General features: G+C 64.1%; 54 protein-coding genes (1 of these 54 running past the window's edge). 34 read left to right on the forward strand and 20 right to left on the reverse strand.

What is annotated here, in order from left to right; genetic code table 11:
- Together ACFMBG_RS15815 and ACFMBG_RS15820 are read left to right on the forward strand one after the other, a co-directional pair.
- Positions 1-794, forward strand: the 3' portion of a protein-coding gene (locus ACFMBG_RS15815) for a sulfite exporter TauE/SafE family protein (RefSeq protein WP_421055660.1). It extends 61 nt beyond the left edge of the window; the window shows 794 of its 855 coding nt (coding positions 62-855); its start codon lies beyond the left edge, outside the window; its stop codon occupies positions 792-794.
- A gap of 10 nt (positions 795-804) precedes the next feature.
- Positions 805-1,602: a phytanoyl-CoA dioxygenase family protein gene (locus tag ACFMBG_RS15820; RefSeq protein ID WP_421055713.1), complete on the forward strand. Its 798-nt coding sequence runs from the start codon at positions 805-807 to the stop codon at positions 1,600-1,602.
- A 90-nt stretch (positions 1,603-1,692) separates the two neighbouring features.
- On the opposite strand, the gene ACFMBG_RS15825 is transcribed toward ACFMBG_RS15820, so the two are convergent.
- From ACFMBG_RS15825 to ccmI, 4 genes are all read right to left on the reverse strand, one after another.
- Positions 1,693-2,364 carry a DUF6630 family protein gene (locus tag ACFMBG_RS15825; protein WP_421055661.1) on the reverse strand — a complete coding sequence of 224 codons (672 nt, stop codon included), beginning with the start codon at positions 2,362-2,364 and terminating at the stop codon, positions 1,693-1,695.
- Between the two features lie 244 nt (positions 2,365-2,608).
- A complete protein-coding gene (locus ACFMBG_RS15830) occupies positions 2,609-2,842 on the reverse strand; it encodes a DUF1289 domain-containing protein (RefSeq protein ID WP_039169861.1) in 234 nt (77 codons plus the stop codon).
- A 3-nt stretch (positions 2,843-2,845) separates the two neighbouring features.
- On the reverse strand, positions 2,846-3,319 hold the full coding sequence (ruvX, locus tag ACFMBG_RS15835) for a Holliday junction resolvase RuvX (protein WP_421055662.1): 474 nt from the start codon (positions 3,317-3,319) through the stop codon (positions 2,846-2,848).
- Positions 3,316-4,554 carry a c-type cytochrome biogenesis protein CcmI gene (gene ccmI, locus ACFMBG_RS15840; protein ID WP_421055663.1) on the reverse strand — a complete coding sequence of 413 codons (1,239 nt, stop codon included), beginning with the start codon at positions 4,552-4,554 and terminating at the stop codon, positions 3,316-3,318. Before ccmI ends, ruvX begins: the two co-directional genes overlap by 4 nt.
- 208 nt (positions 4,555-4,762) lie before the next feature.
- Here ccmI and ACFMBG_RS15845 point away from each other — a divergent pair, with 208 nt between their 5' ends.
- From ACFMBG_RS15845 to rarD, 11 genes are all read left to right on the forward strand, one after another.
- Positions 4,763-6,007 (forward strand): sarcosine oxidase subunit beta family protein, encoded by a 1,245-nt coding sequence (locus ACFMBG_RS15845; RefSeq protein ID WP_421055664.1) that lies wholly within the window; start codon positions 4,763-4,765, stop codon positions 6,005-6,007.
- Between the two features lie 33 nt (positions 6,008-6,040).
- Positions 6,041-6,382, forward strand: coding sequence for a sarcosine oxidase subunit delta (locus tag ACFMBG_RS15850; RefSeq protein WP_421055665.1), 342 nt, complete (start codon positions 6,041-6,043; stop codon positions 6,380-6,382).
- Between the two features lie 49 nt (positions 6,383-6,431).
- A complete protein-coding gene (locus tag ACFMBG_RS15855) occupies positions 6,432-9,464 on the forward strand; it encodes a sarcosine oxidase subunit alpha family protein (protein ID WP_421055666.1) in 3,033 nt (1,010 codons plus the stop codon).
- Positions 9,457-10,023 carry a sarcosine oxidase subunit gamma gene (locus tag ACFMBG_RS15860; protein ID WP_421055667.1) on the forward strand — a complete coding sequence of 189 codons (567 nt, stop codon included), beginning with the start codon at positions 9,457-9,459 and terminating at the stop codon, positions 10,021-10,023. Before ACFMBG_RS15855 ends, ACFMBG_RS15860 begins: the two co-directional genes overlap by 8 nt.
- Positions 10,013-10,195, forward strand: a complete 183-nt coding sequence (locus tag ACFMBG_RS15865) for a hypothetical protein (protein WP_421055668.1) — start codon at positions 10,013-10,015, stop codon at positions 10,193-10,195. The genes ACFMBG_RS15860 and ACFMBG_RS15865 overlap by 11 nt, the downstream gene beginning before the upstream one ends.
- 21 nt (positions 10,196-10,216) lie before the next feature.
- A complete protein-coding gene (locus ACFMBG_RS15870) occupies positions 10,217-10,669 on the forward strand; it encodes a hypothetical protein (protein ID WP_421055669.1) in 453 nt (150 codons plus the stop codon).
- A 158-nt stretch (positions 10,670-10,827) separates the two neighbouring features.
- Positions 10,828-11,244, forward strand: a complete 417-nt coding sequence (locus ACFMBG_RS15875; protein ID WP_421055670.1) for a hypothetical protein — start codon at positions 10,828-10,830, stop codon at positions 11,242-11,244.
- Positions 11,245-11,499: 255 nt separating this feature from the next.
- Positions 11,500-12,102: a superoxide dismutase gene (locus ACFMBG_RS15880; RefSeq protein ID WP_421055671.1), complete on the forward strand. Its 603-nt coding sequence runs from the start codon at positions 11,500-11,502 to the stop codon at positions 12,100-12,102.
- 155 nt (positions 12,103-12,257) lie between these two features.
- Complete coding sequence (locus ACFMBG_RS15885; RefSeq protein WP_421055672.1) at positions 12,258-12,452, forward strand: hypothetical protein; 195 nt, start codon at positions 12,258-12,260, stop codon at positions 12,450-12,452.
- A gap of 4 nt (positions 12,453-12,456) precedes the next feature.
- The gene (locus tag ACFMBG_RS15890) at positions 12,457-12,912 is read left to right on the forward strand and encodes a host attachment family protein (RefSeq protein WP_421055673.1); all 456 of its coding nucleotides are present in this window, start codon (positions 12,457-12,459) and stop codon (positions 12,910-12,912) included.
- Between the two features lie 71 nt (positions 12,913-12,983).
- A complete protein-coding gene (rarD, locus tag ACFMBG_RS15895) occupies positions 12,984-13,895 on the forward strand; it encodes an EamA family transporter RarD (RefSeq protein ID WP_421055674.1) in 912 nt (303 codons plus the stop codon).
- Here the strand turns inward: rarD and ACFMBG_RS15900 are convergent.
- Positions 13,832-14,383, reverse strand: a complete 552-nt coding sequence (locus ACFMBG_RS15900; RefSeq protein ID WP_421055675.1) for an LOG family protein — start codon at positions 14,381-14,383, stop codon at positions 13,832-13,834. The two genes, rarD and ACFMBG_RS15900, sit on opposite strands and share 64 nt — an antisense overlap.
- 124 nt (positions 14,384-14,507) lie before the next feature.
- Between ACFMBG_RS15900 and ACFMBG_RS15905 the strand changes: the two genes are divergently transcribed.
- Both ACFMBG_RS15905 and ACFMBG_RS15910 read left to right on the forward strand, forming a co-directional pair.
- Complete coding sequence (locus ACFMBG_RS15905; protein ID WP_421055676.1) at positions 14,508-16,241, forward strand: LysM peptidoglycan-binding domain-containing protein; 1,734 nt, start codon at positions 14,508-14,510, stop codon at positions 16,239-16,241.
- Positions 16,242-16,339: 98 nt separating this feature from the next.
- Positions 16,340-18,169, forward strand: coding sequence for an ABCB family ABC transporter ATP-binding protein/permease (locus tag ACFMBG_RS15910; RefSeq protein WP_421055677.1), 1,830 nt, complete (start codon positions 16,340-16,342; stop codon positions 18,167-18,169).
- An 82-nt stretch (positions 18,170-18,251) separates the two neighbouring features.
- On the opposite strand, the gene ACFMBG_RS15915 is transcribed toward ACFMBG_RS15910, so the two are convergent.
- A complete protein-coding gene (locus ACFMBG_RS15915; RefSeq protein ID WP_421055678.1) occupies positions 18,252-20,423 on the reverse strand; it encodes a methyl-accepting chemotaxis protein in 2,172 nt (723 codons plus the stop codon).
- Positions 20,424-21,029: 606 nt separating this feature from the next.
- Between ACFMBG_RS15915 and ACFMBG_RS15920 the strand changes: the two genes are divergently transcribed.
- Positions 21,030-21,356 carry a hypothetical protein gene (locus ACFMBG_RS15920; protein WP_421055679.1) on the forward strand — a complete coding sequence of 109 codons (327 nt, stop codon included), beginning with the start codon at positions 21,030-21,032 and terminating at the stop codon, positions 21,354-21,356.
- A 27-nt stretch (positions 21,357-21,383) separates the two neighbouring features.
- Here the strand turns inward: ACFMBG_RS15920 and ACFMBG_RS15925 are convergent, their stop codons facing one another.
- The 3 genes from ACFMBG_RS15925 to ACFMBG_RS15935 all read right to left on the reverse strand — a co-directional run bounded on the left by ACFMBG_RS15925 (position 21,384) and on the right by ACFMBG_RS15935 (position 27,854).
- Positions 21,384-22,772, reverse strand: a complete 1,389-nt coding sequence (locus tag ACFMBG_RS15925; protein WP_421055680.1) for an alpha/beta fold hydrolase — start codon at positions 22,770-22,772, stop codon at positions 21,384-21,386.
- A 136-nt stretch (positions 22,773-22,908) separates the two neighbouring features.
- Entirely contained in the window at positions 22,909-26,742 is a 3,834-nt protein-coding gene (locus tag ACFMBG_RS15930; RefSeq protein ID WP_421055681.1) for an efflux RND transporter permease subunit, read from the reverse strand.
- Complete coding sequence (locus ACFMBG_RS15935; protein ID WP_421055682.1) at positions 26,739-27,854, reverse strand: efflux RND transporter periplasmic adaptor subunit; 1,116 nt, start codon at positions 27,852-27,854, stop codon at positions 26,739-26,741. The genes ACFMBG_RS15930 and ACFMBG_RS15935 overlap by 4 nt, the downstream gene beginning before the upstream one ends.
- A 290-nt stretch (positions 27,855-28,144) precedes the next feature.
- On the opposite strand from ACFMBG_RS15935, the gene ACFMBG_RS15940 reads away from it, so the two are divergent.
- The 5 genes from ACFMBG_RS15940 (at position 28,145) to ACFMBG_RS15960 (ending at position 33,599) form a co-directional block, all read left to right on the forward strand.
- A complete protein-coding gene (locus ACFMBG_RS15940; protein WP_421055683.1) occupies positions 28,145-28,816 on the forward strand; it encodes a hypothetical protein in 672 nt (223 codons plus the stop codon).
- Between the two features lie 52 nt (positions 28,817-28,868).
- On the forward strand, positions 28,869-30,191 hold the full coding sequence (locus tag ACFMBG_RS15945) for a PQQ-like beta-propeller repeat protein (RefSeq protein WP_476703267.1): 1,323 nt from the start codon (positions 28,869-28,871) through the stop codon (positions 30,189-30,191).
- A gap of 72 nt (positions 30,192-30,263) precedes the next feature.
- Positions 30,264-31,727, forward strand: a complete 1,464-nt coding sequence (der, locus tag ACFMBG_RS15950) for a ribosome biogenesis GTPase Der (RefSeq protein ID WP_421055685.1) — start codon at positions 30,264-30,266, stop codon at positions 31,725-31,727.
- Between the two features lie 303 nt (positions 31,728-32,030).
- Positions 32,031-32,984: a fatty acid desaturase gene (locus tag ACFMBG_RS15955; protein WP_421055686.1), complete on the forward strand. Its 954-nt coding sequence runs from the start codon at positions 32,031-32,033 to the stop codon at positions 32,982-32,984.
- A 69-nt stretch (positions 32,985-33,053) separates the two neighbouring features.
- Positions 33,054-33,599: a helix-hairpin-helix domain-containing protein gene (locus tag ACFMBG_RS15960; protein WP_421055687.1), complete on the forward strand. Its 546-nt coding sequence runs from the start codon at positions 33,054-33,056 to the stop codon at positions 33,597-33,599.
- A 74-nt stretch (positions 33,600-33,673) separates the two neighbouring features.
- Here the strand turns inward: ACFMBG_RS15960 and serS are convergent, their stop codons facing one another.
- Positions 33,674-34,966: a serine--tRNA ligase gene (serS, locus tag ACFMBG_RS15965; RefSeq protein WP_421055688.1), complete on the reverse strand. Its 1,293-nt coding sequence runs from the start codon at positions 34,964-34,966 to the stop codon at positions 33,674-33,676.
- A gap of 186 nt (positions 34,967-35,152) precedes the next feature.
- Positions 35,153-35,569 carry an SET domain-containing protein gene (locus ACFMBG_RS15970; RefSeq protein ID WP_421055689.1) on the reverse strand — a complete coding sequence of 139 codons (417 nt, stop codon included), beginning with the start codon at positions 35,567-35,569 and terminating at the stop codon, positions 35,153-35,155.
- A gap of 310 nt (positions 35,570-35,879) precedes the next feature.
- On the opposite strand from ACFMBG_RS15970, the gene yajC reads away from it, so the two are divergent.
- The 10 genes from yajC to ACFMBG_RS16020 all read left to right on the forward strand — a co-directional run bounded on the left by yajC (position 35,880) and on the right by ACFMBG_RS16020 (position 42,769).
- Positions 35,880-36,164 carry a preprotein translocase subunit YajC gene (yajC, locus tag ACFMBG_RS15975; protein ID WP_421055690.1) on the forward strand — a complete coding sequence of 95 codons (285 nt, stop codon included), beginning with the start codon at positions 35,880-35,882 and terminating at the stop codon, positions 36,162-36,164.
- A 33-nt stretch (positions 36,165-36,197) separates the two neighbouring features.
- Complete coding sequence (gene secD, locus ACFMBG_RS15980) at positions 36,198-37,859, forward strand: protein translocase subunit SecD (protein ID WP_421055691.1); 1,662 nt, start codon at positions 36,198-36,200, stop codon at positions 37,857-37,859.
- A 1-nt stretch (position 37,860) separates the two neighbouring features.
- Complete coding sequence (gene secF / locus ACFMBG_RS15985; protein WP_421055692.1) at positions 37,861-38,829, forward strand: protein translocase subunit SecF; 969 nt, start codon at positions 37,861-37,863, stop codon at positions 38,827-38,829.
- Positions 38,822-39,574: a TSUP family transporter gene (locus tag ACFMBG_RS15990; protein ID WP_421055693.1), complete on the forward strand. Its 753-nt coding sequence runs from the start codon at positions 38,822-38,824 to the stop codon at positions 39,572-39,574. The genes secF and ACFMBG_RS15990 overlap by 8 nt, the downstream gene beginning before the upstream one ends.
- A gap of 11 nt (positions 39,575-39,585) precedes the next feature.
- The gene (locus tag ACFMBG_RS15995) at positions 39,586-39,939 is read left to right on the forward strand and encodes an Mth938-like domain-containing protein (protein ID WP_421055694.1); all 354 of its coding nucleotides are present in this window, start codon (positions 39,586-39,588) and stop codon (positions 39,937-39,939) included.
- 87 nt (positions 39,940-40,026) lie between these two features.
- A complete protein-coding gene (gene ccmA, locus ACFMBG_RS16000) occupies positions 40,027-40,641 on the forward strand; it encodes a heme ABC exporter ATP-binding protein CcmA (protein WP_421055695.1) in 615 nt (204 codons plus the stop codon).
- Positions 40,638-41,294: a heme exporter protein CcmB gene (ccmB, locus tag ACFMBG_RS16005; protein WP_421055696.1), complete on the forward strand. Its 657-nt coding sequence runs from the start codon at positions 40,638-40,640 to the stop codon at positions 41,292-41,294. The genes ccmA and ccmB overlap by 4 nt, the downstream gene beginning before the upstream one ends.
- Positions 41,295-41,350: 56 nt before the next feature.
- Positions 41,351-42,082, forward strand: coding sequence for a heme ABC transporter permease (locus ACFMBG_RS16010; RefSeq protein ID WP_421055697.1), 732 nt, complete (start codon positions 41,351-41,353; stop codon positions 42,080-42,082).
- Positions 42,082-42,237, forward strand: coding sequence for a heme exporter protein CcmD (gene ccmD, locus ACFMBG_RS16015; RefSeq protein ID WP_421055698.1), 156 nt, complete (start codon positions 42,082-42,084; stop codon positions 42,235-42,237). The genes ACFMBG_RS16010 and ccmD overlap by 1 nt, the downstream gene beginning before the upstream one ends.
- Positions 42,230-42,769 (forward strand): DsbE family thiol:disulfide interchange protein, encoded by a 540-nt coding sequence (locus ACFMBG_RS16020; protein WP_421055699.1) that lies wholly within the window; start codon positions 42,230-42,232, stop codon positions 42,767-42,769. The genes ccmD and ACFMBG_RS16020 overlap by 8 nt, the downstream gene beginning before the upstream one ends.
- 22 nt (positions 42,770-42,791) lie before the next feature.
- Here the strand turns inward: ACFMBG_RS16020 and ACFMBG_RS16025 are convergent, their stop codons facing one another.
- The 3 genes from ACFMBG_RS16025 to ACFMBG_RS16035 form a co-directional block, all read right to left on the reverse strand.
- Positions 42,792-43,085, reverse strand: coding sequence for a putative quinol monooxygenase (locus tag ACFMBG_RS16025; RefSeq protein ID WP_421055700.1), 294 nt, complete (start codon positions 43,083-43,085; stop codon positions 42,792-42,794).
- A gap of 72 nt (positions 43,086-43,157) precedes the next feature.
- Complete coding sequence (locus tag ACFMBG_RS16030) at positions 43,158-43,496, reverse strand: DOPA 4,5-dioxygenase family protein (RefSeq protein ID WP_421055701.1); 339 nt, start codon at positions 43,494-43,496, stop codon at positions 43,158-43,160.
- Between the two features lie 86 nt (positions 43,497-43,582).
- Entirely contained in the window at positions 43,583-43,867 is a 285-nt protein-coding gene (locus ACFMBG_RS16035; RefSeq protein ID WP_421055702.1) for a hypothetical protein, read from the reverse strand.
- Between the two features lie 326 nt (positions 43,868-44,193).
- Here ACFMBG_RS16035 and ACFMBG_RS16040 point away from each other — a divergent pair, with 326 nt between their 5' ends.
- On the forward strand, positions 44,194-44,916 hold the full coding sequence (locus ACFMBG_RS16040) for a substrate-binding periplasmic protein (RefSeq protein ID WP_421055703.1): 723 nt from the start codon (positions 44,194-44,196) through the stop codon (positions 44,914-44,916).
- Between the two features lie 97 nt (positions 44,917-45,013).
- On the opposite strand, the gene acnA is transcribed toward ACFMBG_RS16040, so the two are convergent.
- Positions 45,014-47,788, reverse strand: a complete 2,775-nt coding sequence (gene acnA, locus ACFMBG_RS16045) for an aconitate hydratase AcnA (RefSeq protein WP_421055704.1) — start codon at positions 47,786-47,788, stop codon at positions 45,014-45,016.
- Positions 47,789-48,011: 223 nt separating this feature from the next.
- Here acnA and ACFMBG_RS16050 point away from each other — a divergent pair, with 223 nt between their 5' ends.
- Entirely contained in the window at positions 48,012-48,713 is a 702-nt protein-coding gene (locus tag ACFMBG_RS16050) for a DUF1223 domain-containing protein (protein ID WP_421055705.1), read from the forward strand.
- A 40-nt stretch (positions 48,714-48,753) separates the two neighbouring features.
- Here ACFMBG_RS16050 and ACFMBG_RS16055 read toward each other — a convergent pair whose 3' ends face one another.
- The 4 genes from ACFMBG_RS16055 to purB all read right to left on the reverse strand — a co-directional run bounded on the left by ACFMBG_RS16055 (position 48,754) and on the right by purB (position 52,967).
- Complete coding sequence (locus ACFMBG_RS16055; protein WP_421055706.1) at positions 48,754-49,638, reverse strand: lysophospholipid acyltransferase family protein; 885 nt, start codon at positions 49,636-49,638, stop codon at positions 48,754-48,756.
- A gap of 153 nt (positions 49,639-49,791) precedes the next feature.
- Positions 49,792-50,898 carry a flagellar motor switch protein FliG gene (locus tag ACFMBG_RS16060; RefSeq protein WP_421055707.1) on the reverse strand — a complete coding sequence of 369 codons (1,107 nt, stop codon included), beginning with the start codon at positions 50,896-50,898 and terminating at the stop codon, positions 49,792-49,794.
- 75 nt (positions 50,899-50,973) lie between these two features.
- Entirely contained in the window at positions 50,974-51,507 is a 534-nt protein-coding gene (locus ACFMBG_RS16065; protein WP_421055708.1) for a tetratricopeptide repeat protein, read from the reverse strand.
- Positions 51,508-51,662: 155 nt separating this feature from the next.
- Positions 51,663-52,967, reverse strand: coding sequence for an adenylosuccinate lyase (gene purB, locus ACFMBG_RS16070; protein WP_421055709.1), 1,305 nt, complete (start codon positions 52,965-52,967; stop codon positions 51,663-51,665).
- An 86-nt stretch (positions 52,968-53,053) separates the two neighbouring features.
- Between purB and ACFMBG_RS16075 the strand changes: the two genes are divergently transcribed.
- Positions 53,054-53,401, forward strand: a complete 348-nt coding sequence (locus tag ACFMBG_RS16075; protein ID WP_421055710.1) for a hypothetical protein — start codon at positions 53,054-53,056, stop codon at positions 53,399-53,401.
- A gap of 15 nt (positions 53,402-53,416) precedes the next feature.
- Here the strand turns inward: ACFMBG_RS16075 and ACFMBG_RS16080 are convergent, their stop codons facing one another.
- The gene (locus ACFMBG_RS16080) at positions 53,417-53,674 is read right to left on the reverse strand and encodes a DUF6455 family protein (protein WP_421055711.1); all 258 of its coding nucleotides are present in this window, start codon (positions 53,672-53,674) and stop codon (positions 53,417-53,419) included.
- Positions 53,675-53,862: the final 188 nt, after the last annotated feature.

Genomic DNA, 53,862 nt, shown 5'->3' on the forward strand with positions numbered 1-53,862 from the left:
CAGCGCTGCTGGTGGTGATCGGAGCCTTTGCAGGCGTTCTGGCCGGCCTCCTGGGAGTTGGCGGGGGCATCGTGCTGGTGCCGGCCTTCTTCTATGCTTTCCAGACGCTTGGCTATGGCGGTGATCAGCTGATGCAGATCTGCCTGGCGACCTCGCTGGCAACGATCATCGTGACCTCGGTGCGCTCTGTCATGAGCCACAACAAGAAAGGCGCGGTGGATTGGGAGATCCTGCGCGGCTGGGGCCTTGGCATCGCGCTCGGCGCCGTGGTTGGCGTGCTGGCGGCCTCGGCCCTGCGCTCCACCGTGCTGCAGGGGGTTTTTGGCGGGCTGGCGCTGGTCATTGGCTGCTACCTGGGGCTGGGCCGGTCGGAGTGGCGGCTGGCCGAAGCCATGCCCAAGGGCGTCAAGCGGCTGGTGCTGTCGCCTGCGGTCGGCTTCCTGTCGGTGCTGATGGGGATTGGCGGCGGAAGTTTCGGGGTGCCGCTGATGACGCTGCACGGGGTGGCGGTGCACCGGGCGGTGGCGACTGCTGCCGGGTTCGGCGTGATCATCGCGGTGCCCTCGGTGGCAGGATTCCTGCTGCTGGAGGTGGACCCCTCCGCGCGGCCGCCGTTCACCATCGGGGCGGTCAATCTGGTGGCGTTCTTCATTGTGATTGCGATGACGCTGATCACCGCGCCCTGGGGGGTGAAGCTGGCCCATGCGATGGATCCGAAGCCCTTGAAGCGGGTGTTCGGGGCCTTCCTGGTGCTGGTGGCGCTCAACATGTTGCGCAAGGCCTTTGGCTACTGAGGGTATGAAGATGCAAGATCCGTTTGCGCAGTATCAGGACAAGGGCTGGGTGCGGTTCGGCCATGATCCGCAGATCGCGGCCTGGGCGGCTGATGCCCTGCCGCACGGGGTGGCCTCGCTGGAGGATCCGGCCTGCGCCGAGTGGTTCCAGTGCGAGCGCACCTGGTTCATTGGGGTGGATGCCTTGCCGAATGATGCGCAGGGCCGGTTGCCCGATGGGCCGCCGCTGGCGGGGGCGCCGATTGAGTTTATCACGCAGAACCTCGGCCCTATTCCGGACCTGCACCGGGCGCAGGTGTCGTCAGTGTTTCCGGGCTATCCGCGGCCGCGCCCGGGCGAGGGCGAGGCCGCCTTCCGCTACCGTGTCAATCGCGATGCGGCGCATGTGGACGGGGTCAAGATATACGGCGGGCACCGCCGCCGGAAGGTGGAGGAGCCGCATGCCTGGGTGCTGGGTATCCCGCTGAATGAAAGCAGCCCGGATGCGGCGCCGCTGTCGGTCTGGGAGGGCAGCCACCGCATCATGCGCCGCGCCTTTGCCGCCGCGTTCGAGGGGGTATCGCCTGCGGACTGGGCGGATGTGGATGTGACCGACGCCTACACGGCAGCCCGCGCCGAGGTGTTCGAGACCTGCCCGCGGATCACGGTGCACGCCAAGCCCGGCGAGTCCTATCTGATGCACCGGCTGTGCCTGCACGGGGTTGCGCCCTGGACTGAGGGGGCTTCCGCGCCGGCAGAGGGCCGCATGATCGCCTATTTCCGCCCGGAGCTGGCGGATTGGACTAGTGGGTGGCTGGCGGAAGGGTAGGTGTCAGCTTCCAGATCTGCGTTCGATGGACGCTAGACTTGCTCCAGCCGGACACGCAGCGTGTCTTAAGCGGCATTTCCTGACCTGAGATCAGAAGTCGAGTGGAAACGGCCTCAGCGACTTCTTTGGGTGAGCGGGATACGTTAGCTCAAAGCCGTGGAAGTTTGCGAGCTTCTTGAATTGCCAATCCGGGTTTTCTATCCGCATTCCTTGGCCAAGGTCTACAAAGCGCCATTTGCCGGCAGTTGCCTTCGGTACCGCAAAGAACGCGTGCTGATCTGACCCGGTATTGATATCCAGGATTTCGAAGCCAACTTGTGACGCCCGAGATTGAGCTGCGAGATACACGAAGCCGACGGCTTCACCGCGTTTCAGCCCTGCCTTGTCCGCTTTCTCAACCAAGTCTTTGCTTTCGTCTTGCGACCACGCGATGCCTGCGCGTTCGAAGATTTCTTCGAACCATTGCACCACTTCTGACGCTTCCTCCGCCCAGTCCACCCTGGCGAGAAGGCCGGATTTTTCCAAGGCGTAGCAGATCACCCCTGCCTTGGGGCAGTAAGTCATCAGATCATGAAAATCCTCATCGCCGGAAGCTTGACCGCTCAGGGCGTTTTCGGCGGCTTCTTTTGCGCGAGGGTTTTCTAAGGAGAGTTCGTAAACCCCCTGAAGCAGAGTTTCTCCCGGAGGAGTGCTTGTCCTCGCTTGAGCCGGCAGGGGATCTGATTTCGAGAATATGTTTAGCAGGCGTTGAAAAAAGTTCATCAAATCGCTTCCGGAATTTGGAGGATTGTCCGCCAGGGAAACAGGCGCTTAAATCTCTTGCAAGAAAATGTTCGAAGCAGCTTCGACCTGTCTTATCCCTCCACCGAGACAAGGCTGGCGCACTTTGATTTCCCGCACCCGAAGTGGATAGGTCAGCAATCCTGCCTGAATGTTTCGCGCGCGAAACATTGGGTCAGCACCTGTTCCGCATGATTGACAGGCGCTTACCTCACCGCGCGCCGCGTTAACTGCGCTTGAGCCTCGCGCCGCGGCCGCCGCGGCGCTTGACCAGTTTGCTGGCGCGGGCAGGCAGGTCGTTCATGATGCCTGCGCGTTCCTCGTTGGTCATTTTCGACCAGTCGCGGATCTCGTCGATGGAGCGGTAGCAGCCGGTGCAGATGCGGGCCTCGGGGTGGACGACGCAGATCTTGATGCAGGGGGACTGGATCTCGTCCCGTTTCCATACGTCGTCAGTCATCATTCACCCGTTCTTCAAATGCCGCATCCGGTCCAATGCGCCTTGCAAGATATAGGAGGCCGCGACGTGGTCGATAACCTCTGCGCGGCGTTTGCGTGTCGTATCTGCCTCAAGAAGCGCTTTTTCTGCCGCCACGGTGCTGAGGCGCTCGTCCCAGAAGCCGATCGGCAGATCGGTCAGTTGCATCAGGTTGCGGGCAAAGGCGCGGGTGGACTGGCAGCGGGGGCCTTCGGTGCCGTCCATGTTGCGGGGCAGGCCCAGCAGGATGCCGCTGATGTCGCGGGCTTGGATGATTTCCATGAGGCGCGCGGCATCCAGCGAGAATTTCTTGCGCTTCACGGTTTCCAGCGGCGTCGCCACCGCACCGATGCGGTCGGAGACGGCAACGCCGATGGTCTTGGTGCCGAGGTCCAGCCCCATCAGCGCGCTCATCGGCGGCAGGGCGGCGGCGAAGTCTTCGAATGCGTCGTGGATCATTCTGCAATCCCTGCCTGGGCGGCGATGGTTTCCAGCAGCGCCAGCGCCTCTGCGTCGGCCTCAAAGGCGCCGCGGGCCTCGTCATAGACGGTGCGGGCGCGGTCGGTTTCGCCCAGCACCGACAGGGCGCCGATCAGGCGGGCCCATTCCTCGGCGCTGCCGCCTTCGGTTGCCAGCCGGTCCGACAGGCGGGTGACCATGCCTCGGATCATTTCCTGCTGCTCTTCGGGGCTGAGTTCGCTGGCGGAGGACATGTCCTCGGCGCTGGGGCCGGGCAGGGCGGGGGCGGTGCCGCCGCCAGGGGTGATGGGCCGGTATTCGACACCGGCGCGGAAGGCCATTTCCTCGATCTGGCCCTGGATGCCCTTGACCCAAGGAGCGTCCGCCGGGCCATCGCGCAGGGTGGCTGCCCATTCGCGGTAGGCGAGGTCCGGGCGGCCGATCTGGCCCAGCATCAGGCCCCAGTAATAACGGGCCGGGCCGTGGGAGGGATCAATGGCGCGCGCTTTCTGCAGATCGGTCTGCGCCTCGGGCGAGACATAGCCGCCGGCCGCCATGATCTTGAGCTCGGCCAGTTCGGTGAAGTCGCGGGCGTTGACCTTGCCCTCGGCCAGGCGGATGTAGCTGGTCTTGGCCTTATAGGCGGCCTTGAAGTTGCCGAGGTTGGCCTCGTGCTGGGCCAGCAGCGCCTGGCCCTGGGCGTCGTTCTCGCGCTCGCCCGCGGTCTTGCGCAGCTGCTCGACCAGTTTGACGTAGCCTTCTTCTACCTGCGGGTTCGTCAGGGCGGGGACTTCGGCCTCGGCCTCAGCCTGGGAGGGGCGGTTTTCGGCGCGCTCGCCCGCCAGCTGGATGCGGGTTTGCAGGCCCAGGTCGCCGTAGCCGGGGGCGCCAAGCTGCCAGTAGAGGGCGAGGGTGCCGCCGGTGATCAGCGCAGCCGTGGCAGTGGCCGAGACCAGCGACAGGGATCTGGGCTGGGCGGGACCGGACTTGCGCTTTTGCAGTTGGGCGTCGGCGGCCAGGATGCGGCGCGAGATCTCGGTGCGGATGCGCTCGGCGTCGCCTTCGTTGATGACGCCGCGGGCCAGGTCCTTGTCGACCTCGCGCAGCTGCTGGCGGTAGACGCGCAGGTCGTAGGCCGCTGCAGGTTCGCCTTGCTCACGGGCGCGAATGATGATCATAGCCAGCAGCAGCGCTGCCGAGAATGCGATAATGGCGGTGACTGTCCAGAAAATCATGCCGTCTCCGAAGTTTGGTTTTCATCTATATGCGGGGGGCGGCGAACAAAAGGGCCAAACTGCCGCGCCAGGCCGGGGGATGCCGCGGGATGCCGCAATGCGTCATCGGCTTATGTCGCAATAACGCAGAAAGAGGACGATAAACGGCACTGGTCAGCCATGCGTTTCGGGCATACCCGCTATCAGACACGAACCATCGGATTCGCTCATGAAACGCTATTCAGTCTTTGCTGTCGCGCGGGAAGCCCTGCGCTATCACACCGGATGGGAGCGCGCCTGGCGCTCGCCGGAACCCAAGCGCCATTACGATGTCGTCATCGTTGGTGCGGGCGGGCATGGCCTCGCCACTGCCTATTACCTGGGCAAGAATTTCGGCATCACCAATGTCGCAATTATCGAGAAAGGCTGGCTGGGTGGCGGCAATACGGGCCGGAACACCACCATCATCCGCTCGAACTACCTGCAGGATCCTTCGGCTGCGATCTATGAAAAGGCGCGCAGCCTGTATGAGACCATGTCGCAGGACCTGAACTACAACGTGATGTTCAGCCCGCGCGGCGTGATCATGCTGGCGCAGACCGAGCATGAGATCCGCGGCTACAAACGCACCGCGCATGCCAACCAGCAGCAGGGTGTGCAGACCGAGTGGATCACTCCGGAACGCGTCAAGGAGCTGGTGCCGATCATCAACCTGCACGGCCCGCGTTATCCCGTGCTGGGCGGCCTGTGGCAGGAGCGCGGCGGCACCGCCCGTCACGACGCGGTGGCCTGGGGCTATGCCCGTGCGTGCTCCGACATGGGCATGGACATCATCCAGAAATGCGAAGTCACCGGCGTGCGCACCGAGAACGGCCGCACCGTGGGCGTCGACACCACCAAGGGCCCGATCGACTGCGACAAGATCGGCATGGTCGTTGCGGGTAACGCCTCTGTGCTAGCGGAAATGGCGGGCTTCCGCCTGCCGATGGAATCCGTGGCGCTGCAGGCGATGGTGTCCGAGCCGATCAAACCCTGCATGGACGTGGTTGTGATGGCCAACACCGTGCACGGCTACATGTCCCAGTCCGACAAGGGCGAGATGGTGATCGGCGGCGGCACCGACGGGTTCAACAACTACACCCAGCGCGGCTCCTTCCACCACATCGAGGAAACCGTGCGTGCGCTGGTCGAAACCTTCCCGATGGTCAGCCGCCTGAAGATGCTGCGCCAGTGGGGCGGCATCGTGGACGTGACCGGCGACCGCTCGCCGCTGATCTCGAAGACCCCGGTCCAGAACTGCTTTATCAACGCAGGCTGGGGCACCGGCGGCTTCAAGGCGATCCCGGGCTCCGGCTGGGCGATGGCGGAGCTGATGGCCACCGGCCATTCGCCGCTGACCGAGGAGTTCTCGATGATGCGCTTCAAGGAAGGCAAGTTCATCGACGAGAGCGTCGCCGCCGGTGTGGCGCACTAACGCTGCAGACTTCAATTTTACGGAGCAAGCACCATGCTGATCCTTGAATGCCCCTATTGCGGCGTCAAAGCCGAAGAAACCGAACTGGCCGCGGGCGGCGAAGCGCATCTGAAGCGCTTTGGCCCCGGCTCCTCGGATGATGAGTTCCATGACTACCTGTTCATGCGCGAAAACCCCAAAGGCGTTCACTTTGAGCGCTGGCGCCATGCCAACGGCTGCGGCAAGTGGTTCCACGCCGCCCGCTGCACCATGACGCTGGAGGTCTTTGGCACCTATACCGCCCAGACCAGCGTGCCGACGCAGGAGATCATGGACAAGATCGCTGCCAAACGCCCGGGCTGGACCTGGCGCGAATTTGCGGACGGCCAGAAATGATCCGCCGCCTGACTGAAACACCCGCTTTTCTTTTGAAAGGTCTGCGCCCATGAGCACGCGTCTTGCCAAGCACGGCCGGCTGATCGACCGCTCCAAACAGATCGACTTCACCTTCAACGGCAAGCGCATGAAGGGCTTTGCCGGCGATACGCTCGCATCCGCCCTGCTGGCCAACGGCCAGGTGATGATGGGCCGCTCGTTCAAGTACCACCGCCCGCGCGGTGTGGTGGCGTCCGGCGCCGAAGAACCCAATGCGCTGATGCAGCTGGGTGTCGGCGACCGCTACGAGCCGAACCAGCGCGCCACCACCACCGAGCTGTTCTCGGGGCTGACCGCGCAGTCGCAGAACCACTGGCCGAGCCTGGAGTTCGACGTCCTGGCGGTGAACAACAAGCTGTCCCGGTTCCTGACCGCCGGCTTCTATTACAAGATGTTCATCCACCCGCGTCCGCTGTGGAAGCACGTCTATGAGCCGATCATCCGGAAGTCTGCCGGTCTGGGCGCTGCGCCCGATAAGGAACTGAAGGACGCCGACACCTACGAGCACTTCTACTTCTTCGCAGATGTGCTGGTCATCGGCGGCGGCGTTGCCGGCCTGCAGGCGGCCAAGGCGGCTGCGGCCTCCGGCGCCAAGGTTCTGGTGATCGAGCAGAACAGCTTCTGGGGCGGCCGCGCGCCGGTTGACGGCGGCACCATCGACGGTGAGGCACCCGAGGTCTGGATCGAAAAGACCCTGGCCGAGCTGAAGGCGATGGACAACGTTACGCTCCGCGACCGCTGCATGGGCTCCGGCGTCTATGACCACGGCTATGCCCTGGGTTATGAGCGCCTGACCGACCACGCGCCGGGCCAGGGCGGCCCGCGCCACCGTCTGTGGCGGATCCGTGCCAAGCAGATCGTCACCGCAACCGGTGCGATCGAGCGTCCGCTGTCCTTTGCCGGCAACGATGTGCCCGGCGTGATGCTGGCGGCCTCGATGCGCGACTATGTGGTGAACTGGGGCATCAACCCGGGCCAGAAGGTCGTGGTTGCCACCAACAACGACGACGCCTACCGCACCGCGCTGGTGCTGCATGATGCAGGCGTCGAAGTGGTCCGCGTGGTCGATACCCGCGAAACCGGCGGCGGCGCGCTGATGGAAGCGGTCCGCGAGAAAGGCATCCGGGTCGAGCTGGGCCGCGCCATCGCCAAGGTGAAGGACGGCAAATGCGTGACCAAGGTCGCCATCTGCGCCCAGAACGGCGAAGGCGGTGCCCGTGAGGAAGTGGAAGCAGACGCGGTTGCCATGTCCGGCGGCTGGTCGCCGGTGGTGCACCTGTGGTCGCACTGCGGCGGCAAGCTGATCTGGGACGAGGTGAACGCCAACTTCCGCCCCGACGCCTCCCGCCCGCCGCTGGGCGACACCGGTGAAGGCTTTGTGGTTCCGGCAGGTGCCGCGAACGGCGAGTTCGGCCTGGGCGCGTTGCTGGAAGACGCGGCAGCGGCTGGTGCCAAGGCAGCAGAAGCGGCTGGCTTCCCGGCGAAATCCGTGGCGGCTGCCAAGGGCGTCTCCGAAGAGGAAGCCCGCATGGAAGCGGTCTGGCTGATGCCCGCAAAGGCAGACGTCAAGCTGCGCATGAAGTCCTGGCTGGACTACCAGAACGACGTGAAAGTGTCGGACGTGCAGCTGGCTGCGCGCGAAGGCTACGAGAGCGTCGAGCACACCAAGCGTTACACCACGCTGGGCATGGCCACCGACCAGGGCAAGCTGTCCAACATCAACGGCCTGGCCATTCTGGCCGACAGCCTGAACTCGGAAATCCCGCAGGTGGGCACCACCACCTTCCGTCCGCCCTACCACCCGATCTCGCTCGGCGCGATCGCCGGTGAGGCACGGGCCGAGATCTTCCAGCCGGTGCGCAAGACACCGATCTACGACTGGTTCGACAAGAACGGCGCGGATTGGGAACCGGTTGGCCAGTGGCGCCGTCCGTTTGCAATCACCCGCCCGGGCGAGGACCGTCATGCCGCGGTGAACCGCGAGGTGAAGAACACCCGCGAGAACCTCGGCCTGCTGGACGCCTCGACCCTCGGCAAGCTGATCGTCAAGGGCCCCGACGCAGGCAAGTTCCTGGACATGCTGTACACCAACATGATGTCCACGCTGAAGCCGGGCAAATGCCGCTATGGCCTGATGTGCACGGAGAACGGCTTCCTGATGGACGACGGCGTGGTTGCCCGCATCGACGAGGACACCTTCCTGTGCCACACCACCACCGGCGGTGCCGAGCGCATCCACGGCTGGATGGAAGAATGGCTGCAGACCGAATGGTGGGACTGGAAAGTCTACGTTGCCAACGTGACCGAGCAGTACGCCCAGATCGCCGTAGTCGGCCCCAACGCCCGCAAGGTGCTGGAGAAGCTGAACGCGGCAGCCGGCGGCGGCATGGATGTCTCGAAAGAGGCGCTGCCCTTCATGGAATGGCGTGACGGCAAGATCGGCGAATTCGACGCCCGGGCTTACCGGATCTCCTTCTCGGGCGAGCTGTCCTATGAGATCGCGGTTGCGGCCTCCGAAGGCCAGGCGTTCTGGGATGCGCTGATGGAAGCAGGCAAGGAATTCGGCGTCATGCCTTACGGCACCGAGACCCTGCACATCCTGCGCGCCGAGAAGGGCTTCATCATGATCGGCGACGAGACCGATGGTACCGTGATCCCGCAGGATCTGGGTCTGCATTGGGCGCTGTCGAAGAAGAAGGAAGACTACCTGGGCAAACGCGCTCAATCGCGCTCGCACATGGTCGATCCGGAGCGCTGGCAGCTGGTTGGCCTGGAAACCGTCGACGGTTCGGTGCTGCCCGACGGCGCCTATGCGGTGGGTGAGGGCGTCAACGCCAACGGCCAGCGCAACATGATCGGCCGGGTGACCTCGACCTATCACTCCGCGACCCTGGGCCGCGGCATCGCAATGGGCCTGGTCAAGCACGGTCCCAAGCGGATGGGTGAAGTGATCGAGTTCCCGGGCACTGACGGCAAGACCTACAAAGCCAAGATCGTTGACCCGGTCTTCTACGACAAGGATGGAGAGAAGCAGAATGTCTAAGGCTGTTTCCGTACTGAACGGCGCCCAGTATTCCGGGCTGGCCAAGGTCGAGGATGCCGGCCTGCAGGGCATGATCACCCTGCGCGGCGATCTGGAGTCGAAAGCGCTGAAGGCGGCCGTCAAGGCCGCCACCGGCGCCGAGGTTCCGGCGCGGGGCACCGTCGCCATTGCCGAAAACGGCGCGGCGGCCTGGATGTCCCCGGACGAGCTCTTGCTGCTGGTTCCCTATGAGGACGCTGTGGCCAAGACCGCTGAGGTGGCCGAGGCGCTGAAGGGCGAGCACGCACTGGCGGTGAACGTCTCCGACGCCCGTGCCTTCTTCCGCCTGTCGGGTGAGGGGGCGCGCGAGGTGCTGGGCAAGGTGAGCCCGGTGGACTTTGACGGCGATGCCTTCAAGCCCGGCCAGTTCCGCCGCTCGCGCCTGGCGCAAGTGGCAGGGGCCTTCTGGCTGAACGAGGATGGCAGCTTTTACATCGTCTGCTTCCGTTCGGTCGGTGAATATGTGTTCAAACTGCTGAGCGCAGCGGCCCATCCGCAAAGTAAAGTGGGTGTTTATTAAAATTATCACTCGCTTTCTGCTTGTGACGCCTTTGCGCGTCATTTACGGTGCCCTGGAGACCTTCCGGGGCACCGTTTTTTTGGCGGCTGTCAGCCTTGGAACAGTTCCTTTGCAGGAATTGCAATTGTTTGATTTTTCAGCTGCTTCCCGGCCTTGGGCGGCGGCTGCGTGAAGATGTTTCAGGGGGCGGCTGATGGGTCTGCGGAACTGCGGGGTTGGTGCATTGCTTTTAACGCTTGCCGAGGCGGCTGCTGCGGCTGGCGCTGCTGGCGCCAGCTTCGGCTGCACCCTGGAACCGATTTCCGGAGAAGCCTGGGTCCCCAGCCGGATCACGATCGCGTTTTCCGAAGATGCCACTGCGGCACAGGTCACCGATGCCGCATTTGGCGTGTCTGTCCCGGCCAAGGTCGTCAAGCGCAGCGAAACCTCATATGCGCTCAGCTGGTCGCTGCCCGGGCTTGCGGTTCTGATGGACGCCGGGGAGGCCGAACCGCGTTTCCGGGCGGTGCTGAACACGGCCAATCTGAAAATAAGCATTCAATCCATCCGTCTGGAAGAAGGCACGCTGCTGCCGCGCGGCTCCGGCCGCTGCGGGCGGCTGGAGGCCCTGTCGCAGCTGGCGCTCTACCAGGCCTATCTGCATTAGCCGGTATCTTGGGCCGCCGCGGGGCCGCGCGCGGACGCGGCCTGTAGCAAAATTGCCTTTTACGGCTGTTTTGAACCCAACTTACCCGGGAGCATGGTTGCATTTTGCTCAACCAGGTTGCATTCGGTTTTCAGGAACTGATTTGAGGACTGAAGCAAATGAAGCGTTTTATTCTGGCGGGCTCAATTGCGGCTGCAAGTTTTCTTGGCCAGGCGGTCTCGGCTGAGACCGTTTATGATTGCGACATCAAGATGTTTACGAACAACGGCTGGATTGCGCCGCGGGTTCTGGTGCTGTGGGAAGACAGCACCAAGACCGCAAAGATCTATGACGGCTACATTCACGAACTGGTCGGTGAACCTTTGGCCGCCAAGGTCGAGCACCGGAAAGGCAACTCCTATGACCTGGCGTGGCGGGTGAATGACATCCCGGTTTCCAACGCCCGGACCAAAGTGGACGGGCTGTATTCGGCAGTCTTCAACATGGATAAAGGCACCCTCTCGATCCGGGGCGTGATCACCGGCTTTGCAAATGCGCCGCGCGGGCGCGGGAAATGCAAGGTGAAGCAGGACTAAGCGGCCTGCGCCGGGACCGGCAGGCCCGGCATAGCTGCCCGGCGGCTGGTGATACCGCTGGTTGAGGCCAAACCGGCAGGTCTGCCCCCAAACCGTTTATGCTGAGCCGGGCAGCCGGTCTTTGGACCGGCCGCTTTCACTGCGCAATTGCACATAGGCCTTGCACGGATTTCGCGCCTTGGCCTCTTGACCTGATAGCGCACACACAGCATGTATCTGCGCAGGAACGCAAACATATTTCACAGGGGGCCCAAAATGGCTTTTGAACTTCCCGATCTTCCTTACGCACATGACGCACTGGCCGCCAAAGGCATGTCGGCAGAAACCCTGGAATACCACCATGACCTGCACCACAAGGCCTATGTCGACAACGGCAACAAGCTGATCGCCGGTACCGAGTGGGAAGGCAAGTCGCTGGAAGAGATCATCAAGGGCACCTACGACGCCAACGCGGTTGCCCAGAACGGTATCTTCAACAACATCTCGCAGCTGTGGAACCACAACCAGTTCTGGGAAATGATGGGTCCGGGCGAAAGCAAGATGCCGGGCGAACTGGAAAAGGCGATCACCGAAAGCTTCGGCTCGGTTGATGAGTTCAAGTCGCAGTTCTCTGCTGCCGGTGCAGGCCAGTTCGGTTCCGGCTGGGCCTGGCTGGTCAAGAACACCGACGGCTCGCTGGCGGTGACCAAGACCGAAAACGGCGTGAACCCGCTGTGCTTCGATCAGACCGCGCTGCTGGGCTGCGACGTGTGGGAGCACTCCTACTACATCGACTTCCGCAACAAGCGTCCGGCCTATCTGACCAACTTCCTGGACAACCTGGTGAACTGGGAAAACGTCGCCTCCCGCCTGGGCTAAGACCGCAGGTCCGGAACCCGTCACCGCACTTGGCGCCGGACTGCAAGCATTCCGCCCGCGCAGCATTGCTGTGCGGGCTTTTTCATGGCAGTTTCAGGAACTATGGCCCCTGGCGGCGCGTTGATCCGCTAAACGCGCAATTCAAGGAGGCTCCCATGGCTGAACGCAAACGATCCAAAGACGGACGCCGCGAGACGGAGGAGATCCCCGGTGCAAAGGGGAGCGTCTCGCAGCAGGGCCGGACTGGCGGCGGGCTGCAGCGCGACATCGCCTCTGAAGACGAGCTGAAACGGGCCAAGGAGCGCCCGGCCGGCAGCACCCGCGTGACCAAATCCAAGGAGGAGGAGTGATACTATGACCTTTCTGACGCAGGGCACCTGGGTGCTGGTTGCCGACAGCGAAAAAGCGCTGTTCCTGGAAAACACAACGGATGCGCAGAACCCGAACCTTCAGGTGCGGCGTAAGGAGGAACAGGAAAACCCGTCTGACCGCGAGCAATCGGCCAACCGGCCGGGGCGGTTCAACGACGGCCCCAGTGTGCACCGCTCGGCGGTGGATGACACCGACTGGCACCAGCTGGCCAAGGAGCGCTTTGCCGCGGATCTGGCGGACCGGCTCTACAAGATGGCCCACAAGGGCAAGTTCGAGCGGCTGGTTCTGGTGGCAGCGCCCGAGGTGCTGGGCGAGCTGCGCAAGAACCTGCACAAGGAGGTTGCCGACCGCGTGGTCGGGGAGGTTGCAAAGAACCTGACCAGCCACGAGACCAGCAAAATCGAAGTGATGGTGAAAGAGGCGCTCGAGAACGCCTGATGGTTGACCGCGGGGCTTGACCCTTGCCCCTGTCCGGTGTCTGTCAGCGGATGCAAGGGCAGGGGCAAATTATGCGGGAAACACATCTGGGCGTCATGGCGATGATCGCGGCCTGCGTGGTCTGGGGGCTGTCGGGGATCTATTACAAGGCGCTGTCGCATGTGCCGCCGGAGCAGGTGCTGTCGCACCGGGTTCTGTGGTCGTTCCTGTTCTTTGCGGGTGTGCTGCTGGTGCAGGGGCGGATCAGTGCCCTTGGCGCAGCCTTTTCCAGCGGGCGCGGCGCGCTGCTGCTGGGCTTTGCCACGGCGATGATCTCGCTCAATTGGTTTGTGTTCATTTCCTCCGTCCAGACCGGCCATGCGACCGAGGCGAGTCTGGGCTATTACATCTTTCCCTTGCTGAGCGTGCTGCTGGGGCGGCTGGTCTTTGGTGAGCTGCTGGCGCGGGCGCAGTTGCTGGCAGTGCTGCTGGCGGGGATCGCCGTGGCGGTGCTGTCCTTCGGGCTGGGCGCAGCGCCCTTGATCCCGCTGGTGCTGAGCGTGAGCTTTGCGCTCTATGGTGTTGCCAAGAAACAGCTTTCATTGGGGCCGGTGGTATCAGTCACCGCAGAGGTTCTGCTGATCCTGCCGGTGGCGCTGACGGTGATCTGGCTGACCGGCGGCGCAGGGTTCCTGGGCAGCCCGGCGGACGCGGCCATGCTGGCGTTTTCCGGCATTCTGACGGGGCTGCCGCTGATCCTGTTCAGCTATGCCGCCAAACGGGTGCGGCTGGGCACCGTGGGGGTGCTGCAGTACCTGAACCCGACGCTGCAATTCCTGGTGGCGGTGCTGCTGTTTGCCGAGCCCTTCACCACCTGGCATGGTGCTGCCTTTGCGCTGATCTGGAGCGCGGTTGCGGTGTTCTCCTTCTCGGCCCTGCGTCAGGAGCGGGCGTCGCGCAGGGCGGCGATGGCGGCCACCGGGGTGTCGGCCCAGATCAGGTAATCCGCCAGATCCTGGCCGGCAAAGCCCTCGCCGATCACCTGCTCCAGCAGGGCGCGCAGCTTGTCCCAGTAGCCGGCGGTGTTCAGGATCACGATCGGCTTGGCATGCAGGCCGAGCTGGCGCCAGGTAAGCGCCTCGAACAGCTCATCCAGAGAGCCGGCGCCGCCGGGCAGCACGATCACAGCGTCGGCGTTCCACAGCATCACCTTTTTGCGCTCGTGCATGGTTTCGGTCACCACATAGGTGGTGAGATCCGACTTGCCGACCTCGCGCCGTTCCAGGTGGCTTGGGATCACCCCGAAAGTCTCGCCGCCCGCCTGCTGCGCGGCGCGGGCAACCTCACCCATCAGCCCGACATCACCGGCGCCATAGACCAGCCGCATGCCGTTGGCGGCAAGTGCGGTGCCGAGCGTGCGGGCGGCTTCTGCATAGGCGGGCTGCGCGCCTGCGCGCGATCCGCAATAGACACAGACGGATTTGATGCTCATCGGCCAGCCTTTCCGTGGAATTTCAAGGTGAAACGCAATTGGTGTTTTGACCCGTGATAGCGGGATTGCTAGATTTGCTCAACTAAGCGGAAGGGAACATTCCGCAAACGTCGAAGGGAAAGACATGGCGGATGCATCTGGAAGCGGGGGTCTGGGGGCCCTCACACTTGGCGCTGTTGCCGGAGTGGTTGTGGTGCTGGGCGGCGTGGCGCTGTTCCAGTTCGGGGTGTTCGGCTCCGGCGAACAGGAGCGTGAGGCCGCGAACGGGCAGGCTGGCGGGCAAGCGGCAAACAGCAGCGAGGAGTTTACCGGCGGTGGCGAGGAGTCTGGCCAGCCGCTGCAGAACCTAGAGGCGGCCGTCTCCGGGGAGGCGGAGGCCGACAGCGCTGCGGCGGATGCCGAGCCGGAGCAGGGCGTGACGGTTGAGAGCGTAGCGGATTCCGACGAGTCATCCGTTGAGGAAGCACAGGTTGCTGAGGTTGCTGAGGAAACAGCGCTGGTTGAGGAACAGCCGGTAACTGCCGGTGATGAAACGGAAACTGTGCCGGAGAGTTTACCTGCAGCGGAGGTGGAAGGCGACGCGCCTGCCGGGGAAGAGGCGGGTGAGGAAATTGCCTTGGCGGCGCCCTCTGATGCGGTGGCGGAGGCTGAGCCGGCCGCCGAGGCTGAGGCTGTTGAACCTGACTCTACGGAAGAGAGCAAGGAAGATATCTTTGTCCTGCAGGCGCCGGAGCTGGATCTGGTGCGGGTGGACCGTGACGGGGCCGCGGTGATCGCCGGGCGGGCGCAGGAAGGCGTCCGGGTTTCGGTGCTGCTGGATGGCGAGGTGCTGGAGCAGCTGGACGTGCCGGCAGGCGGCGAGTTTGTCTCGCTGGCCACGATCGCGCCGAGCGCTGACGCGCGGGTTGTGTCGCTCCTGGCGGAGCATGACGGCCAGCAGAGCGCCTCGGGCGCATCCTTCATTCTGGCGCCGGCCGGCCCGGTGGCGTCCGTAGCTGCGGAAGAGGCTGGGGACCCGTCCAGCGAACCGGCAGAGACCGCAGCAGCAGCGCCTGCACCGGCGGATCAAACCCCGGCGGCTCCGGTTGCGGAGGAACAGGTTGCGGCGCTGGACCCGGCGGCAGGAGCGGAGACGGACCAGACGGCTGCCTCCTCGGCTGAGGCAGAGTCCGAACTCGCTGCGGCGGCTGAAAGCGGGGCTGAGACTGCTTCTTCTGATGAACGGGATGCAGCAGCCTCCGAACCGGCGGTGCAAACCCCGGCTGTCTCGGCTGACCCGGCCGCACCGCAGCCGCAGGGCCAGGCGGTTGCCGTGCTGCGTGCCGGTCAGGACGGGATCGAGGTGGTGCAGCCCGCGATCCCGGCTGATCCGGAGCTGAGCGACGAGGTGGCACTGGATGCGATCAGCTATAACGGCACCGGCGGGGTGGAATTGTCGGGCCGCGCCCGGCCGAAATCGCGGGTGCGCGTTTATGTCGACAATGCCCCGGTGGCCGAGCTTGATGCAGCCGAGGATGGCCGCTGGACCGGCGAACTGGCGGATGTGGCTCCGGGCCTTTACACCTTGCGCCTGGATGAGATCGAGCCGGCCTCCGGCGCGGTGGTGAGCCGCCTGGAAACCCCGTTCAAGCGCGAGGCGCCCGAGGTGCTGCCGCAGCCGGGCGGTGACGCAACACCGCAGCAGCCGACGCCGCTGGTGCGGGCGGTCACGGTGCAGAAGGGCGATACGCTCTGGGGGATCTCGCAGGAGAAATACGGCAGCGGCTTCCTGTACGTCCGGGTGTTCGAGGCCAACCGCGGCGCGATCCGCGATCCGGACCTGATCTATCCGGGACAGGTCTTTACCATCCCCGAGTAAGTTCTTGGAAAACGCGCCCTTGCGGCGCGTTTTTTCTGCCCGCCCCTCGCAAATCCGTGAACAGGTGAATATCTGAAGGGGTCCAGCCAGGATTAGCCATGACCCAGACAGACCAGGCCGCCGTGCCGCCGCAATCAGACATCGCCAAGGAAGAGCGCCGCTCCGGCCTGCGAACCCTGCGCAAGGTGGGGCCGTACCTGTGGCCCGAGGGTAACCGGTCGGTGAAGGTGCGGGTTGTGCTGGCGCTGGCGGTGCTGGTGCTGGCCAAGCTGATCGCGGTCTATACGCCGATGCTGTACAAGGGCGCGGTTGACAGCCTGGCGGGCGAGGGCGTGCCTCCGCTGGCGCTGGGGGCGGTTGGCCTCACCGTGGCCTATGGCATGGCACGGATCCTGACCACCGGCTTTCAGCAGCTGCGCGATGCGGTGTTTGCGCCGGTGGGCCAGCGGGCGCTGCGCCGTCTGGCGCTGGAGACCTTTACCCATATCCACCGCCTGTCGATGCGCTATCACATCACCCGCAAGACCGGCGGCCTGAGCCGGATCATCGAGCGCGGTGTGAAGGGCGTTGAGTTCCTGCTGCGCTTCATGCTGTTTTCCATCGGCCCGCTGATCCTGGAGCTGACCCTGGTGGCGGTGATCCTGACGGTGCTGTTTGATGCCTGGTATCTGGTCGTGGTGGCGGTCACCATCGGGCTTTATGTCTGGTTCACCTTTGCGGTCACCGAATGGCGGGTGAAACTGCGCCGGGAGATGAACCAGCAGGATACCGACGCCAACCAGAAGGCCATCGACAGCCTGCTGAACTTTGAGACCGTCAAGTATTTCGTCGCCGAGGAGCGCGAAGCCGAGCGGTATGACAGCGCGATGCGCGGCTATGCGCGGGCGGCGCTCAAGACCGCCTATTCGCTGGCGGCGCTGAATTTCGGCCAGAGCGTGATCATCACCGCCGGTTTGATCGGCGTCATGGTGATGGCGGCCATCGGGGTGGAGCAGGGCAACCTGACCGTCGGCGATTTCGTCATGGTCAACGCCTACATGATCCAGATCACCGTGCCGCTGAACTTCCTGGGCACCGTCTACCGCGAAATCCGCCAGAGCCTGGTGGACATGGGGGAGATGTTCGACCTGCTGGAGCAGCCCGCCGATGTAAGCGACCGTCCCGGCGCCGGGGAGCTGAAGGTCAATGGCGGGCGCATCACGCTGGAGAATGTGCGGTTCTCCTATGATGCCGGGCGGGAGATCCTGAAAGGCATCTCGCTGGAGGCGGAGCCGGGGCAGACGGTGGCCATTGTCGGCTCCACCGGGTCCGGCAAATCGACCATCGGGCGGCTCTTGTTCCGGTTCTATGACGTGACCGGCGGGGCGCTGAAGATCGACGGGCAGGACGTGCGCGAGGTGACCCAGCAAAGCCTGCATCATGCGATCGGGGTGGTGCCGCAGGACACGGTGCTGTTCAACGACACCATCCGCTACAACATCGCCTATGGCCGCGACGGGGCCACCCAGGAAGAGGTGGAGCAGGCGGCGCGTGATGCGCAGATACATGACTTCATCGTGGCGCTGCCGGAAGGCTACGACACCCAGGTGGGCGAGCGCGGGCTGAAGCTGTCGGGCGGTGAAAAGCAGCGGGTGGGGATAGCCCGGACGCTGTTGAAGAACCCGCCGGTGCTGCTGCTGGACGAGGCGACCTCGGCGCTGGACACCGATACCGAGCAGGAGATCAAGGAGGCGCTGGCCCGCGCCGGGCAGGGGCGCACGGTGCTGACGATCGCGCACCGGCTGTCGACGATTGCCGAGGCCGACCGGATCGTGGTGCTGGAGCAGGGCGAGATCGCCGAGACCGGTACCCATGAGGAGCTGCTGGCACGGGAGGGCCGCTATGCCCGGCTGTGGCAGCGCCAGCAGGCGGATCAGGACGCGGCCTGAGCAGGGGCATTGCGCGTATGAGCGATCAACGAAAAAGGCCGGTCTTTGGACCGGCCTTTGTGTTTTCCCTTGCAGCGGGGCTTTAGAAGTCGCTCCAGGTAGCATTTGCTGCCTTGGCCGGCATCGGCACTGCCGCGCCGAAGTCGATTTCCCCGCCATGCGCGCTGGGGGCGGCAGGTGCCTTGGCGGCGCGAGCGTTGCGGGTGACGGCGCCAGCCGCGCCGTTGAGTTTGAACTGCCCCATCAGCTCCGCCAGCTTGCTGGCATCCGTGTGCAGCATGTGGCCCGCGGCGGTGGCTTCCTCCACCATGGCCGCGTTCTGCTGGGTGACCTGATCCAGCTGGCTGACACCGGTGTTGATCTCGCTGAGGCCGGTGGACTGCTCGGCGGCGCCCTCGGCGATGTTGGAGACCAGTTCCGCGATGGTGTTGACGCGGGAGGCGATGCTGGTCAGCGCTTCCCCGGTTTTACCGACCAGGTCGACGCCCTGCTTCACATGCGCGGAGCTGTCGGTGATCAGCGCCTTGATCTCGGTCGCGGCATCGGCAGAGCGCTGTGCCAGCGCCCGCACCTCGGAGGCGACGACGGCAAAGCCCTTGCCGGCCTCACCCGCCCGCGCGGCCTCGACCCCTGCGTTCAGCGCCAGCAGATTGGTCTGGAAGGCGATGTCGTCGATCACGGAGATGATCTGGGCAATCCGGACCGAGGACTGCTCGATCCCGGTCATTGCGGAGACCGCGTTGCGCACCACCTCGCCGCTGGCTTCGGCCTCTTCGCGCGCCTCCTGCATCGTGCGTTCGACGTCGCGGGCGCCATTGGCCGAGGACTTCACCGAAGCGGTCATCTCCTCCAGCGCCGCGGCGGTCTGTTCCAGCGTGGCGGCCTGGCTCTCGGTGCGGTTGGACAGATCGTCCGAGGCGGTGCTGATCTCGGTGGCGCCGTTGTGGATGCTGCCGGTTGCCGCGATCACCTGTTCGATTGTGTCCTTCAGTGTTTCGACGGTGGTGTTGAAGCTGTGCCGAAGCTGTTCGTATTCCTCGGGGAAGGACTCCTCGATGGTGCAGTCGAGATCGCGGCTGGACAGGCGCGAGAGATGGTCGTCGAGCGTGCCCACAACGGCGCCGCGGTCGGCGATGCGGCTGGCCTCGATGGAGGCGAGCCTGTCTTCGGCCTCTGCCAGCGCGGCGCGGGTTTTTTCCATCGCGCGGCTGAGGTTGCCGGCTTCGGTCCGGGAGTCCAGATGGGCCGGTTCAAAGTCGAATTCCTTGCGGGCCAGCCGGTCCAGGTCCGCCTGCAGGTCGCCGAACTGCCGGGTGAAGGCGATGATCAGCCGCAGCCCGGTCACGCCGCTGATGACCAGGGCGAGGGCAACGGCGGCCAGGGTCACGGTCAGCGCCTGGCGGGCGTTCGATGCCTCCTGCTGCGCCAGTGCAATCATGGCGCTGGCGGCGGTGTCCTCTGCCGTCCGCAGGGAGCTGACCCAGCGTGTCGCCCGGTCGAACCAGTCCTTGGCGGCATGGTCCGGGGCACCGGTGCCGGGGCCTGCGTTCAGAACCTGCTCGCGGATGCCGGGCAGACCGCTGGGCGCCAGGCCCGCGCGCAGTTCCAGCCCGGGGAGGTTCTGGCCGAAGGCAAGCGCGGCGATGTCCAGAAGCTGGCTCTCGACCGCGCCGGTGCGGGTAAACCAGCGATAAATGTTCAGGGGGAAGCTGCCCTGGCTGAAGCCGGAGGCCCCGGCAGCGCGCTGCTGGCCCGCGGCTTCCTTGGCGTAGGCCAGGCTGACCAGACCGGTGCCGAGCTGTGCCAGTTCGGCGTTCTTGGGGTGCAGCAACCGGACGCTGACATCGCGCAGGATACTGGCAATTGCGTCCGAGTAGCGCGCGCCCATCTGGCCAGGCTGCAGCTGACGGCTGGTCACCGCGTCCCGCAGGCCAGACAGCCCGTCCAGATGTTTCAGCGAGGCGGCCGCCGCGGCCGGCACCTTTTGCAAGGCTTTGTCGGCGTTGGCGCGGGCGCTGTTCAGCTCACGGGCAGATCCCGAGCCGCCGGAGGACAAATAGGCGGCAGACAGGCCGCGCTCGACCTGCAGAAAGTGAACAACCTCCATCAAGGCCACGGCTTGACGGGTTTCAGCCTGTGTGAGCTGCGCGTTTTGAAAGCGGTCCCAGTCCGACAGGGCCTTGAGCCCTCCGACACCGGCCAATGCAATGAGCGGGATTACGATCAGCGCCAGAATTTGCGAGCGTAGTGACATTCCTCTATTCCCAACCAGAAAGAACATGCGGAGCGGCGGTTTCCCGGCTCCTGCCGCTCCGTTGCACGCAGGGACTAACAAACTGTGAACTTTGAAATTGACCGGAAAGGCATTGAAATCAGGTGGGAATTTCAATTGCCCTGATTGCGTCACCTGCCGGTTCCCGCTGTCGCAAACAGGCGGAAATGTATAATCGGGGGGCACATTTTGAACCGCCCGAATGATGCGGGATCTGGGGGAATGTTACGCCTTTTCAGCGGGTTGCGCCTTAAAGCTTCAGGGCATCTAAAATCAGCAGGATTTCCGCTTAGCCGCAATTGTTTGGAGAATTTGCGGCTGACAGAGGCAGAACCTTCCGGAAGGCGATTCCAAGGACACTGGTTCCGCTGGGGTGCCGGCCCGATGACTGTGCTGCGGGGGAAGCCGTACGGCAGACCCGGTGCAGCCGGCAATGGTATCAGAACGTCCCTGCTAATGCATGAATGGCCGCAGAGGGCATTGGGAGGGGCTTTTCCCATTGACCGGCCAATCACTGTGACTGCAGTCTCCCGGTTTCAGGGATCAGCGGCAGACGCGCCGTTTGACCCGGAAGAAAAGGATAATTTGATGAAGTCTCTTCTGCCTGCCGTCTCCGCTGCTGCCCTGTTGGCCTTTCAGGCTCCGGCCTTTGCCGAGGATCTGAAATTCCTGCTGGTCAACGAAAGCAGCGCCGACCTGGTTGAGTTCAATGTATCCCGCAAGTCGTCGGACAACTGGGAGGAAAACCTGATCGATGGCGGCTATCTGGCACCGGGCTATGAGATTGGCGTTCTGATCGCCGATGGCGCCGCCACCTGTGTCTATGACATACGCGGCAGCTTTGCCGATGGATCCGAGGCAGAGGATTACGGGCTCGATCTGTGTGATCTGGGCGAATACACCTTTACCGACTGATTGGGTGGGCGGCACCCGGGGGGCTGGTCACACGTGCTGGCGGATGAAGGGTTCCACCGCATCGAAGAACTGGCCGAACCCCGGCTGGCCTTCGATGCCGATGTGATTGTCGCCCGGCAGCTCGACAAAGCGGGCGCCGGGGATCAGCCGGGCGGTCAGCTGGCCCTGGCTGACCGGCACCACCCGGTCGCCTGTGTAATGCAGTACCAGTGTTGGCACATCCAGTTGCCGGGCCAGGCCGCGGACGTCGATCTGGCCGTTCATCTGGTAGATCCGGGCGGCGTTTTCCGGGGTGACGGTAACCCTTTGCAGCTCGTCAAAGCTGTCCTGGACCGCGATCGGGGCGTCGGGCAGGAAGGATGAGGTGAAGAAATGCCGGTAGACCGGCGTATCGGAGCCCCAGCCCTCGCGGATCATCATCAGGGCGGTTTCGTACATCTTCCGCTCCTCCTCGGTGCCGCGCGCCAGCCGCCCCTGCACGTAGCCGCCGAACAGGATGAGGCAGGCCACCTGCTCCGGATGGCGGGTGGCATACTCGATGGCAAAGGCCGCGCCCTGGCTGATTCCGATCAGCGCAAAGCGGCTGAGGCCGGCGGCGGCGGCGACCGCCTCCATATCCTCGATCATGGCGGCGGCGCTGATGCGCTCCGTGTCCCAGTCCGACAGGCCGTTGCCGCGCTGGTCGAACCGCACCAGCCGGTGATTGCGGGCCAGCCGGGCCAGGAATGGCGCCATGAAGGGGCTTTGCCATTCGTATTCGATGTGGTTGAGCCAATGCGGCGCGCGCAGGACCGGAGGGCCTTCGCCGACGCTGGCATGGGCGATATGGGTGCCGTCGGCGCTGACGCAAAAGGCGACCTCTTGACTGTGGGCGAGGCCGGGTTTCGGGTGTTCCGGCGCCTGCTCCGGGACCCATTGCCAGACCCGGACCGGGCGGGAGATGTTCTTGATCCGCTGGCTGCCGAGATCCTTGAAGCCGCTGGCAATCCGCCCCTGCACGGTCTGATAGACGATATCGGAGATGCAGACACCGCCGGGCCGGGCCAGCCCCTCCAGCCGGGCCGCGACGTTGACGCCATCGCCGAACATGTCGGCTTCGTCAAAGATGACATCGCCGAGGTTGATGCCGACCCGGTACTTGATCTTCTGGTCCTCGGGCAGCGCTGCTTCGCGTTCGGGCATTTTCGCTTGGATTCCGAGGGCGCAGTTCACGGCGTCCTGGGCGGAGACAAATTCAGCCAGCAGGCCGTCGCCGGTGGTCTTGATGATGCGGCCGCGGTTTCGGCTGATCGCGGGGTCGATCAGGTCGCGCCGGTGCTGTTTCTGGCGCGCGATCGTGGCCTCGTCGTCGATCTCCATCAGCCGGGAATAGCCGACCATGTCGGATGCCAGTACTGCTGCTAGCCGGCGTTCCATCTGCGTTCCCTCCTGACGTCAGGGTAGCAGATTTTCCGCGCGGGCGCTTGCGGGATGATTGCTCCCGTACTGCCGGGGGAGTGAGGAATGCAGGCGTGCCAAAAAGAAAACGCCCCGCCGGGTGGCGGGGCGCTGATCATTCGGCGGCGCGGAGTCTGCCTGCGGGGGGCGGCGGTGTCTCATCGTCCTCTGCTGGCGGCTCCTGCTCTGCCGCGGCGGGCTGCTCGTCACCCTCCCACAGGATTTCCGTGGTCGGCAGCGCACGGGCCTTTTTGAAAAGGCGCGAGTCCTGCGCGATGCGGCTGGAGCGGCCGCGGGTCAGGCGCGACAGCATCCGTCCGAGTGCCCGCATGTAGGTGGAGAACCACACCCGGATGGCCAGCAGCGACGGGGTCACCACCAGGGTCAGCACGGTGGCGATGCCCAGGCCAAAGACCACGGCGGTTGCCAGCTGTTTCCACCACAGCGCGGTGGGGCTGTCGATCGAGTAGCCGCCGTTGATGAAGTCGAGGCTGACACCGAACATCATCGGGGTGAGGCCCGCCATCGTGGTGATGGTGGTCAGCAGAACCGGGCGGATACGTGCCTCAGCCGTGCGGATGATCGCCTCGATCCGCGGCATCTTCTGGCTGAACTCCTGATAGGTGTCGATCAGCACGATGTTGTTGTTCACCACGATCCCCGCCAGCGCCACGATGCCGGTGCCGGTCATGATGATGGAGAAGGGCTGCTGCATCACCATCATGCCGATCAGCACGCCGGTGGTGGAGAGCACCACCGCCAGCAGCACCAGCACCGAATTATAGAAGCTGTTGAACTGCGCCAGCAGGATCACGAACATCAGCGCCAAGGCGCCGGCAAAGGCCCTGGACAGGAAGGCTCCGGATTCCTCCTGCTCCTCCTGGTCGCCGGTCCATTCCCAGCTGATGCTGCGCGGCAGCGGGTCGGTTTCCAGCCATTCGGTGATGACGGCGATCCGCTCGTTCGGGTTCACCGGGCTGATCTTGGCGCCGTTGTCCAGCGCCGCCAGCACCGCATCGAAGCTGTCGGCACCCGTCAGCGTCACCAGTTCCATCAGCCTGCCGTTCGGAGCGGTGAGGCTGTCGCCGTTGGCCGCCGTGCCTTCCGGCACTTCCTTGAGCAGGGCCAGCCGGGTCATTTCGCCGGTGTCCGGATCCTCCAGGATGACCTTGTTCAGGCCCGCCTCGACGTCGGCCTTGACGTCGTAGAACCGTTCCTGGCCGATGCGGTTGATCTGGGCCAGTTTCGGCACCGGCTGGCGGGTCACGAAGTTCGACAGCGGCACCAGCCCGTCGGCGGTGCGGACCTTGAGGTTGTCGAGCGTCGACAGCACCCGGTCCTGTTCCGGCAGGCGGACGCGGATTTCGATTTCCTCATCCGAGCTGTCCACCCGCATGGTGTCCAGCAGGATGCCGCGGGTGACAAGCTGCACCATCGCGCCCACGGTCGCCACATCGGCGCCGTAACGGCCGGCCTTCTCGACATCCACGTTGATCTGCCAGTCGATGCCGGGCAGCGGCAGGCTGTCCTCGATCAGGATCAGGCCGGGGGTGTTTTCGAACTGCTCCCGTGCGGCCAGGGTGGCGCTGGTCAGATCGTCCCAGCCGTCGCCGCGCAGGCGCAGGTGCACCGGCTTGCCGGAGGCGGGGCCCTGTGCCAGGGCGCGGACCTCGACCTCGAACCCGGGCAGCTTGGCCAGTTGTGCGTTCAGCTGGTCGATCACGGTGTTGCCGTCATATTCCTCGGCGATGATTTCTTTCTCAAAGCCCAGGTATTTGCTCAGCAGCGCGCCGAACCAGCCGTCCAGCGGCTCGCTCTCGGTGGGGCGCTCCTCCCACGGGATGATCTCGAACTGGACCTGGCCGATGGTGTCCGGCGGCAGCTGCGCGCCGGAGCTGTCGGTGTTGAGGCCGCCGTCGCCGGCAAAGGAGAAGACATTGATCACCGCGTGGTGGTCCAGGATGACCTCCTCGGTGGCGCGGACCATGTCGTCCTTTTCGTGCAGCGAGATGTTGCCGCGGGCGCGGACATAGGCGGTGGCCTGCTCCGGTTCCGAGTCGACGAAGAATTCGACGCCGTAGTTATTTTCGCTGAAGGTGGCGAAAACGGTCATGATGGCAAAGCCCACCGCGCCGATGGTCACAACCGGCATCACCGGGTTGCCCGCGATGAACTTGATCACATGGCCGAAGGGCGTGTGGTGGTAGCCGGGGGCGACCTCCTTTTCCTCGCGCTCGATCTTGACGGCGCTGAGGGTGATGGAGGCGGCGAAGGCTGCCAGGGTAAAGACCAGCCCGCCGAACAGAACGCCTGCCATCGGCTCCGTGCCTTCGGGCAGCAGATAGGAGGGGTTCAGCATCTGCATGGCGCCTGCGAACATGCCCCACATGGAGACCGGCACCAGAACCGCGCGCAGCCACCAGGGCGCGATCATCCGCAGAGCGCGGGAGGCGCCCTCGAAGGTGCGGCTGATACGGCCGGTGACACCGCCCATGACGGGCAGGTAGATCAGCGCTACCACCAGCGAGGCCGACAGCACGAAGATCAGGGTGACCGGCAGCATGCCCATGAATTCGCCCGGAACGCCGGGCCAGAACAGCATCGGCAGGAAGGCGCAGAGCGTGGTCGCGGTGGAGGAGACGATCGGCCAGAACATCCGCTGTGCCGCCTCGACATAGGCGTGCATCGGGCCGGTGCCTTCCTTGATCCGTTTGTCGGCGTATTCCACCACAACGATGGCGCCGTCCACCAGCATCCCCACGGCCAGAATCAGGCCGAACATCACGATGTTGGAGATCGAGATGCCCATCAGTGCCAAGAGTGCAAAGCACAGCAGGAAGGATGTCGGGATTGCAAAGCCGACCAGCAGCGCAGCACGGCTGCCAAGCGCCGACAGCACCACGATCATCACCAGCGCGATGGCGGTCAGCACCGAACCTTCGAGCTGGCTGACCATCGAACCGACCACACGGCTCTGGTCGTTGGAGGTGCCGACCTCAACCGCGGCCTGCAATTCCGGCGGCCATTTGGACTTTGACTCCTCCAGGGTCTCTTTCACCAGGTTGACGGTGTCGATCAGGTTGTAGCCCTTGCGCTTGACCACCTGCAGGGCAACCGTGTCCTCGCCGTTGAAGCGGGCGGTGCCTTCGCGGTCCTCGAAGGTGAAGTTGATCTGCGCCAGTTCACCCAGGGTGACCACACGGTCGCCATTGGTCTTGACCGGCAGTTGGTAGATGTCTTTCACGTCGTCGAAGGAGGAGGGGATCTTGACCGCAAAGGTGCCCTGGCTGGTCTCGACCTCACCAGCTGCGATCAGCTGGTTGTTGTTCTGCACGACATTGATCAGCTCAAGTGCTGTGACGTTGTAAGCCTCCAGCCGCAGCGGGTCGATCAGCACCTCGACCATCTCGTCGCGGTTGCCGGCAATACCAGCCTCCAGCACCGCATCAAGCGCCTCAAGGTCGTCCTGCAAGTCCTTGGCAATGCGCGCCATCGTGCGTTCGGGCACGGCGCCGGTCAGGTTCACGATGACGATGGGGAATTCGGAGAAGTTGATCTCGGTGATCGAGTATTTCTCGGCCCCTTCCGGGAACTCCGCCTCCGCCTTGTCCATGGCGTCGCGCACGTCGGCCATGATGGCGGTCTTGTCCCAGCCGAATTCGAACTCCAGCGCCACCCCGGCATAGCCTTCGGCGGCGGTGGACGTCATCTTGTCGAGCCCGTCGAGGTCGGCAAGCTCGGTCTCCATCACCTTGACCATCAGGGATTCGGCGTCCTCGGCGGAGATGCCGGGGAAGGGGACTGAGATGAACAGGGCCGGGATCTCGATATCCGGCTCGCCCTCTTTGGGCAGCATCGAGTAGGCAAAGCCGCCGACAAGCAGCGAGATTGCGATGAAGGCGAGGACCATCCGGGCGCGGCCGGCGGCCCAATCGACGATGCCAATCACTGTTCAGTCTCCCGGTAGGTGGCCGCCACGGCGACGCCTTCGGTCACAAAGTCCTGCCCCACGACGATCACGTCTGCGGTTTCGGGCAGGCCGCCGAGCCAGACGCCGTCGGCCTCATCCCGCAGGAGCTGCACGGCATAGAATACCACGGTGCTGTCCTCGCCGACAACGCGGACGCCAAGCTGGCCCTCGTTGTTCAAGGTCAGCGCCGATTGCGGCAGCTTGTGCGCCAGCCGCCCGGCGGAGGAGATGGCGATATCGGCGGTCTGGCCGTCGCGGATGCTCAGGTCCGGGTTCGGCACGGTAATCTCGACCTCGAAGGTGCGGGTGGTGGGGTCGGCGGAGCGGCTGAGGAAGGTCACCTTGCCCTGAACCTGCTGGCCGGTGGACAGCTCTGCGCCTGCTGTTGCGCCCAGTTCCACCTTGTTGACCTCTGCCTCCGGCACGTAGCCCACCAGCTTGATGGTATCGAGCTGAATGACGGTGCCGCAGAGGCTGCCCGGCTGCAGCAGGCTGCCCAGTTCGGCGGTGTCGCTTTCCAGCAGGCCAGCGAAGGGCGCGGTTATGGTCAAGCGGTCCAGCTCCTTTTGCGCGGCGGCAACCGCGGCAATGGCGGTGCGTTCCGCGGCTTCGGAGGCGGCCAGCCGGGTTTCAGAGGCATAGCCGCCTTCGGACAGTTTGGAGGAGGCGGTGAGGTTGATCTTGGCTTCCTTCAGCCGCGCCTGCGCTTCCTGCAGTGTGGCGTTGCGGGTGCCCGGGTCGAGCTGGCACAGGACATCGCCCTTTTCAACATGGGCGCCCTTGCGCAGCGGCTCGGAAATCACGGTTGAGGTGGTTTCGGCCCGTACGTCCACCTGGCGGATGGCCTGGGTCTGGCCGCGCAGGATTACCGCGCTGCCGATGGTGCGCGCCTTGCTTTGCAGCGCCACGACGCCCACGCGCGTTTCCTCGGCCTGGGCAAGCTCCAGCCCTTCGGCGGTTTCCGCTTCGCTTTGGGTGGCGTCCGGGGCATCCTCGCCGCGGGCAAAGGCCATCAGGTCGTCACGCTGAATAACCACCATATAGAGGCTGGCTGTCACCACCACCGCGGTCAGCATCGGGATGATACGCATGTCGGGCCTTTCCTTGTTCCTGTCTTCTCCCTGTGCGCTGTGCTCCTGGGCCGGCGGGCGGCGGGGCCTGATTACAAGGGGAGTCGCGCGTATGTGATAGGCCTGATATAGGATATGTCCATTCTAAACTAAGTGGTTTAGTTCACATTTCTTGCTTTTCTGGCCTGAATACCGATGTTTCTGGTGCAAACGGGCCACTTGGCTTGGCGTTTGAGCCGGGGTAAGAGGGGCGCGACGCATACAATACCGGCAAGGGCGCAGGCCCGGGCCGCGCATATCAGGGGCTTTTCATGAGCGATACCGACAGCTTTATCGATGAGGTGACCGAAGAGGTCCGCCGTGACCGGCTTTTCCTGATGCTCAAGCGCTATGGCTGGATCGGCGGCGTTGCGGTGGCGCTGGTTGTCGGCGGTGCGGCGTTCCGCGAGTACAGCAAGGCGCAGGAGCGCGCGGCGGCAGAGGATCTGGGCGACAAGATCACTGCAGCGCTGGAGATCGACGGCAGCGAAGATCAGGCCGCGGCGCTGGCGGCGGTGACCGCCGAGGGCGCCGGCGGCACGGCCATCGTCAAGATGCTGGAAGCCGGTGCGCTGGCCGGGGCAGGCAAGACTGCCGAGGCGGTGGCCCGGCTTGAGGCCGTGGCCGTCAACGGCGAACTGCCGCTGATCTACCGCCACATCGCCAGCTTCAAGGCGCTGGCGCTGCAGGCCGATACCCTGAGCGTGGCCGACCGCCGCCTGCAGTATGAAGCACTAGCGCAGCCCGGTGCGCCGCTGGCGCTGCTGGCGGCTGAACAGCTGGCGCTGCTGGACATCGAAGAAGGCAACAGCGAGGCGGCCATTGCCCGGCTGCGGGAGATTGCAGCCGATGCCGCGGCAACCGGAGACTTGAAAGACCGCGCGTCTCAGGTGATTGTGGCGCTCGGCGGCTCCCTGGAGGGGGACACCGCGCCAGAGGGGTGAGGCGCTCCGCGGATGGGAACTTGCGGAAGACTACGGCAGACAGGGCAGGGCAATGACAATAACAAAGACTTTCTCCCGGGTACGGGGTCTTCTGTGCACAACCGCAGCCATGGCGGTTCTGGCCGCCTGTGCCGAGGAGGAAATCATCCTGCGCGGCGAGCGCGAGGATATCCGGCCCGATGCCGCCGTTGAGGTGGTGAACCAGGCGCGTCCCATTTCGCTGCCGGCGCAGACCGCCAATGCGGAGTGGGCCCAAGGGCACGGCGCCGAGGCGGGGCGCACCGCGCATCCGGCGCTGTCTGCCGCGCCGCAACGGATCTGGTCTGCCTCGATCGGTGCCGGTGACAGCCGCCGCCAGCGCATCACCGCGACCCCGGTTGTGGGCGGCGGGCGTATCTACACGCTGGACAGCGCGGCGCAGGTTTCCGCCGTCTCGCCGCAGGGCCAGGTCCTGTGGCAAAGCGGATTGATCCCGGCAGCAGATGACGAGGGCCAGGCCACCGGTGGCGGTTTGGCCTATGACAATGGCGTGCTCTATGTCTCTTCCGGCTTCGGGGTGCTGACGGCGCTGAATGCCGCCGATGGCAGCCTGATCTGGCGTCAGGAACTGGGCGCCACCGGCTCCGGCCAGCCGCGGGTCAGCGGCGGGCTGGTCTATTTGGTGGCGGGCGACGACACCGGCTGGGCTGTGAACACCAAGGACGGGCGCATTGCCTGGCAGATCGAGGCCTCGCCTTCAGCTGCCAACGTTCTGGGCGCACCGGCACCTGTGGTCACCAGTGACCTTGCCATCTTTGCCTTTGGCTCCGGCGATCTGATCGCCACCTTCCGCCGCGGCGGCCTGCGGCGCTGGAGCGCGTCGGTGGCCGGCCAGCGCACCGGCCAGACCCTGTCGCGGATCAGTGACGTGACCGGCGCGCCGGTGGTTGCGGGCAAGCGGCTTTATGCGGGCAACAACTCGGGCCGTACCGTCGCCATTGACCTGGACACCGGCGACCGGTTGTGGACCGCGCGCGAAGGCGCGTCCGGCACCGCCTGGCCTGCGGGCGGCAGCCTGTTCCAGGTGAGCGACCTGAACCAGCTGCTGCGCCTTGATGCGGGCACGGGCGAGGTGATCTGGGCGGTGGACCTGCCGGGCTATGTCAAGGACAAGCCGGGCAAGCGCGGCAAGATCCACGTGCATCACGGCCCGGTGCTGGCGGGCGGGCAGATCGTGCTGGCCTCCAATGACGGGCAGCTGCGCTTCTTCAATCCTGTTGACGGCAGCCTGACCCGCACCGCCGAGGTGCCGGGCGGCGCCACCACAGCGCCGGTTGTTGCAGGGCGCACGCTGTATGTGGTTTCCTCCGACGGTGAATTGCTGGCATACCGCTGATCCATGTTTCCGGGTGGCGGATGCCGCGCAGATGCGCTATGAGCCGCGTCTGAATCGCAGAAAGCTGGTCTGATGTCCTTTACCCTCGCCATTGTGGGCCGTCCCAATGTGGGCAAGTCCACCCTGTTCAACCGCCTCGTGGGCAAGAAGCTGGCCCTGGTCGATGACCAGCCGGGCGTGACGCGCGACCTGCGCGAGGGCGAGGCGCGGCTGGGGGATCTGCGCTTTACCGTGATCGACACCGCCGGTCTGGAAGACGCCACCGACAACTCGCTGGAGGGCCGCATGCGCCGCCTGACCGAGCGGGCGGTGGATATGGCCGACATCTGCCTGTTCATGATCGACGCCCGCACTGGTGTCACCCCGACCGACGAGATCTTTGCCGACATCCTGCGCCGCAAGTCCGCGCATGTGATCCTGGCCGCCAACAAGGCCGAGGGCAACGCCGCCGAGGCCGGGGTGCTGGAGGCCTATGGCCTGGGCCTGGGCGAGCCGCTGCGGCTGTCGGGCGAGCATGGCGAGGGGATGCCGGATCTGTACGGCATCCTGCAGCCGCTGGCGGAGAAGTTCGAGGCGGTGGCGGAAGACCATGCGCCGGTGACCGATGTCGAGGTCTATGAAGAGATCGGCGAGGACGAGGAAGAGGTCATCCCGGTTCCGACCGACGCCAAGCCCTTGCAGGTCGCTGTCGTCGGCCGCCCGAACGCGGGCAAGTCGACGCTGATCAACAAGATCCTGGGCGAGGAGCGGCTGCTGACCGGGCCAGAGGCCGGGATCACCCGCGATGCGATCTCGCTCAAGATCAACTGGAAAGACGTGCCGATGCGGGTGTTCGACACCGCCGGCATGCGCAAGAAGGCCAAGGTGCAGGAGAAGCTGGAAAAGCTCTCTGTCTCCGATGGCCTGCGCGCGGTGAAATTCGCCGAGGTCGTGGTGGTGCTGCTGGATGCGAGCATCCCGTTCGAGCAGCAGGACCTGCGGATTGCCGACCTGGCCGAGCGCGAGGGGCGCGCGGTTGTGGTGGCTGTCAACAAATGGGACGCCGAGGAGCACAAGCAGGAAAAGCTGCGCGACCTCAAGGAGGCCTTCGGCCGTCTGCTGCCGCAGCTGCGCGGGGCGCCGCTGGTGACGGTTTCGGCCAAGACCGGCAAGGGGCTGGACCGTTTGCATGAGGCGATCATGCGCGCCTATGCAACCTGGAACCGCCGGGTGCCGACCGCGGCGCTGAACCGCTGGCTTATCGGCATGCTGGAGCAGCACCCGCCGCCGGCCCCCCAGGGCAAGCGGATCAAGCTGCGCTACATGACCCAGGCCAAGAGCCGTCCGCCGGGATTCGTGGTGATGTGCTCGCATCCCGACAAGCTGCCGGAAAGCTATACCCGCTATCTGGTCAACGGCTTGCGTGAAGACTTTGACATGCCGGGCACGCCGATCCGCCTGTATATGCGCGGGCAGGGGGACAAGAACCCCTACAAGGGCAAGCGGACCAAGAATGCGGGCGCGCTGACCAAGCACCTGAACAAGCGCGGCGGCTAAAGCGGCAACGGCGGGGCGCTCCCGCCCGGCCTGCGGCATTCACAGAATTCCTTGGCCCGTTGGGCCCGGCGCCGCCCTGACGGGCGGCGCTTTTGCGTTGCGCGGATGCGGCGGCCTTTTGCCTGCCCGGCACCCCTGGCGGCTTCCGCTATTCCCTTTGCCGCGGCAGGGCGCTAATCCTATGGTTGTGTTTCTTGTTTTCGGTAGCCTTGCCTTTGGGCCTGGCGGGATTATCTGACATTCTACCTTGGACGGGCTGCGGGTTTCGCGCGCCTGTCACGCAATGATTTTATGGACGTTTTCATGGATCTGAGGGCACATACTCGCAAATACACCGAAAAGGACAACCGGCTGGCCGCGCTCAGCTACTTCGGAACATTTGCGGTCTATTTCCTGTCTCTTTTTCTGGCGATCGCGAATGCCGATCGCTGGTATGTGATGCTGCCCGCAGGCGTCGTGTTCGCCTTCGCTGCCGTCCGCCTGTATGTGCTGCAGCATGACACCGGCCATCATTCGCTGTTTGAAACCCGTTTGCAGAACGAGATCGCCGGCCATGTTCTGTCGCCTTTCACCTTCGCCCCGTTTGAGGTGATGAAGCAGAACCACAACCTGCATCATTCCAACATCGGCAATCTGGAGCACCGGGAAACCGGCGAGATTCACACCATGACGCTGCGGGAGTGGCAGCAGGCAGGCTTTTGGGAGCGGCTGTCCTACCGGCTGTACCGCAACCCCTTTGTGCTGGTGCCGGTGGGGGCGGCGTTTACCTATTTCATCCGTTACCGCTGGCCCAAGAACACGGTACGCTTCGGCGCCCTGGGCGTGGTGCTGCACAATCTGGTGATCGTGGCGATGCTGGCGCTTCTGTACCGTGTGGCGGGGATGACCGGCATTTGGGTGTGGCTGGTGTTTTCCTTCCTCGGCGGCATGATCGGGGTGTTCCTGGTCTATCTGCAGCATAATTTCGAGGACACTTACTGGGACCGCCGCCCGGACCTGAACCCGCAGGTGGCGGCGCTGCAGGGCTCATCCTGCCTCGACTTCGGCTGGTTCTTCGACATGGCGGTTGCCAATATCACCCTGCATGACATCCACCATTACAATGCCAGGATCCCCTCCTACCGGCTCCGCCAGTGCCATTACAGCCTGCCGCCGGAATTGGGACTGCGCCGGATCAAATTTCCCGAGGCTGTCCGGGCGCTGACGTTAAAGCTCTGGGATGAAGATAAAAAATGCCTAGTGCCCTTTCCTGCCTGAGCGGTGTTGTGCAATTTTGGCACTATTACCGGGACAAGTAATTTGAGCGGCAGGCGAAGGGGAGCAGGGATGACACCGATTGACAAGCTGCGCGGGGTTGGGCCTGCGCTGGCCAGGATACTGCAGGAAAACGGCGTGCAATCCGTCGAGGATCTGGCGGGGATGGAGGAGGCCGGGCTGCGCCGAATTCCCGGTATCGGGACAAACCGTGCAGCTTCGCTGGGGGCTCTGGCAAGGAAAGCGGCAAGCGCAGGGGCGGCGGATAGCCCGGACGGGGACGGAGGCAAGCCGGTGAATGGCAAGCCAGCCGAACCAGGGGCAGACGCCCTTTCGCAACCGGCACAGGAAGAGATGGACAAGAAACTGGCCGAAGCCGAGGCTGCCCGCAAGGCAGCGGAGGAGAAGGCGGCAAAAGCCAAAGCCAAGGCCGCAAAGGCCAAGCGCAAGGCCGCCAATCTGGCGGAGGAATTTGCTGCGGCCAAGATCAAGGCCAAGCTGAAGGCCAAGAAGATGAAGGCCAAGGCCAAGAAGGCCATCGAAAAAGAGAAGGCCAAGGCGCAAGCGATCCTGGAAGGGAAGACTGCCGGGAAGAAAAAGAAGAAGGCGAAGAAGTAGCGCCAACTCCTTCACTTGAAATAAAAAAACCGGCGCTGAAAGGCGCCGGTTTTCGATTGTTTGACTGGGCGGGGTTAGACCAGCTGGCCTTCGGCAGTCAGGGTTAGCTTGCCGCCCAGATAGGGCGCCAGCGCCTCCGGCAGCTTAACCGACCCATCCGCCTGCTGGCCGTTTTCCAGCACCGCGATCAGGCAGCGGCCCACCGCCAGGCCGGAGCCGTTCAGCGTATGCACGAACTGCGGCTTGCCGCCGTCTGCGGGCTTGAAGCGCGCGTTCATGCGGCGGGCCTGGAAGTCGCCGCAGACCGAGACCGAGGAGATCTCGCGGTAGGTGTTCTGGCCCGGCACCCAGACTTCGATGTCGTGGGTCTTGCGGGCGCCAAAGCCCATGTCGCCGGTACACAGCACGATGGTGCGGTAGGGCAGGCCCAGGCGCTCCAGGATGTCCTCGGCGCAGCGGGTCATGCGCTCATGCTCTTCCAGGCTGCTGTCCGGATGGGTGACCGAGACCATCTCGACCTTTTCGAACTGGTGCTGGCGCAGCATGCCCGCGGTGTCCTTGCCGGCCGAACCGGCCTCGGAGCGGAAGCACTGGGTGTGCGCCACATAGCGGCGCGGCAGGTAGCTTTCCTCGACAACCATGTTGTTGACGATGTTGGTCAGCGTGACCTCAGCCGTCGGCACCAGCCACCAGCCGTTGGTGGTCTTGTAGCTGTCCTCGCCGAACTTGGGCAGCTGGCCGGTGCCATACATCATCTCTTCGCGCACCAGCACCGGGGTCCAGGTCTCGGTCAGGCCGTTTTCGTCCACATGGGTGTTAATCATGAACTGCGCCAGCGCCCGGTGGATGCGGGCAACCGCGCCGGACAGCACCACAAAACGGCTGCCGGAGAGCTTAGCCGCAACCTCGAAATCCATGCCGGGCTTCACGCCCTCGATTTCGAAATGCTCCTTGGGCTCGAAGTCGAGCGCCTTGGGCTCGCCCCAGCGGCGGATTTCGACGTTGTCGTCCTCATCCTCGCCCAGCGGCACATCCTCGAACGCAAGGTTCGGGATGGTGGCCAGCATGTCGTTCAGCTGCTGGTCCAGCGCCTTGGCCTCGGTGTTCATGGCGGCCACTTCGGCCTTCTTCTCGGCCACCAGCGCGCGCAGGCGCTCGAACTCGGCCTCATCGCCGCGGCCCTTGGCGGCGCCGACTTCCTTGGAGGCCTTGTTCTGCTCCGCCTGGGCGGTTTCGGCGGCCAGGATCTTGGCGCGGCGCGCCTCATCCAGCGCCAGGATCTCGGATGACACGCCCGCATCCCCGCGCCGCGCCACAGCGGCGTCGAAGGCGGCAGGATTTTCGCGGATTGCGCGGATGTCATGCATGGGAGTCTCTCCTAGCGTTGGAAGGTGATTTGAATCAGTAGGCCCATCCTATGACGCAAGGGTGAACAAAGGGGAAGGGGGGCGGACGGTCTATGCTGCAGGTGGGATTTTCGGGCACAGCCCGGGCCGTATCCCGCCCGCGGCTGGAAAAGTTAAGGCCGGGTGCTGGACCCGGCCTTTGGAGTATTATTCTGCGGCCATCGCCATCATCTGCACTTGGTGCCTTGGCGGCTGCATGCGGATCTCGCCGGTCAGGAAGTCCGCATAGTCGAAGGTCAGCTCCGTGCCGGCCGGGATATTGCTCAGCGCCCGGCCCCAGACCCCGTCCGAGAAATCGAGGTTCGGGTACATGGAATGGTTGAGGAAACGCCCTTCGTCGCATTGCAGCATCAGGTAACCGGGGCGGCAGGGATCCGGGAAGCAGTAGCGTTCCAGGAACTCTTTCATGTGCGGCTCGACGTTGTCCAGCTTGCTTTCCGGGAAGGTGGTGTCGAGCATTCTGTCATGCCGCCAGACGATGTCGCCCTTGGTGATGTGCTCATGGCTGAAAACACCCAGCCCTTCGATGGCTGAGGGGGCGAGATAGCAGCGCACCATCATCATGCGCCTGTTCCTTCTTTCAGGAATGGCCGGGCCGCCTTCCGGACCGGAAAAAGGGGGAAAAACCCCGCGTCTGGCGGCGGACGCAAGGGAAAGCAAAGCGCCGATTCGCGGCTGTTTGCAATCAAAATTTCACTGCGGGGGACGCGGCGTGGAGCCATATTATGCAGCTTGCCGGAACGGCAGCTGCTGCGCCGGGCAATCTGCGCCGCAGGCGTGTCAGGGTTCCCTTGCAATGCCCCAGTTCAACGCATAGGTTCCGCTGCAAAATTCCGGCATGACACCCATGCCGCTTTGACAGAAGGAATATCCCATGGACGGTGGCGCAGTCGCCCAATTTCTCCCGCTTATCCTGATCTTCGCGATCATGTACTTCCTGCTGATCCGCCCGCAGCAGAAGAAGATGAAACAGCATCAGGCGATGGTGGACGGCCTGCGCCGCGGTGACCAGGTGGTGACCCAGGGCGGCGTCATCGGCAAGGTGTCCAAGGTCAAGGAAGACGGCGAGATCGAGGTGGAGATCGCCGAGGGCGTCAAGGTGCGCGTGGTCAAGGCGACCATTGCCCAAGTTCTGAACAAGACCGAGCCGGCAGCCTGAGCGCCCTTCGCAACTATCTGAAAAGGCAGGGCAATGCTGCAAATTGATCTCTGGAAGAGGGTGCTGATCTGGCTGGTATGCGCAGCCGGGCTGATGCTTGCCCTGCCAAACGGTTTTTATACCCGCGTCGAACGGGCCAATGACGCGGCCGCCGACATCATCGCCAAGGGCGAGACCCCGGAACGGCTGGAAACGGCTGGCCAATGGCCGTCGTTCCTGCCGTCCGGGCTGGTGAATCTTGGCCTCGACCTGCGGGGGGGTGCGCATCTGCTCGCCGAAGTGCAGGTGGAAGACGTCTATGAGGCGCGGATGGATGCGCTGTGGCCGGAAGTGCGCGATGCGCTGCGGCCCGAGCGCAGCACCGTCGGCACCTTCCGCCGCCAGCCGGGGCCTGCGGATGAGATTCGCCTGAAGCTCTCCAAGCCCGACGGCATGGCCCATGCGCTGGAAGTGGTGCGCGGCCTGGCCAACCCGATCACCACGCTGACCGGTGTCGGCGCCAATGACATCGAGGTTTCGGCACAGGGCGACATCCTGGTGGTGCGCCTGAGCGAGGCGGAGAAGGTCGCCTCCGACGACCGCACCGTGCGCCAGGCGCTGGAAATCGTGCGCCGCCGCATCGACGAGGTGGGCACCCGCGAGCCGACAATCCAGCGCCAGGGCGCCGACCGGATCCTGATCCAGGTGCCGGGCATCGGGTCCGCGTCTGAGCTGAAGGCGATCATCGGCACCACCGCGCAGCTGAATTTCAACCCGGTTGTGGGCCGCGGCAGCGATGCCGATGCAGCGCCCGGCGTCGGCAACAAGGTGATCCCGTCGCTGGATGAGGACGGCGTTTACTACACCATCGAGGCCGCCGCGGTTGTGACCGGCGAGGACCTGGTGGATGCGCAGCCCTCCTTCGACCAGAACGGCCGGCCTGCGGTGACCTTCCGCTTCAACACCTCCGGCGCGCGCCGGTTCGGTGACTACACCGCGGAAAACATCGGCTCCCCCTTTGCCATCGTTCTGGATGACGAGGTGGTCTCCGCCCCGGTGATCCAGTCGCATATCCCGGGCGGCTCCGGCATCATCACCGGCAACTTCACAATCGAGGAAAGCACTAACCTGGCGGTGCTGCTGCGCGCAGGCGCGCTGCCCGCCGGGCTGGAGTTCCTGGAAGAGCGCACGATTGGTCCGGAACTGGGCCAGGACAGCATCGATGCGGGCAAGGTGGCAACCGCTGTGGCCTTTGCCGCTGTGCTTATCTACATGGTCGGCAGCTACGGCCTGTTCGGCATGTTTGCCAATGTGGCGCTGGTGCTGAACATCGCGCTGATCTTTGGCATGCTGAGCCTCATCGGCGGCACCCTGACCCTGCCGGGCATCGCCGGCATCGTTCTGACGGTTGGTATGGCGGTCGACGCCAACGTGCTGATCTTCGAGCGTATCCGCGAGGAGCTGAAATCCGGCCGCGGCCCAGCCCGGGCCATCGACGAAGGCTACTCCAAGGCGCTGAGCGCCATTCTTGACGCCAACATCACCACCTTCATCACCGCGGTGATCCTGTTCGCCATGGGCTCCGGCCCGGTGCGCGGCTTTGCGATCACCCTGGGGCTGGGCATCATGACCTCGGTATTCACCGCGATCTTTGTGACCCGCCTGATGATCATCATGTGGTTTGAACGGCGCCGTCCAAAAACGATTGAGGTGTAAGATGCGGCTGAGACTTGTTCCCCAGGAAACCTCTTTCGATTTCTTCAAGCGCGCCAAGCTGTGGCTGGGCATCTCCGCGCTGATGATGGTGGTGGGCTTTGCCTCCTTCATGTGGCAGGGGCTGAACTTCGGCATCGACTTCCGCGGCGGCACCACAATCCGGACCGAGGCCACCGAGGCCGTGGATGTGGGCGCTTACCGTGATGCGCTGGCGGTGCATGAGCTGGGCGATGTGTCGATCACCGAGGTGTTCGACCCGGCCTTCGAGGAGGACCAGCACGTCGCCATGATCCGTATCCAGGCGCAGGATGACGGCGAGGCGATTTCGGGCGAGATGATCGAAACGCTCAAGGCCTCGCTGGATGCGGTGGCGCCGGGCATCAAGTTTGTCTCGGTCGAATCCGTTGGCCCCAAGGTCTCGGGCGAGCTGATCCAGACCGCGGTGATTGCCGTCGTGCTCGCCATCGCGGCGGTGCTGGTCTACATCTGGCTGCGGTTCGAGTGGCAGTTCGCGCTCGGCGCGGTGGCGGCGCTGGTGCATGACGTGGTGCTGACTATCGGCGTCTTCTCGGAGCTGCAGATCAAGTTCGACCTGGCGATCATCGCGGCGCTGCTGACCATCGTCGGCTATTCGCTGAACGATACTGTGGTTGTGTTTGACCGGGTGCGCGAGAATCTGCGCCGCTACAAGAAGAAGGACCTGGCCGAGGTTCTGAACATCTCGATCAACGAAACCCTCAGCCGGACGATGATGACCTCTGTCACCACGCTGCTGGCGCTGATCTCGCTTTATGTGCTGGGCGGCGATGTGATCCGCGGCTTTGTGTTTGCGATGATCTGGGGTGTTGTGGTCGGGACCTATTCGTCCGTGTTCGTTGCTTCCACCATCCTCTTGAAGCTGGGGGTGAAGCGCGACTGGTCGAAGCCGGACAACACCGCGGGCAACCAGTTTGCCAACATTGATGCTTGAGGCCTTTCAGGCAGCCCTGCAGACGCCGGGGCTGTTCTGGCTGCTGGTCACCATCGGAGCCGCGGGCCTTGTCCGCGGCTTCACTGGTTTTGGCACCGCGATGATCTTTGTCCCCGTGGGGGCGCAGTTCCTGCCGTCGGCGGATGTGGTGTTCCTGATGGTGCTGATGGGGGTGTTTTCCACCATCACCCTGTTCCCGCAGGCCTGGAGCAACGCGGACAGGGCAGAAGTCGGGGCATTGTCCATGGCCGCCGCGGTGACTGTACCGGTGGGTCTGTGGATCATGTCGCAGATGGATCCGCTGACCCTGCGCTGGCTGGCCGCCGGAGTGATTGGGTTAACGCTGGCCGCGGTGGTGTCCGGCTGGCGCTGGCAGGGAAGGCTGGGCTGGCCGGGGCGGTTTGCCATCGGCGGCGCGGCAGGCATCGTTGGCGGCATGACCGGGCTGACGGGGCCGGTGATCATTGTCTTCTACCTGGCCAACGTGCGCGACGTGGCGCGGGTCAGGGCCAATACCATAGTGTTTCTGGCGGCGCTCGATGTGGTGATCGCGGTCAACCTGATCTTTGGCGGCATGGCCAGCCTCAAGGCATTCATTCTGGCCGCGCTGTTGGGCGTGCCTTATGTGATCACCACGCTCACCGGCAAGGCGCTGTTTGATCCCAAACTGGAGAAGCTTTACCGCTTCGCCTCCTATTCCGTGATCGCGCTGGCCGTGTTATCCAGCCTCCCGGTATTTGACTGAAAGGACCCCAGATGCGCCTGAACGAAGTGAGCTATTCCGACGCGCAGCCGGTTGACGGCTATGGCGAAGGGTTCTTCCGGATTGGCGGGCAGGTGCATCAGGGCGCGGTGCTGACCTCGGCGGGTGGCACTGCGCCCTGGGGCGGCATGACCGACGCCGACCCGCTGCTGGCGCTGGCCGGGGAGATTGACGTGCTGTTCATCGGCACCGGGCCTGAGATCGCCCATATCCCGGCAGAACTGCGCAAGGCGCTGGAGGAGGCCGGGCTGGGGGTGGAAACCATGAACTCGCCCGCGGCGTGCCGCACCTACAATGTGCTCCTGTCCGAGGGGCGCCGGATTGCCCTGGCGGCGCTGCCGGTCTGATTTCCTGGAATTCATTTGACCTGCCGCAAAGCGGGCATTTCGAAAACAGGCTTTTCATGCGCCGTAGCAAGGGGATAAGCGGGCTTCATGACATTAACTGTGACGGATCTGAGTGTGGCCCGCGGTGGCATCCCGGTGCTGGAGGGGCTGAGCTTTATGCTGGAGTCCGGCAAGGCGCTGATCCTGCGCGGCCCCAACGGCATCGGCAAGACCACGCTGCTGCGCACCGTTGCAGGCCTGCAGCCGCCGCTGAAGGGGCAGGTTGAGGGCGCCGAGGACCAGATCGCCTATGCCGCCCATTCCGACGGGCTGAAGCCGACGCTGACGGTGGCGGAAAACCTGACCTTCTGGGCCAGTGTGTTTGGCCGTAACGGGATTGAACGGGCGCTGGACGGGTTCGATCTTCAAACTCTGCGCGACCGTCAGGCGGGGGCACTTTCGGCGGGACAGAAACGCCGTCTGGGCCTGAGCCGGATGCTGGTGACCGGCCGCCCGGTCTGGATTATGGATGAGCCGACGGTGAGCCTCGACAAGACCTCGGTCGCGATGTTTGCAAACGCGGTGCGGGCGCATCTGGGGCAGGGCGGCTCGGCGCTGATCGCCACCCACATCGACCTGGGTCTGGAGGCCGAGGTGCTGGATGTCGGCCCTTACAAGGCCAAGCCGCCTGAGGTCGACGATTTCGACGGAGGCTTCCTGTGATTGCGCTTCTTCTGCGGGATCTGAAGCTCGCCTTCCGCGCGGGCGGGGGTTTTGGCCTGGGCCTTGCGTTCTTCCTGATCGTGACCGTGATGGTGCCGTTTTCCGTCGGTCCGCAGTCCGAGCTGCTGTCGCGGATCGCGCCCGGGGTGCTGTGGCTGGGGGCATTGCTGGCGTGCCTGCTGTCGCTCGACCGGCTGCTGGCGCTGGATTGGGAGGATGGCTCGCTTGACTTGCTGGCCACTGCGCCGCTGCCCTTGGAGAGCACCGTGACCATCAAAGCGCTGGCGCATTGGATCACCACCGGGCTGCCGCTGGTGATGGCCGCGCCGGCGCTGGGGGTGCTGCTGAACCTGCCGGTGGCCGGTTTCCAGTGGCTGGTGATCTCGCTGCTGCTGGGGACCCCTGCGCTGTCTGTTATCGGCACCTTTGGCGCGGCGCTGACCGTGGGGCTGAAGCGCGGTGGCCTCTTGATGTCGCTTCTGGTGATGCCGCTTTATGTGCCGACGCTGATCTTCGGCTCGGAGGTGGCCCGCCGCGGTGCCGAGGGCATGGCGGTGCAGACGCCGCTGTTGCTGCTGGCCGGGATCTCCGCCGCCTCCATCGCCCTTCTGCCCTTTGCCAGCGCCGCCGTCCTGCGCGTCAATTTGCGCTAGGATGTTTGCCGTGACCAAGAATTGAGAAATCCGGAAGCAGGACTTAAATAGCCACCATGTCGATCTGGGAATACGCCAATCCGAAAAAGTTCCTGGCCACCACCGAAAAGGTGATGCCGGTCTTGTGGGTCAGCTCTGCGGTGCTGATCACCGTGGGGCTGGTCTGGGGCTTTTTCTTCACGCCTGATGACTTCCGTCAGGGCTCCACCGTCAAGATCATCTTCCTGCATGTGCCCTCGGCGCTGATGGCAATCAACGCCTGGTTCATGATGCTGGTGACGTCGCTGGTCTGGGTGATCCGCCGCCACCATGTGAGTGCATTGGCAGCCCGGGCCGCGGCGCCTGTGGGCGTGGTGATGACCGTGATTGCACTGGTGACCGGGGCGATCTGGGGCCAGCCGATGTGGGGCACCTGGTGGGCCTGGGACCCGCGGCTGACGTCCTTCCTCGTGCTGTTCCTGTTCTACCTCGGCTACATCGCCCTGTGGGAAGCAATCGACAATCCGGACACCGCGGCGGACCTGACCTCCATCCTGTGCCTGGTCGGCTCGGTCTTTGCCGTGCTCAGCCGCTATGCGGTGAACTTCTGGAACCAGGGGCTGCACCAGGGGGCGTCGCTTTCGCTGGATGAGAAGGAAAACGTGCATGACGCGTTTTCCAGCCCGCTATACGTCTGCATGGCGGGATTTGTGCTGCTCTTCATCGCGCTGGTGCTCTACCGCACCGGCACTGAAATCCGCGCCCGCCGTATCAAGGCGTTGATGGCGCGCGAACGGCTGGAGGCCTGATGCCCGATCTTGGAAAATACGCCGACACGGTGCTGTCGGCCTATGCCGCCTCGCTGATCCTGCTGGTGGCGCTGGTGGTGCTGACGATCTGGCGCGGCCGCAAGGTGCGCCGGGAAATGGAATCCCTGGAAGGCCGGGTGAAGCGCAATGGCTAAGATCTCTCCGCTGATGGCGGTTCCTGGTGTGGTGTTTGCAGCCTTTGTCGGCCTGGCGCTGGTGGGGATGTTCCGCGAAGACCCGGACAGCCTGCCGTCCGCGCGCGAAGGCCAGCCCGCGCCGCCGGTGGTCTTGGACGAGTTTCCCGGCAAGGAGATGTTCAGCGACGAAACCCTGCGCGATGGCAGCGTGAAGCTGGTGAACTATTGGGCGAGCTGGTGCGCGCCCTGCCGGGCGGAGCATCCGAACCTGGAGGCGCTGTCCAAGGAGGGCATCCCGGTTTACGGCGTCAATTACAAGGACCAGCTGGCCAATGCCGAGGCCTTCCTGAACGAACTGGGCGACCCTTATACGGCCATCGGCCGAGACGAGAAGGGCCGGATGGCCATCGACTGGGGGCTGTACGGCGTGCCGGAGACCTATGTCGTGGATGGAGAAGGCAAGATCGTGCTGCGCTTTGCCGGGCCGATCACCCAGCGGGTGATTGAAAAAACCCTGCGTCCGGCGATGGAAAAGGCAGCAGGCCAGTAACCGGGCAGCCAGCGCTGCCCGGTTACTGCGGTGTTCCGAGGGTGAAGCTTTTGAAGTCAGGTTCCGATGCCAGCAGCTTGTGGAGCTGTTCAAAGTCCGCCTGCTTGGAGCGCCAGATCAGATAGTCGCTGAAGGCCTCGGCGTCTTGCCAGCGCTGGAAAATGGCTATCTCGTCCCGGTCCGGGGCAAGCAGGGTGTCGGCTTGCAGGCATCCCGGGTAATCCCGGACCTGTGCCACCATCTGTTTCACCAGAACCGCCAGCCGGCTGTATTGTCCCGGCAAAGGCTGCAGCTGAATAATTACCGCTTCGGTCAATGAAAGCTCCGCGTGTCAAAGGGGCAGCGGTCCTGTCAGCTGCCCGCAAGTTTTAGCTGGAGGCGCCGCATATCAGCCGAAAATGCTGAGATCCAGGGCCAGGCCGGTCCCCAGCCAGATTCCGTGATCGCGATGGTCCGCCAGGGCGTCGCCGGTCTCCGGATGAGAAAAAACGATCAACCGCTGCCGGTTCAGCGCAAGCCACGGCAGCAGCTTTGCGAACTGCTCCGGGGTAGCCGCCAGCTGGCAGGACCATTTGGGATGCGGGCCTACGTTTTTCTCGTGCACCCGGCCCATCTGGACGCTGAACTGCTCTGCGGCCTGCTGGCAGAGGGTTCGGGCCTGTTCGACGGTGGTCTCATCGAAATAGACATGGGCGTGGTAGCCGGTGATGCTATTGGTCTGTTTCATGGTTCCACTATCGCCGCCTACGGGTCTGCAGCGCAATCAGCCGTTTGCGAACAGTCTTTGTGCGGCCCGCGCTGGACCTGTGCGGGTCAGGGTACCAAATAGGCAAGGAAGTCCTGTTCGCGCCGCATGGTGGCACTGCGGGCGTACAGGTCGCCGCATTCGGCGCACCATGTCAGGTAGCGTGCCAGGTGGTCGTTTGTTTCCCAGAAATGGATAACGGCAATTTCGCAGCGGCCGCGGCCGGTGCCGGCGCAGGATTCGGTGCAGCCGGGAAGGCACCCGGTGTCCCTAAGCGTCGTCAGAACCGCTGCAGCGTGATTTTCAAAGGTGTCCGCATCCCGGCAGAAAACGGCAATTGCGGCATCTTTCATGGTTTCGCGTCCGGCCTCTGAATGCGCCCAGAAAGGAAAAGATCTATGTGGCATACATATTTAGACCGTGTTTGGGCCAGTGCAGCCGCTAACACTGCGGAGGCTGTACACTTATAGTTTTGCTGGGCGTGCACTGACCTGCCATAGCGGGATTTCTTGCAGAGGCTTTCAATCAGCCGCGGAATAATGCAAGATCCTGAATGTGAGCAGTTAAGGAGTTTGGCGGGGCCGCGTGCGGGTCGTGCACGTTATCCGGAAAAGAAATGAAAGTGGTTGATCTGGCAGGCATTTTCAAGTCAGGCCTGAGCTGCGCGGCGGCTGCCTGTATGTTTGCCGCAGCTGCACGGGCTGAAACTGTTCTGACCTTTTGCTATGATCCCTATCCGCCCTATACGCTGGGAACCGGCGGCGTCCCGTCCAGCGGGTTGAAAGTGCATCTGCTGGAGGCGGTGGTAAGCCGGATCGACGGCCTCGACGCTGTTACCGTGCTGCTGCCCTGGCAGCGGTGCCTGTCCCAAGCAAAAACAGGGGAGGCGGACGGCATCCTGCCACTGTTCAAGTCTCCTGAGCGGGAGGCTTTTTTAGCTTTTACTGAGGCCACTTTCCAGCAGACGAACACCTTCTGGTACAACCGGGACCGCTTTCCGGACGGGCTGGAATGGGGCGAGGGATATGCCGGTGTGTCCCACCTCAGGCTGGGGATGGTGAATGGCAGAATCATTGACGGGGAGATGGAAGCGGCGTTCCGGTCCCACAACCGGATTGTCCGCGGCGGCGATGCGGCCGGATTGATGGAAATGCTGCTGTTCGACCAGCTGGACCTGATTGCAATGGACGATGCCGTGGGGCGCTACTACGTTGGCCTGAATGGCTGGATGGACCGGATAGTCTCTGCCGAGACGCCGATATCCAGCAGGTATTCCCATTTCGGCCTGTCCCGGGCCAGCGGCGCGGATGCATATGTGGAAGAGTTCGACCGGGTGATCGCTGAGCTGCGGGCCGAAGGAATGATCAACTGGATCCTGCACAGCCTCGATTACACCCAATAGCCGGGACCGGGCAGGCGGCAGGCCGGGCTCTGGCACATCAGGGAAAGCGAAAAGGGCGCCCGTTGGGGCGCCCTTGGTGTTCTTGCGGCGGCTGGCGTTACGATTTGGCCAGGTTGCGCAGCACGTAGTGCAGCACGCCGCCGTGTTCGATGTATTCGATCTCCGGTGCGGTATCGATACGGCACTTGAGCGTGATGGTCTTGGTGGAGCCATCGGCAAAGGTGATATCGCAGGGCACTTCCTGCAGCGGCTGGATGCTGTCCAGGCCGCTGATCGAGACGGTTTCCTCGCCGGTGAGGCCCAGCGTCTTGCGGGTGTCGCCGCCGGTGAACTCGAACGGGATCACCCCCATGCCCACCAGGTTGGAGCGGTGAATCCGCTCGAAGGACTCGGCGATCACCGCCTTGACGCCCAGCAGTGCGGTGCCCTTGGCCGCCCAGTCGCGGGAGGAGCCGGCGCCGTACTGCTCGCCGCCGAACACCACCAGCGGGGTGCCGTTTGCCTGATGCGCCATCGAGGCCTCGTAGATCGAGGTCTGCTTGCCGTCGGGGCCTTTGGTATAGCCGCCCTCGACGCCGTCCAGCATCTCGTTCTTGATGCGGATGTTGGCAAAGGTGCCGCGCATCATGATCTCGTGGTTGCCGCGGCGGGAGCCGTAGGAGTTGAACTCGCGCGGCTGCACCTGGCGCTCCAGCAGGTACTGGCCTGCAGGCGTGGTGGTGGCAAAGGAGCCCGCGGGCGAGATATGGTCGGTTGTCACCATGTCACCCAGAACCGCCAGAACCTTTGCATTCTCGATATTCGAGATGGTGCCCGGCTCGGGGCCCATGTCCTGGAAGTAGGGCGGGTTCTGGATGTAGGTGGAGGTTGCGGGCCAGTCGTAGGTTTCCGCGTCGGTGGTCTCCACCGCCTGCCACTTTTCGTCGCCCTTGAAGACATCGGCGTATTTCGACTGGAACGCCTCGCGGGTCACGGTCTGCTCGACCAGATCGGCGATTTCCTTCTGGCTCGGCCAGAGGTCCTTGAGGAAGACGTCCTTGCCGTCCTGGTCCTGTCCCAGCGGTGCGGTGGTGATGTCGATGTTCATGTCACCGGCCAGCGCATAGGCCACCACCAGCGGCGGCGAGGCCAGGTAGTTGGCGCGCACATCGGGGGAAATGCGGCCTTCGAAGTTGCGGTTGCCCGACAGCACCGACACGCCGATCAGGTCATTGTCGTTGATGCACTTGGAGATTTCCTCGGCCAGCGGGCCGGAGTTGCCGATGCAGGTGGTGCAGCCGTAGCCCACCAGGTTGAAGCCGATGGCGTCCAGGTGCTCCTGCAGGCCGGCGGCCTCCAGATACTCCGACACAACCTGCGAGCCCGGCGCCAGCGAGGTCTTGACCCACGGCTTGCGGGTGAGGCCGCGCTCATGCGCCTTCTTCGCAACCAGCCCCGCGCCGATCATCACATAGGGGTTCGAGGTGTTGGTGCAGGAGGTGATCGAGGCGATCACGATGGAGCCGTCGTGCAGCTGGTATTTGTGATCGTCCGTGGTCACGAAACCGGACTTGTGGTGCCCCTTGTTGCCTGGGATGTCCTGCGGTTCGGGCTGGCCGCCCTCGGCCTCCCAGCGGCCTTCGGCACGTTCGCTGGCGTCCTTGGCGCTGCGCTGGCCCTCGACATAGTCGTGGAAGGTGGTAGCCGCCTTGTCCAGCGCGATGTAGTCCTGCGGCCGTTTCGGACCGGAGATCGCAGGCACGATGGTGCCCATGTCCAGATGCAGCGTATCGGTATAGACCGGGTTGTAGCTCTCGTCGCGCCAGAAGCCGTTTTCCTTGGCATAGGCCTCGACCAGCGCGATGCGGTCCTTGTCGCGCCCGGTGTTGCGCAGGTAGCGGAGGGTTTCATCGTCAATCGGGAAGAAGCCGCAGGTGGCGCCGTATTCGGGGGCCATGTTGGCGATGGTGGCACGGTCTGCCAGCGGCAGGCGGTCCAGGCCTTCGCCGTAGAATTCGACAAACTTGCCGACCACGCCCTTGGCGCGCAGCATCTCCACCACTTTCAGCACCAGGTCGGTGCCGGTGGTGCCTTCGGTCATTTCGCCGGTGAGCTCAAAGCCGACAACCTCGGGGATCAGCATGGAGATCGGCTGGCCCAGCATCGCGGCTTCGGCCTCGATGCCGCCAACGCCCCAGCCCAGAACAGCGGCGCCGTTCACCATGGTGGTGTGGCTGTCGGTACCGACCAGCGTGTCGGGATAGGCGACTTCCTCGCCGTTCTGGTCCACGTCGGTCCAGACGGTCTGCGCCAGGTATTCCAGGTTCACCTGGTGGCAGATGCCGGTGCCCGGCGGCACCACGCGGAAGTTGTTGAACGCGTTCTGGCCCCACTTCAGGAACTGGTAGCGCTCCATGTTGCGCTCATACTCGCGATCAACGTTCATCTGGAACGCGCGCGGGTTGCCGAACTCGTCGATCATCACCGAGTGGTCGATGACCAGATCCACCGGCACCAGCGGGTTGATCTTGGCCGCCGAACCCTTGAGGCCGACGATGCCGTCGCGCATGGCCGCGAGGTCAACCACGGCGGGAACGCCGGTGAAGTCCTGCATCAGAACACGGGCCGGGCGGTAGGCGATCTCACGCGGGTTCTTGCCGCCCTTTTCGGCCCATTCGCCAAATGCCTTGATGTCATCGGTGGAGACCGAAAAGCCGCCATCCTCGAAGCGCAGCATGTTTTCCAGCACCACTTTCAGCGCCGCGGGCAGCTTGGTGAAGTCGCCAAAGCCTGCTTCGGTGGCTGCGGGAATGGAGTAGTAGGAAATCGATTTGCCGTTCACGCTGAGTGTGCGGCGTGCGCTGGCATTGTCCTGTCCGACGGTGATAGGCATGTCTGGCCTCCCTCAAGAAATTGAAACTTGGGAATTCGCTGACTGTTACATGCATGACGAAGGTTTGCCATTCAATAGTTCAATCGCCGCAGGAGCGATTTTTGTATGCGATTGTACACAGTATTTGCTGCGCAGGCGGCTCCGGGCGCCTCAAAAATGATTGATTGGCCTATCTTGCGGCACATCTTTAGACCAGAGGGCTAAGAAACAGAGAAGGCGATTCATGAGATTTCTGGCGTCAATGCTGGCGGTTCTGGTTCTGGCTCTGCCGGTTCATGGGCAATCCGCAGCGGAACCCGTGGTGGTGGAGCTTTACACGTCGCAGGGCTGCTCGTCCTGCCCGCCGGCCGATGCGCTGCTGCACGAACTGGCCGCCCGCGACGATGTGCTGCCGCTGGCGCTGCATGTGGACTACTGGGATTACATCGGCTGGAAGGACAAGTTCGCAAGGCGGGAGCACACCCGGCGGCAGAAGGGCTATGCCCGCGCTGGCGGGCGCCGGATGATTTATACGCCGCAGATGATCATCATGGGCCAGGAGGACGTGGTCGGGGCCGATGCCATGCAAGTGGAAGGCGCCATCCAGAAGTACCGCAAACAGCCGCGCCCGGTGTCGCTGAAGCTGCGGCGGCATGGCGGCCAGCTGGTGATCCGTCTGCAGCCGCAGGGGGAAATGCCGGACTCCCGCCTGCTGGTGCAGCTTGTGCGGTTCACACCGGAACGCACCGTCAGCATTACCCGCGGCGAACTGGCGGGGAAAACCTTTACCTATGCCAATGTGGTGGAGGACTGGCAGGTGGCGGCAGAATGGGACGGCGCGGAGACGCTTGAACTGACGGTGCCGCTGACCGGCAGCCAGCCCGCTGCAGTGCTGGTGCAGGAGGCGCCGTTCGGACCGGTCATCGCTGCCGCGCGGGCTGATTGAGCCCAGGTCAGGCGGCCCGCCGGGGCTTGGCGGCGGCCGGTCAGGTTTTCCAGCGGCGGTGGATCCAGAACCACTGGCCGGTGTGCTTGCGCACGATGGATTCCAGATCGGCTGTGAGCGCCTTGGTCATCGTCAGCGGATCCGAATGGGGGACTTCGGCGTTCATGATGATCTCGAAATCCAGGCCGTTTTCCTGGCGCACAGCGTAAACCGGAATCAGCGCGGCGCCGAATTTCAGCGCAAGTTCTGCAGGCACTGTCGAGGTGACCGCAGGTTTGCCGAAAAAGTCGATCGGCTCGCCGCCCTGGGCATAGAGGTCGGTGACGATGGCAGCAATGCCGCCCTTCTTCAGATGCCGCACAAGTTCGACCATGCCGCGCTTGCCCTGTTCGAACATCGGTTCGCCGGTGTGCTTCATGGCGGCGACATAGTGCTCGTTGAAATAGGGGTTGGCCATCCGCCGGTACAGCGCGCCCATCTCGTGGCCGCGGGCGATCAGCGCAGCGCGGGCGGCGTCGTAGTTGCCGAAATGCGCGGTGGCCAGCAGCACCGGCCGCCCGGCTGCGCGGGCGTTCTCCAGCGCTTCCAGTCCGGGGCCGGTGATGGGCGCCGCTTTGGCCTTCTCATAAAATGCATGGCCATCGTAAAGCTCGGCGATCATCCGGCCGGCGTTGTTGCTGACATCCCGGTAGAGCTGGTCCGGATCCAGGCCGGAGAGCTCCGGGCTGACCAGTTTCAGGTTGTTGCGGACCCGCTTGTCGAAGCCCGCCAGCCGCCCCATGGCGGTGACCAGGCGGCCCATCATCGGCACCCGCAGCCGGTAGGGGATCAGCCCGGCGCCCAGCAGCAGCCCGCGCAGAAACAGGTTGCTGCCAAAATATTTGACATGGCTCCAGGTGGAGAGCTCGGAAGGGTCTACGGGCATGGCATCTGGATGGCTGCGGCGCGAAAATGCGGCTGGAAGCCCGCATCATACGCAGCCGCGCCGGCGGGCACAAGCAGGTCGCATGCGGCATCCGCCGGTCTGGCCCGAGAGGGTGCCGCTGGCGCTTTGCGCGCCGGTTTCCGGCGGGCGGGCTTAGCCGCCGCCGTCGTCCTCTTCCTCGGATTTCAGTTCGATCTCGCCAGATGCGACCAGGTCGCGCATCGCCGAAATGATCATGCTGAACGCCGCTTCGCCGTCGCTGCGCTTGACCTTGCCGCGCTCCGCCACTTCCTCGCGGATATTGTCGGCCATCCGGCTCGACATGTTCTTCAGCAGGAACTCGTTGGTGGCAACGTCCTCCTCGTCCGAGGCGAATGCCATGGCGGTGACCAGGTCTGGCTGCGACAGGACCCGCATCAGCTTGGGCACATCGATGGGCTGCATCCGCTCGCCGATCAGCGCATAGGTGAAGATGGCCTTGCGCACCTTGATGGCGAATTCCTCGTCCTCTTCGTCCAGCGCGGTCAGCACCTCGTCGCGCTTGGCGGCCGCGGCTTCGGTCAGGATGCCGCCCAGCCGCTGGCCGGGGGTGTCGTCGAAGGCGAGTTCCGGCCGCGCCTCAACCTGTGCGGCCAGCGAGAGGCCGATCCGGTCGACGGTTTCTGGTGTCACCTTGGCAGTCTGGCTGACCGCATAGGTGATGCGGCGGGCAATCGGGCCCGGCAGGTGCACCAGCATCTGCGCCGCCTTGGCGGTGTCCAGCTTGGACAGCAGAACCGCGGCCACCTCGGTGCTCTCGGCCTCAGCCAGCGATGCCAGATCTTCCGGCGGCAGCTGCTTCAGCCGTTCCCAGGGGTCGCCGAACTGGCGCACGCCGGCCTCCTTGCGCAGGCGGCTGTGGGTGTAGCGGCTGATCTTGCCTTCCATCGCGTTCAAGGCGCCGGCCAATCCGTTGGGGAAATGCAGGCCGACATTGTCCAGCAGGTCGGCAAATTCACCGGCCACCGCATTCAAGGTGTCGCGGTCGACAATCCGCATCCTGCCCATCTGCTGGGTCAGTTCCAGCTGCAGGTCATCCGGCAGTTCCTCCAGCGGGATTTCGGCGCCTTCGTTCAGCAGCAGACGGACGATGATCGCGGCCTTGGCCTTGCCGCTCAGGCCGCTGCTGTTCCCGGCACCCATCGGCGCCGGGGCGGATAACCCGCCCAGATCCGGGCCGCCAGTTGCCATTGGAAGCGCCAGCATGTTGTCTTGAGGCATTCTCGCACCCTACCAAAGATTCTTCTCGATCATGGAGGGCAGGATAGGCCGCAAGCCGTAAAAAAAGGCTGAAGCCTAGTAGCTGTAGGACGCCCCTGTTTCCAGTGCGCTGCGCAGCGATGCTTCGGCCCATGTGCCGTCGCCGCCCCGTGCCTTGATCTCTTTCCACTGTACCAGGGCAGCGTCGTAATTTCCCTGTTCCACAAGGCCTTGGCCCATATACGAACGGGCAAGGATATTATCCGGATCGCGTGCAAGCGCCTGATCGTAATAGTCCTGCGCCAGTTCCAAATTGCCCAGTTTGCGGTGGGTGAAGCCCCAGTAGGTCAGCACCAGGGAATCCTGCTGATCCGCCATCGCGCTGAGTACCGCCTGGGCATCCTCCTGGCGCCCTGCATAGGCCAGCTCGCGGGCTGCGCCCAGCAGCTGCTCCTGGTTCAGCGAGGATTTCCGCGGCCGCACACAGCGCTTTTTCTCGTCATCCCAGACCCGCTTGCCCTTGCAGGTCTTGGTGGTCTCGGAGGGTTTCGGCGGGTTCCAGTCGTTGCCGCTGGCGGCAATGGCGGCAACCGGAAGGGTCAGGGCGGCGGCCAAGGCAAGAAAACGCATATCGGAAACTCCAGACGCAGAATGTTTTGCCCACTCTAACCCCGGAACCCCGGTCTGGATCTGTATTTTTGTTCACAAAGGCGTTTGGCCGGCAGGAAAACGAAAAACGCCCCGCCGGAGCGGCGGGGCGTCGAAAGCGTCATGCAGGGGCAGGCTTACTCGCCGAACACGCGTTTGAAGATCGTGTCGACATGCTTGGTGTGATAGCCCATGTCGAATTTCTCGTTGATCGCCTCTTCGCCCAGGGCGGCAACAACGTCCGCGTCGGCCAGCAGCAGTTCGCGGAAATCGACGCGCTCTTCCCAGACCTTCAGGGCGTTGCGCTGCACCATGGCATAGGCGTCCTCGCGGCTGACGCCCGCCTGGGTCAGCGCCAGCAGCACCCGCTGCGACATCACCAGGCCGGGGAATTTGTTCATGTTCTCCAGCATGTTCTCCGGGAACACCAGCATCTTGTCGACGACGCCCGCCAGACGGTGCAGGGCGAAATCGAGGGTGACGGTAGCATCCGGGCCGATGCCGCGCTCGACGGAGGAGTGCGAAATATCACGCTCATGCCACAGCGCCACGTTCTCCATCGCCGGGATCACTGCCATGCGCACCAGGCGCGCAAGGCCGGTGAGGTTCTCGGTCAGCACCGGGTTCTTCTTGTGCGGCATCGCCGAGGAGCCCTTCTGGCCCATCGAGAAGAATTCCGCGCCTTCCAGCACTTCGGTGCGCTGCATGTGGCGGATTTCCACCGCGATGTTCTCGATCGAGGAGGCAATCACGCCCAGAGTGGCAAAGAACATCGCGTGGCGGTCGCGCGGGATCACCTGGGTGGAGATCGGCTCGGGGCGCAGGCCCAGCTGCTCGCAGACGTGCTCTTCAACCGCCGGGTCGATGTTGGCGAAGGTGCCGACTGCGCCGGAGATCGCGCCGGTGGCCACTTCCCAGCGGGCCTTTTCCAGGCGGTTCTTGTTGCGGTCCATCTCGGCATAGAAACGGGCAAATGTCAGGCCCATGGTGGTGGGCTCGGCGTGGATGCCGTGGGAGCGGCCAACGCGCACGGTGTTCTTGTGCTCCAGCGCGCGTTTCTTCAGGGCGGTCAGCACCTTGTCCATGCCGTCCAGCAGGATGTCGGCGGCGCGCACCAGCTGCACGTTCAGGCAGGTGTCCAGAACGTCCGACGAGGTCATGCCCTGATGCACGAAGCGGGCTTCTTCGGAGCCGACATGCTCCGCCAGGTGGGTCAGGAAGGCGATCACGTCATGCTTGGTGACGGCTTCGATTTCGTCGATGCGGGCAACGTCGAATTCCACATCCTTGGCTTTCCACACTGCGTCGGCGTTCTCGCGCGGGATCACGCCGAGGTTGGCCATGGCTTCGCAGGCATGCGCCTCGATCTCGTACCAGATCTTGAACTTGGTCTCGGGCGACCAGATTGCGACCATCTCGGGGCGGGAATAGCGGGGGATCATGGGCGAAAGCACCTTTATGTGATTGTGCAGCAGATGCCCGGCCTCTTAGATCAGGAGAGGCAGGACAGCAAGGCTGGGAGGGGAGCATGAGGCAGTTTGCCCTGATGATTGCGGTATCATGCGCGGTTGCGCCGGTTTGGGCGGCAGAATGGCGGGTGCTGACAGGGGATGAAGTGCAAGCGGCGCTGGAGGGGCGCAGGCTCGTCTACGGCAACGGTGCCTGGCAGGAGTTCAATGTCTCGGGCCGCACGCTTTATAATGCGGGCCATGACAGCTGGGGCTATTGGGGCGTTCGGGATGGTAAATACTGCTCCACCTGGCCGCCCTCGGACCTGTGGGCCTGCTACACACTGGAAAGCAACGGCGAGGCGCTGCGCTTTACCGGCGAAGGCGGGGACGTCTCCACGGGGCGTTACGGTAGCCCCCAAGACTAGGCGGGCAGGAGCGGATCAGCTCTCGCGCATATGCGCCAGCAGCCGGGCATTGCGGCAATAGGAGGGCGCCTCGGTGAGTTCAGTCACCTCTTTCTGCAAGTCACTGCAGCCCTGCTGATTGCGGCACGTGCTGCAGCGCAGGACCGCGCGCATGTACTTCTGGCCCTGTGCCTGCGGATCTGAGGCTACGATCTCGCCATAGTCTACGCCGAGTCGGCTGGCCATGCCCTGCACCAGATCGCTGCTGCGCCCGAGTTTTGCAAAAAGTCCCATGTGTCTCCTCCCAAGTCCGGCAGGGTGCACGGACCTTGCCGCGATGGTGGAGGCGGACCATTTCGGCTGCTTTGATCTGGCTCAAGTCCGCATAAGTCCTGTAGCGCAAGAAACGGCGGTCTCCCGCCTGCGTTGCGGCCTTCCGGGGAAGGCCTGACGCAGTTGGGCCCGGCGCCGCGCGAAGCGCG

It is taken from the genome of Leisingera coralii (assembly GCF_049056525.1).
GTDB lineage: Bacteria > Pseudomonadota > Alphaproteobacteria > Rhodobacterales > Rhodobacteraceae > Leisingera > Leisingera coralii.

What these genes read in the sequence shown, in the direction of transcription:
- ACFMBG_RS15970 (WP_421055689.1), bottom strand. Translation starts at nt 35,569, where the DNA reads ATGATGATGGTGCGCTGCTATCTCGCCCCCTCAGCCATCGAAGGGCTG.
- ACFMBG_RS15925 (WP_421055680.1), bottom strand. Translation starts at nt 22,772, where the DNA reads ATGGAACGCCGGCTAGCAGCAGTACTGGCATCCGACATGGTCGGCTAT.
- ACFMBG_RS15825 (WP_421055661.1), bottom strand. Translation starts at nt 2,364, where the DNA reads ATGAACTTTTTTCAACGCCTGCTAAACATATTCTCGAAATCAGATCCC.
- ACFMBG_RS15880 (WP_421055671.1), top strand. Translation starts at nt 11,500, where the DNA reads ATGGCTTTTGAACTTCCCGATCTTCCTTACGCACATGACGCACTGGCC.
- ccmD (WP_421055698.1), top strand. Translation starts at nt 42,082, where the DNA reads ATGCCCGATCTTGGAAAATACGCCGACACGGTGCTGTCGGCCTATGCC.
- ACFMBG_RS15910 (WP_421055677.1), top strand. Translation starts at nt 16,340, where the DNA reads ATGACCCAGACAGACCAGGCCGCCGTGCCGCCGCAATCAGACATCGCC.
- ACFMBG_RS15955 (WP_421055686.1), top strand. Translation starts at nt 32,031, where the DNA reads ATGGATCTGAGGGCACATACTCGCAAATACACCGAAAAGGACAACCGG.
- serS (WP_421055688.1), bottom strand. Translation starts at nt 34,966, where the DNA reads ATGCATGACATCCGCGCAATCCGCGAAAATCCTGCCGCCTTCGACGCC.
- secD (WP_421055691.1), top strand. Translation starts at nt 36,198, where the DNA reads ATGCTGCAAATTGATCTCTGGAAGAGGGTGCTGATCTGGCTGGTATGC.
- secF (WP_421055692.1), top strand. Translation starts at nt 37,861, where the DNA reads ATGCGGCTGAGACTTGTTCCCCAGGAAACCTCTTTCGATTTCTTCAAG.
- ACFMBG_RS16050 (WP_421055705.1), top strand. Translation starts at nt 48,012, where the DNA reads ATGAGATTTCTGGCGTCAATGCTGGCGGTTCTGGTTCTGGCTCTGCCG.
- rarD (WP_421055674.1), top strand. Translation starts at nt 12,984, where the DNA reads ATGCGGGAAACACATCTGGGCGTCATGGCGATGATCGCGGCCTGCGTG.
- ACFMBG_RS15845 (WP_421055664.1), top strand. Translation starts at nt 4,763, where the DNA reads ATGAAACGCTATTCAGTCTTTGCTGTCGCGCGGGAAGCCCTGCGCTAT.
- ACFMBG_RS15995 (WP_421055694.1), top strand. Translation starts at nt 39,586, where the DNA reads ATGCGCCTGAACGAAGTGAGCTATTCCGACGCGCAGCCGGTTGACGGC.
- ACFMBG_RS16055 (WP_421055706.1), bottom strand. Translation starts at nt 49,638, where the DNA reads ATGCCCGTAGACCCTTCCGAGCTCTCCACCTGGAGCCATGTCAAATAT.
- ACFMBG_RS16065 (WP_421055708.1), bottom strand. Translation starts at nt 51,507, where the DNA reads ATGCGTTTTCTTGCCTTGGCCGCCGCCCTGACCCTTCCGGTTGCCGCC.
- ccmA (WP_421055695.1), top strand. Translation starts at nt 40,027, where the DNA reads ATGACATTAACTGTGACGGATCTGAGTGTGGCCCGCGGTGGCATCCCG.
- ACFMBG_RS15820 (WP_421055713.1), top strand. Translation starts at nt 805, where the DNA reads ATGCAAGATCCGTTTGCGCAGTATCAGGACAAGGGCTGGGTGCGGTTC.
- ACFMBG_RS16075 (WP_421055710.1), top strand. Translation starts at nt 53,054, where the DNA reads ATGAGGCAGTTTGCCCTGATGATTGCGGTATCATGCGCGGTTGCGCCG.
- ACFMBG_RS15885 (WP_421055672.1), top strand. Translation starts at nt 12,258, where the DNA reads ATGGCTGAACGCAAACGATCCAAAGACGGACGCCGCGAGACGGAGGAG.
- ACFMBG_RS15875 (WP_421055670.1), top strand. Translation starts at nt 10,828, where the DNA reads ATGAAGCGTTTTATTCTGGCGGGCTCAATTGCGGCTGCAAGTTTTCTT.
- ACFMBG_RS15850 (WP_421055665.1), top strand. Translation starts at nt 6,041, where the DNA reads ATGCTGATCCTTGAATGCCCCTATTGCGGCGTCAAAGCCGAAGAAACC.
- ACFMBG_RS15915 (WP_421055678.1), bottom strand. Translation starts at nt 20,423, where the DNA reads ATGTCACTACGCTCGCAAATTCTGGCGCTGATCGTAATCCCGCTCATT.
- ACFMBG_RS15860 (WP_421055667.1), top strand. Translation starts at nt 9,457, where the DNA reads ATGTCTAAGGCTGTTTCCGTACTGAACGGCGCCCAGTATTCCGGGCTG.
- der (WP_421055685.1), top strand. Translation starts at nt 30,264, where the DNA reads ATGTCCTTTACCCTCGCCATTGTGGGCCGTCCCAATGTGGGCAAGTCC.
- ACFMBG_RS15935 (WP_421055682.1), bottom strand. Translation starts at nt 27,854, where the DNA reads ATGCGTATCATCCCGATGCTGACCGCGGTGGTGGTGACAGCCAGCCTC.
- ACFMBG_RS16060 (WP_421055707.1), bottom strand. Translation starts at nt 50,898, where the DNA reads ATGCCTCAAGACAACATGCTGGCGCTTCCAATGGCAACTGGCGGCCCG.
- ACFMBG_RS15945 (WP_476703267.1), top strand. Translation starts at nt 28,869, where the DNA reads ATGACAATAACAAAGACTTTCTCCCGGGTACGGGGTCTTCTGTGCACA.
- ACFMBG_RS15890 (WP_421055673.1), top strand. Translation starts at nt 12,457, where the DNA reads ATGACCTTTCTGACGCAGGGCACCTGGGTGCTGGTTGCCGACAGCGAA.
- yajC (WP_421055690.1), top strand. Translation starts at nt 35,880, where the DNA reads ATGGACGGTGGCGCAGTCGCCCAATTTCTCCCGCTTATCCTGATCTTC.
- acnA (WP_421055704.1), bottom strand. Translation starts at nt 47,788, where the DNA reads ATGCCTATCACCGTCGGACAGGACAATGCCAGCGCACGCCGCACACTC.
- ACFMBG_RS16035 (WP_421055702.1), bottom strand. Translation starts at nt 43,867, where the DNA reads ATGAAAGATGCCGCAATTGCCGTTTTCTGCCGGGATGCGGACACCTTT.
- ACFMBG_RS15940 (WP_421055683.1), top strand. Translation starts at nt 28,145, where the DNA reads ATGAGCGATACCGACAGCTTTATCGATGAGGTGACCGAAGAGGTCCGC.
- ACFMBG_RS15905 (WP_421055676.1), top strand. Translation starts at nt 14,508, where the DNA reads ATGGCGGATGCATCTGGAAGCGGGGGTCTGGGGGCCCTCACACTTGGC.
- ACFMBG_RS16020 (WP_421055699.1), top strand. Translation starts at nt 42,230, where the DNA reads ATGGCTAAGATCTCTCCGCTGATGGCGGTTCCTGGTGTGGTGTTTGCA.
- ACFMBG_RS15960 (WP_421055687.1), top strand. Translation starts at nt 33,054, where the DNA reads ATGACACCGATTGACAAGCTGCGCGGGGTTGGGCCTGCGCTGGCCAGG.
- ACFMBG_RS16010 (WP_421055697.1), top strand. Translation starts at nt 41,351, where the DNA reads ATGTCGATCTGGGAATACGCCAATCCGAAAAAGTTCCTGGCCACCACC.
- ACFMBG_RS16080 (WP_421055711.1), bottom strand. Translation starts at nt 53,674, where the DNA reads ATGGGACTTTTTGCAAAACTCGGGCGCAGCAGCGATCTGGTGCAGGGC.
- ACFMBG_RS15990 (WP_421055693.1), top strand. Translation starts at nt 38,822, where the DNA reads ATGCTTGAGGCCTTTCAGGCAGCCCTGCAGACGCCGGGGCTGTTCTGG.
- ACFMBG_RS15870 (WP_421055669.1), top strand. Translation starts at nt 10,217, where the DNA reads ATGGGTCTGCGGAACTGCGGGGTTGGTGCATTGCTTTTAACGCTTGCC.
- ACFMBG_RS15830 (WP_039169861.1), bottom strand. Translation starts at nt 2,842, where the DNA reads ATGACTGACGACGTATGGAAACGGGACGAGATCCAGTCCCCCTGCATC.
- ACFMBG_RS15920 (WP_421055679.1), top strand. Translation starts at nt 21,030, where the DNA reads ATGAAGTCTCTTCTGCCTGCCGTCTCCGCTGCTGCCCTGTTGGCCTTT.
- ACFMBG_RS15900 (WP_421055675.1), bottom strand. Translation starts at nt 14,383, where the DNA reads ATGAGCATCAAATCCGTCTGTGTCTATTGCGGATCGCGCGCAGGCGCG.
- ACFMBG_RS15855 (WP_421055666.1), top strand. Translation starts at nt 6,432, where the DNA reads ATGAGCACGCGTCTTGCCAAGCACGGCCGGCTGATCGACCGCTCCAAA.
- ccmI (WP_421055663.1), bottom strand. Translation starts at nt 4,554, where the DNA reads ATGATTTTCTGGACAGTCACCGCCATTATCGCATTCTCGGCAGCGCTG.
- ACFMBG_RS16040 (WP_421055703.1), top strand. Translation starts at nt 44,194, where the DNA reads ATGTTTGCCGCAGCTGCACGGGCTGAAACTGTTCTGACCTTTTGCTAT.
- ruvX (WP_421055662.1), bottom strand. Translation starts at nt 3,319, where the DNA reads ATGATCCACGACGCATTCGAAGACTTCGCCGCCGCCCTGCCGCCGATG.
- ACFMBG_RS16030 (WP_421055701.1), bottom strand. Translation starts at nt 43,496, where the DNA reads ATGAAACAGACCAATAGCATCACCGGCTACCACGCCCATGTCTATTTC.
- purB (WP_421055709.1), bottom strand. Translation starts at nt 52,967, where the DNA reads ATGATCCCCCGCTATTCCCGCCCCGAGATGGTCGCAATCTGGTCGCCC.